We start from the raw sequence: 57,671 nt of genomic DNA, 5'->3' as shown, positions 1-57,671 counted from the left end.
TGGAAGTGACGCTCACTTCCGACGATTTGGCCCGCCTCGACGCGCTCACCAAGCCGACCTTCGGCTTCCCGCAGAGCATGCAGCCGTTCTTCCCCGCCATCCACAACGGCGGCACGCGCGTCAACGGCGTGCAGGCCCCGCCGAGCCCGTTCATCCTGCAGAAGGGCGACAAGCCCTACTGACCGCCATGCGCGGCGCCGCATGCTCCTCGCATGCGGCGCGCCGCGATCAGTTGACCTGCCGCGTGCGCCCCTCCCAGTAGGGCGCGCGTAGCTTGAATTTCTGCAGCTTGCCGGTCGACGTGCGCGCCAGCTCGGTGCGCAGCTCGACCGAGGTCGGGCACTTGTAGTGAGCCAGGCGCTGGCGGCAGTGGGCGATCAGCTCCGCCTCGGTGGCCGAATTGCCGGGCGCGAGCACCACCAGCGCCTTGACCGTCTCGCCCCACTTCTCGTCGGGCACCCCGATCACTGCAGCCTCCGCGACCGCGGGGTGCGAGCACAGCGCGTCCTCGACCTCGATCGACGACACGTTCTCGCCGCCGCTGATGATCACGTCCTTCTTGCGGTCGGAGATCACCAGATGCCCCTCGGCGTCGACCGTGCCGCCGTCGCCGGTGTGAAACCACCCGTCCTCCAGCGCCGCCTCCGTCGCCTTCGGCTCCTGCCAGTAACCCTCGAGCACCGTGTTGCCGCGCGCCAGCACCTCGCCGTGCGCGTCGACCTCGATCTCCGTCCCCAGCGCCGGCGCCCCCGCGCGCCCGAGCCTCTCCGCGCGCTCGTGACCCGTGAGCCCGTCCCACTCCTCGCGCGTGCGGTTGATCGTCAGCAGCGGCGACGTCTCGGTCAGCCCGTAGATCTGCAAAAATTCCCAGCCGAGCTCCGCCTCGATGCGCTCGATCGTCCGCGTCGGCGGCGGCGCCCCGGCACACACCACGCGGACCTTGCCGCGCCCCGGGACCTCCCCTTGCCACTGCTGCGCCGCCGCCAGGATCGCGTTGAACACGGCCGGCGCGCCGCACATCAACGAGATCCCGTGGGCCGCCACGCGGCGCAAGATCTCCGCTCCGTCGACCTTGCGCAGCACGTGCTGCCGCGCCCCCAGCCCTGCCAGCGCGAACGGCATGCCCCAGCCGTTGCAGTGGAACATCGGCAGCGTGTGCAGATACACGTCGCGGTCCGACACCCCCGTGTGCAGCGCGAACGTCGTCGCGTTGATCCACAGGTTACGGTGCGTCAGCTGCACCCCTTTCGGCCGCGCGGTCGTCCCGCTGGTGTAGTTGATCGTCGCGGTCGCCTGCTCGTCGGCCTGCCAGCGCGCCGGCGCCACCTCGTGGCGCAGCAGCAGCGCGTCGCTCTCGGCCCCGAGCACGAACCGCCGCGCGCACTTCACCTCCGCCAGAGACGCGTCGAGCTCCGGGTCGACCAGCAGCATCGACGCCCCCGAGTGCTCGACGATGTACGCGATCTCGGCCGGGCTGAGGCGGAAGTTGATCGGCACCAGCACGCGCCCGTGGCCGGCCACGCCGAAGAACGACACCAGCATGCGCGCCGCGTTGTGCGACACGATCGCCACTCGCTCGCCGAACCCGACCCCGAGCGCGTCGAGCCCGGCCGCCTGCGCGCGGGCCAGCGCGGCCAGGCGCCCGTAGGTCAGCGGGCCGAGCGGCGCGGCCGGCTGCAATGGTTCGTCGAACACTGCGACGCGCTCGCCGTAGACCTGCTCGGCGCGGCGCATGAAGTCGAGGATCGTGAGCGGGACCAGCAAGACGGGCTCCTGCGGCGAGAGAGAGGCCGACAGGATCGCACGAAATCAACGGCGCGGCGATCGCCTGCGCTCGGTCACGCCGGCTCCCACGCTTCGGCGTCGAGGTCGGGGAAGAAGACCTGGCAGGTGCCGCCGGGGATCCGGCTCAGCCGCGCGACGCCGAGGGAGTCGGTGAAGCCGCGCCACTCGACGCCGTCCGGCGCGACGATGCGATAGCGCTGCCCCGGGATCCCCTCGCCGTCCTCGCCGACCAGCTGGATCTCCACCCAGTGCGTCGGCGGCCCCGCCTCCATCGCCGCGAACCCGTCCTCGCTCGCCCGCTCGCCCTCCGCCTGCTCACCCGCCGGCCCCACCAGCGCAGCCTCCGGCGCCCCCGCGCGCGTGAACACCAGCCGGCCCGCCACCAGCGCGCCCGCCAACCGGCTCACCACGTCCTCGCCGCCGAAGTACTCGAGCTCGCCGGCGAGCCGGCGCAGCACCAGGCCGTCGCGCGGGTCGCCGAGCAGCTGCGACACGAACGCCGCCGCTGCCCGCACGTCGACGAATTCGACCCGCTCTCCCGACCCCGGCGCTTCACCGAACAGACGAACCTCGAGGTCGGCGACGCGGAGCGAGCGGAAGTCCACGGGGGCGCCAAGCTATCGCAGCGGACCGAGCCCAGCAAGGCGCGCCCGCGCGCGGCGCCCTGCGTCTCACCTGTCTCTCGGGACATTCCGGGATCGCGCACCACAGCCGCCCCGCTCCGCGTCGGACTCGTCCGCGTACGCCCGCTCCCCTGCGCAGGACCTCGAGCGAGTCCTCGCGCTCCACCTGAGGCCGGAGAGCCGATCGCCCCGCGCTCTGGCGTACGATGACTGCGTGCGCCGCCGCAGCTTCCTCGCCGCGACCGCCGCGCTCGCGTGCGGCCGGCGGGTCGAATCCGGGCCCGGCTTCGGCGAGACGCGCGACACCGTCGCCGCCCTCATCGACACCTGGCGCGAGAAGATGCCGGTCGTCGGCCTCAGCATCGCCCTCGTCGACCGCGGCGAGCTCGCCTGGGCCGGCGGCTTCGGCATGGCCGACCGCGAGGCGCGGATCGCCGCCACCGCCGACACCGTCTACGCGCTCGGCTCGCTCACCAAGATCTACACCGCCCTCGTGGCCGTGCGCGCCTGGCAGGCCGGCGACCTCGACCTCGACGCGCCGCTGCAGCGGCACCTCCCGCAGCTGCGCGCCCCCGGCAGCGAGGCGATCCGCCTGCGTCACCTGCTGTGCCACCGCTCCGGCCTGATCTCCGACTGGCACCGCGGCAGCCTCGGCGCCCGCCCGCCCGACTGGCGCCGCCTCGCCGACGAGGTCGCCGACGAACCACTCATCGCCGCGCCCGACCGCTGGTACGCCTACAGCAACGTCGGCTATACTCTTTTAGGACATGTCCTTGATAACATGTCCACGAAGCCATACGAAGATCACGCCCTCGACGTCTCCCGCCTGGCCCTCGGCGGCTCTCGCCTGCGCTTCGACCCGCCGGCGGAGATGGCCGCCAGCTACTGCGCCGGCCGGCGCGAGGACGAGCCGCGCCTGCGCCTCCGGCCCGCTGCCGGCATGTACGGCAGCGTCGTCGATGTGGTCCCGCTGCTGCGCTGGCTCATGGCCGGCGAGGGCGCCGCCGCCGCCATGCTGACCCCGCAGGCGGCAGGCCCGCTCGACTTCGACGAGCGCTGGGGCCTCGGCCTCGCCCTGCAGCACGTCGGCCTGGTCCACGCCGGTCGCGTCGCCTGGCACACCGGCCGCACCTTCGGCCACCGCGCCGTCCTGTTCGTCCTGCCCGACCGCGGCCTCGGCGTCGCCGTCCTCGCCAACTTTCGCGAGGCCGGCGGCGTCGAAGACCTCGCCGCCTTCGCCCTGCAGACCGCCTTGCTCGAGCGCGACGGCCTCGACCTCCCCGCCAGCGTCGGCGACGCCGAGACCCGCCCGCGCGCCGCGTTCGCTCATGCCGCGCTGCAGGCCCACGTCGGCCGCTACGCCAACGAGTTCGACGTCGTCCGCCTCGACATCGAGCGCGGCGGCCTCGTCTCGCGCGCCGAGCTCGGCAAGACCGCCCTGATCCCCGCGCCCGGCGGCGGCTTCCACAGCGCCGACAACCCCGACGCCCACGTCACCATCGCCGACCGCGACGGCCACCACGTCGTCACCAGCACCGTCCGCGGCGTCCAGACCCGCGTCGGCGTCCGCTGTCCCGAAGGACCTGTCCCCGAGGACTGGCTGCGCCGCGCCGGCCGCTACCGCCCCGAAGCCGGCCCCGGCGAGATCGCCGCCTTCAAGGCCGCCCACCTCGAGCACGTCCCCGGCGGCCTCGAGCTCCGCCTCGAGCTGCCGCAGGCGTTCGCCACCAGCTCGACCCTGGCCCGCTACGCGCTCACGATTCAGGGCCCGCACGAAGCGCGGATCTTCGGCATCGGCCGCGGCAAGGGCCAGCGCGTCGCCGCCGACGAAGGCCCCGACGGCCCCGTGCTGTCGTGGGCCGGTTACCGCCTGGTCCGCAGCGACGCCTGAGCCCGCTCGCCGCGGACTCCGGCCCATCCTCTCGCGAGCCAGCTCACCCGAGAGCGACGCATGACCCGAGGGGTCGGCGACGCACGTCTCACTCGGCGCCGCTCATCCTGCAATCACATGTCCCGAAAGACACCTCTAAGCACGCGTCCTCCGCCGCCGCACCAGCAGCATCAGGGCCGCCAACCACGCCCCGCCTGCCGCTTCCCCGCTCGCACACGCGCACCCGTGCTCGACCAATCCGTCCGCCGGATTCGTCGTCGCCCCGTCGTCCGCCGTCGACCCCGCAGTCCCGCTGCCCGACTCGCCGGGCCCGCTCGTCGAACCGCCCGACGTCGGGCTCCCCGTCGTCGGCTCCTCCGGCCCGTCGGTGTCCTCCTCGCTCGCCGGCCACTGCGTGCAGCGATCGGGGTCCCACGAATCACCGAGCTCGTCGATCTCGCACACGTATGGCGCACCGACGCAGACCGCCAGCTCGGGCGACTCCGGCGTCAGCGTCTGCGCCCCCAGCCGATCGACCAGCCCATCGCCATGGCACAGCTCCGGCGCCGCAGCCGTCGCGCCGGTCACCAGGTTGCGCAGCACCACCCGGTCGCAGAACGGTCCCGCCTCGCGCGTGCGGAACTTGAACGAATTCGTCACCAGCATCTCGTCGACCACCACGTCGCCGATCATCCGCGCCGCGCTCACCATCGAGGCCCCGTCGCCCGCGCCCGGCACCAGCCCCGCGAGCTCGACGCTCAGCCGCCCCGTGTACTGCATCGGCACGCAATGGCCCTCCGTGAAGTCCACCGTGTTGCCGCCGCTGCCGCACCCGGGAAACGTCAGCGGGAACGCCCCGTCGCAGCACACCAGGTTGTCGAGCGCGAGCTTCTCGGCGAACTCCACCGTCTCCTCGCGGCTCACCTCGGGCGCCACCAGCGGCGGCATCGTCTCGCTACCGGTGCTCACCTCGAACTCGAACGGCTCGAACTCCAGCCCGCAGCCCGGGTTGCCCGGCATCGCGTCGAGGTTGTGGATCGTGCCTGCCACCACGTACGTGCGGTCGGCCTGCAGCAGCCCCGCCGGCCGCCACCCGAGCAGCCCGCCGATCCCCGTCTGCTCGAGCGCACCGTCCACCACCACCCCGTCGAGCGTCACCTCCACGGTCATCACGTCGAGCGGCACCGGCGCGAGCGCCGGCCCGGACACCCGCATCAAAAAAATCCCGTCGAGCGGCACCTTCTGCGACTCCGCCGTCGACTGCACCATCGTCCACGTCGCCACATCGGCGCACGGATCGCCGATGTCGAGGCAAGCCGCCGCCTCGCGCGCGCCGAAGCAGGTCGCAAGCAACAGCACCAGCACCGCGGGCCTCGATCCGAAGAGAGCCATCGCCCTCTTCTATCACGAACTTCGAGCTTGGCCCATGGCCAGCGCCGCGGCGCCTGCTCCCGAAAGCACGTCACGAACAGCGGGAAGCGGTGAGATGGCCAGACCGCGGCGATTCTGTCATCGATCCCGCCGAACTCGCTCAACCAGCCTCGGCCTCGGCAGGCTCTGTCTGCCGTGCGGCCTCCTCGTACGCGAGAAGCAGCAGCGGCCGCAGCCGGTACAGGTCCTTCACGGAATTGATGTACACGAACCCCTTGTCGACCTCGAACCCGGGGGACAGCGCCTTGGCCTGCTCCGGCGAAACTTTGGTGAAGATCGACTTCTTGCGCTGATTGAAGTAGAGGCGCACGAACCACCGACGAATGGAGATCGTCGAGATCGTGAACCAGCTGCTCGTATCCTTGTGCAGGATCGGCGAACTGGGGCTCACCGGCGAGTCGGCGCAGATCGCCCGAATGATGTCCAGCGCCTCGAGCTCATCCGCCGTCGTGACGATATTCGGGGCCGCCGGCGCCGTCGGTGTCGCCGGTGCTGCCGGGACCGCCGGCGCTTGCGCCTTATCCTCGACCTTGATCACGGGCGGCGGCGGCAGCGTGGCCACCACATCGAGCTTCGGCGGGGGAGCGACGACCGGCGGTTCCGTCTTCTGCTCGCCCTGGTCCTTGATCGATCGCGTCGCCATATCGAGCAGCGTGGCCTGGATCGCTCGCTTGATCGTGGGCGTGAACTTCTCGATGACTCGGGGCGTGAGTCGCTTGCCGGCGAAGACGCTGAGCTCGCCGAGGACGAACCGCGTAAAGTTCTCGGGCGGGCTCCGCAGGATGGAACCGATGTAGCCGCTGATCTTGCTCGTGTAGATGATCTCCTCGGCCTGTTCACGGACACCGCTCGGGTTGAATCGTTCGCGCGAGAACGACTCCAATACCTCGACGTCGGCCTCCGTGAAGTTCAAAATGTCGAACTCGAAGAACGCCTTCTCGCTGAGGATGTTACGCTCCTCGAGATCGGTGAAGAACAGGTATTTCACGCCGTTCGTCAGCACCGCGACCGGACAGGCGGGAGTGGCGTTGAAGTAGCGAGCGAGCTGCCCGCTGAAGTTGTGGAGGGACACGTCGGCCGACTTGCACTCGACGAAGATGACCGGCGTCCCGGCCAGGTGAATGGCATAATCGACCTTCTCCGCCGGGCCTCCAGGGCGCTTCTTGGCGAAGTCGGCCACGTATTCGGGCCGGATCTCCGTCGGATCGTAGATATCGTAGCCGAGGGCCGCGATGAAGGGCAGAATCAGCGCCTGCTTCGTCGATTCTTCTCCGTGCACATGAGGCAAACGCTTGCGAATCTGCTCTGCGAGCCTCTGCAATTGGTCATGATATGCGCCCATGATCTCTCCGATCTTTCCAGTGTAGGTCGACGGTGACCCTGGGGTCAATAAACCATACCGCGCGCGAGCGTTCTCGCCCTTATCACGCTCGTCGCATTCAGACCATTGTTCAGCGGCAGCAATAGCCCGCTCCATCGCATCCGTCCAGGACGGCGTAACGGTCGAAGGCAGACCGATCGGCGAGAAGCACGAGATCGCCCCCGCCGACGTCACCAGCCCGGGCGCCGCACGATTTCCGCTACGATGGCTCGCATGCAAACTCGCCCATCGGAGAGACGCGCGCGGATCGAGGCCCTCGTTCGCTACCTCTGTTCGCCGGAGTGCGCCGGTCGGGCGCCTGGCACGCCCCAGGGCGTCGCTGCGCGCACGCGGATCGTCGACGAGTTTCGCGCCATCGGAGCCCGGCCGGGCGGCACGGACGGCTACTTGCAGCACGTGCCCGACTGCGGCGCCAACGTCCTCGCCGAGGTCCCCGGGGTCGGGCCGCTCGGCGAGCGCACGATCGTCGTCGCGGCGCACTACGATCATTTGGGCGCATCGTCGGACGACACCGTCTTCTGGGGCGCCGACGACAACGCCGCGGCAGTCGCCATCCTCGTCGAGCTCGGGCGCGACCTGCTCGCGCGCGGGCGGTCGGGGCGGCGCGTCGTCCTGGCCGCATACGACGGAGAGGAGCCGCCGCACTTCCTCCACGGCACCATGGGTTCGATGCATCACGTCGCCCATCCGACAGTGCCGCTCGCCAGCATCGACATGATGCTGTGCATGGATCTGTGCGGCCACGCGCTCGGGCCCGTGGGTTGCCCGAGCGAGGTCCGCGACTCCCTGTTCGTCCTCGGCGCCGAGCTCAGTCACGGTACCGGCGAGCTCGTCGAGGACGCAGCGATCGCCGGCGGCGTCTACCCGCGCCGCGCCGACCTCGACGTCCTCCCGCCGCTCAGCGACTACCACGCCTTCCGCAAGGCCGGCGTCCCGGTGCTCTTCCTCAGTTGCGGCCGCTGGGAGCACTACCACCAGCCCACCGACACCCCCGACAGGCTCGACTACGACAAGATCGTCGCCACCGTCGACTACCTCGCGCGTCTGGTCCAGCTGCTGCGCGAGCGGCCCGACGCGCCCGCACCGTTCGACACCGCGGCGCGCGACGACGTCGCCACCCTCACCTCCTTGCGGACCCTCGCGCGCCACCTCGCGCCCCGCCTCCCCGCCGCCTCGCTGGCCGTCGCCGAACTCGACGCCCTCGCCGCCGTCGCCGCCCGCGGCCCGCTGAGCCATCAGCAGCGCCAGCAGCTGTCATGGATGGTCGCCGGCTTCGAAGACGCCCTGTCCTGATCGATCTTTTATTTCTCTTTTATTAATGGGTCTGTCCGATGGGACAGGCCCGGAGCCGCGCGGACGTCCGCCGACAGGGGCCTGCATCGGCGGTCGACGTCATCGCCGCGCGCTGCGCGAGGTCCGACCGCCGTCGGACCGGCAGCTCGTCCAAGCTTACAAAAACACTCCACTTTTCGCCACCTCCGTCAGACCGCCCGTCAGGAATGTCGTCGGCCCCCCGATCGAAGTGACCACCGCGATCACTACGCGATCGAGATGCTCAACGCGAGCCCGACAACGAACGACCGCGAAGTCGCCTCCGTCCGCAACCTCCTCGATCGCGCTGTCGCCTCGGCCTTCGGCCACGCGCGGCCCGGGGCCGTCCCGCCGCTCACTGCCACGCGCTGGGCCTGGCGCCTGGCCGGCCTCTATCACCTCACCCATTCCACCCCCACGCTGCTCGGCCTCGCCGCCGAGCGCTTCGCGGCCGCAGAGCGCGGCATCCTGGCCGATTGGGCCCGCGAGCGCGCCCGCGAGGAGAGCAACCACGATCGGCTCGCCCTGAGAGACCTCCGCGACCTCGGCTACGACGCGGAGCGGGTCGTCGAGCGCGTGCGTCCGGCCACTGCGATTCGCATGGTCGACTACTTCCAGCGCAGCGTCCACGCCGACGACCCGATCGGCTGCGTCGGTTACGCCTACGCGATCGAGCGCCTCGCCATGACCGTGCGCGAGCCCGACATCCGCGCGGTCGAGGCGGTCCTCCCCGCCGGCACGCGCGCCACTCGTTGTTTGCGGGTCCACAGCGCCGCCGGCAGCGACGGCGACCACGTCGCCGACACCCTCCTCGCGGTCGCCCGCCTCGCTGCCGGCGAGCGCGCCCGAATCGCCGAGGCCGCGCGCGACACTGCCATCCTTTGCTTCACCCCCGACCCCGCCGGTCCGCCGAGCGACGCCGACATCGAGGCGCAGCTCGCCCCTTGCCGGCTCCACTAGAGCTCCTCGACCCTATCGTATCAACCATTGTAGTCACCACGGAGAAACGACCATGAACAAGCAAGAGACCACCCAGACCGCCGAGACCACCACCCAGGACGCCCGCTTCGAGGTCCGCGAGGGCCAAGCCGACGAGCTGCAGGTCGTCGAATTCGACACCGTGCCCCTGACCGACATCAACTTCGGCTTCTGAGCCGCCCAGCCGCCGCGGAGCCGCTCCCCCGGCTCCGCGGCGCTTTTTTTGCCCGTCCTTCGCAGCATCGAGACACCGAGGATTCGCCATGACCGTCGAGCATGCAGATTGTGTCGTCCTGGGCGGCGGCCCCGCCGGCAGCACCTTCGCCGCGATCGCCAGGAAGTACGCCCCCGACGCCAAGATCGTCCTGTTGGAGAAATCCCGGTTCCCGCGCTGGCACATCGGCGAATCGACGATCCCGGCCGCCAACGGCGTGCTCGAGGACCTCGGCGTCTATCAGACGATGCTCGCCTCCGACTTCGTGAAGAAGATGGGCGTCACCTTCATCTGGGGGAAAGACCGCACGCCCTGGACCGCCGACTACCTGACGCTCAAGACGATCTCCCGCGCCGGCGGCGATGCCTCGGTCATCGAGGTCACCGGCCAGGACTTCGAAAAGTTGCTCGGCCCCGGCCAGACCCAGCGCACCCCCTATTCCGCGTTCAACGTCGAGCGCTCGCGCTTCGACAAACTCCTTCTCGACAACGCCCGCCAGCTCGGCGCCGACGTCCGCGAGGGCACCAGGGCCCTCGGCGCGCAGCGGGTCGGCGAATCGTCGCAGCACGTGATCACCTGGGAGGACGACGCCGGCAACAGCGGCTCGATCACCGCCGACTTCGTGCTCGACGCCACCGGCCTGTCGCACCTGCTCACCAGGGGCGAGCGCGTCTACGACGAGAACCTCAACAACTTCGCGGTCTACGGCTATTTGCAGGGCGCCGAATGGAAGGTCACCTTCAGCGGCTCGCCCGATCGTTCGACCGTCTTCATCGCCGCCATCGAGCACGGGTGGATCTGGTACTTCCCGCTCGGCCGCGATCGGATGACCGTCGGCGTCGTCACCAACCGCCACCACTTCGCGGACAAGCTGGCCGGCGTCGACCTCGAGACCTTCTTCTGGAAGTCGCTGCGCGCGTGCCCCGAGGTTGCGGGGTTGATCGAGAACGCCACCCTGCGCGACGACATTCTTCCAAAAGGCGCCCGCGTCGGCGCGTGCCAGGACTGGTCGTCGTGGGCCAAGGAGACCGTCGGCGACGGCTGGGCGGCCGCCGGCGACGCGGCGATGTTCGTCGACCCGATCCTCTCGACGGGGGTCACCCTGGCTCTTCAGACAGGTCACCGCGCCGCCTACACCTGGCTGACCCAGCGCGCCCGGCCCGACCTGCCGGCCGCGAGCCTGTGGCGCGCCTACTCGGATTACCTGCGCGGCGAGTACGGCGCCTTCCTGACCCTCGCCCGCTACTTTTATGGCAACAACAAGGCCGCCCCCTCGTGGTGGTGGACCGCGCAGCAGCTCGTCAACGCCTCGGGTCGCCTGCGCCTCGAGGACCGGCAAGCCTTCACGATGGCCACCGCCGGCTTCTTCCCGGTCCCGCGGGCGCTCGGCGCCGGCGCCGAGGTGGTGGTGCCGCTGATCCAGGGCATCACCGGCGCGGCCGACGGCCTCGAGGCGATCTACCGCGACACCGGCGTGCCTGCCCCGGAGGACCTGTCCCACGAGACATACTCGCTCGTGGCCCCGTTCCGCCTCGACCTGCGCACCGAGCCCGGCCTCGAGCGCGGCCTCAGCGGGCGCCTCGAGGTCTACCACGACCTCGTGACCGAGACCCCGCAGATGAGCCACCGGCTCGCGGCCACCCCGGCGCGCATCGACCCGGCGCTGGCCCCCGTGGTCGCGGCCATGCGCGAGTGCAGCGACGTCGCCGGCCTGCTCGCGCGCGCCCGGGCGCTGCTGCCCGCCCGCGATCCCGCAGCCCTGCGCGGCGCCGTGCTGGGCATCGTCCGCATCGCCGCGATGAAGGGTTTTATTAGACTCGAGGGTCCGCGCGAGTCGGAGTCGCCGCCGCTCGAGGCCGTCGCGTGCGCCTGAGCCTGGAGCTGGCCGCGGCGGCCGATCTGAGCGACCTCGCCGACGCGGTCTCCTCGCCCGGCGGTCCGCTGTCCGGCCGCCACCTCGGTCATACCGAACTCGTCGCAAGGATCGCTCAGCCGCCCGCGGTCCACGCCGCGGCGACGTCTTGGTTCGCCGGCGCCGACCTCCGCGCCGCCGCGTCCGGCCTCGCCGACCTCACCTGGCACGCGGAGCTCGACCGCGCGCAGCTCACCTGTCTCCTGGGACAGGCGGGCGCGCAACAGCTGCTCGCCCGCCGCCACCTCGTCGACGACGCCGCCCGGGCGCTCGTCCCTCCCTCACTCGCAGCGAGCGTCGCAGCGCTCGAGCTCGGCCCCTGGCGCGCTCCGGAGCCGCCGCGCACGCTCACCGATCCCGGCGCCCCGCCGCCCCCAGTCCCCGCGACCGGCCTGCGACCTGCCGAGCTCCTGCGCGGCTATCACTTCGATCGAACGAGCGACGGCGAAGACGAGACGATCGCAGTCATGGCCCTCGGCGGTGTGCCCGACGCCGGCGATGTCCACGGCTTCGCCCGCGCCTTCGGCCTCCCTTCGCCACAGATCGAGCTGGTCCAGCTCACCCCCCTTGCCGCCTGCGCCGCCGATCCGCGGTTCCGCTTCGAGGCCACCATGGGCCTGCAGTGGCTCGCCGCAGTCGCCCCGCGCGCCCGCCTCGTCGTCTACTTCATCGACCCGACCGTCGCCGCCGATCCATGGAGCTGTTTTTTAAAACATGTCCTATCCGACATGTCTCGAAAGCCTACCGTGGCAGTCACCAGTTGGAGCGCCCCCGCCCGTCAGTACTACGCGGTCCACGGCCGGCGCAGGTTCGCGACCTTGCTCGATCTGGCCGCCGTCCTCGGCATCACGGTGATCGCCGCCAGCGGCGACTGGGGCGCCTACGACGGCTTCCCCAGCAGCGGCCCCGCGCGCGACGCCTGCGACGCCCTCGTCCCGCGCGACACCTTCCCCGGCTGCGAGGCCCGCGTCCTCAGCGTCGGCGGCACGCGGGTGGCCCGGCGCTCGCCGTGGCGCGAGCTCGCGTGGAGCGCCCCGGTCTCGCCGGCCCTGCGCGCGGCGACCGGCCTGCCCGCGCTCGCCGGCAGCGGCGGGGTCAGCGTCCACGTGCCGGTGCCCGAGTACCAGCGCGACGTCTTGCCCGGCGAGTTCTCGTGCGGCCCGGATGCCGCCCCCGTGTTCGCCACGGGCCGCGTCCAGCCCGACGTCGCCCTGATGGCCTGGGGTTCCGACACGACCGCCTACGCCTGCCTGTTCGACGGCGAGTTCCGCGACGACGCCGGCGGCACCAGCCTGGCTGCGCCGATCTGGGCCGGCATCGTCGCCCGCCTCAACCAGCGCCGCCGCGCTCACGGGCTCACGCGCCTCGGCCAGCTCCAGCCGCGCCTCTACGCCGCCTGCGCCCGCGACCCTGCCCTGCTGCGCGACATCGTCGACGGTGACACCGACCTCGAGCTGCCGCTGCTCGCCGCCGACGGCACCCGCCGCTGGCAAGTCCTCCCCGGCTTCCGCGCCGCCCCCGGCTTCGACCCCGCCACCGGCCTCGGCGTGCCCGACGTCGCCCGCCTCACCGCGAGCCTCGGCAGCGCCGACGAGCGGTGATTCTCGACATGTCTCTCACGACATGTCTTTTTTTACTAAAATGACTTGCGGGTGACGCGAGCTCCCGCTGCCGCGCGGCGGATCGTCTCGCCCTCCGCGCGCCCAATTTCATAGGCAGCGAACGTCGCGCGATCGATCGCAGCCGCGTCGTCCGGCGCCGCCGCGATCAGCGACGCGCGCACCGAGGCGGGCACCTCGGCCCAGCGGGGCACGCGGATCCGCCGCAGATACTGGGCCTGGAACCGCAAGAAGCCGCCGGCCATCTTGATCCCGTAGTTGGCGACGAACAGCACCGCCAGCGACGAGCGCAGGATCGTCGCCAGCGCCCGCAGGTCCCACGTCGACGACGTCACGTGATAAAGATTGTGGTGCGGATAATACCGCCCCTCGTCGTACGCCACGGTCGCCTCGCCCTTGATGTCGGGGATCAGCAGCTTGGGCGTGCGCGTCAGCGCCGGTTCGATGCGATCGATCGTCCGGTACCACGCCTCCGGGTTGCGCCGGGCCACGTAGCGCCGCTGCAGCGCCTCGCGGTGCCCCCCCACGTACGCCGCGAATTTCGGATAAAGCCCCGCCTCGGCCAGCGTCCCGTCGGCCTCGAACGGATTGACGATCCCGCGGCCTCGCCACGCGATCGCCCCCTCGCGCAGGTCCGCCGCCATCACCAGCGGCAGCTTGCGCGCCGGCTCCACCGGCAGCGCCGCGAAGTCGGCGATGAAGACCCGGTCGGCCCCGGTCGCCACTCCGATCCCCACCCGGCAGCCGGCGTCCTCGAGCGTCACGAACTCGCGCTCGAGCCGGCGGAGCACCGCCAGCTGATCGGCGCCGTCGAGCAGCCACGGGTCTTCGCCGCGGACCGCCTGCGCCACCTCCTCCACGCGCGGATCGCCGACCGGACCGGCGCGCGTCATCGCCTGCACCACCGCGGGCAGCTCGCCTTCGATCTGCGGCCTGCGGGCGATCCGCGTCGTCTCGCCTGCCCCGCGCCGGATCACCGTGATCGCCGGATACGCGGACACCTCCGACTGGAACGCGTCCGTGCCCTCCATGTCGATGTAGTGCGACAGGTGATAGTCGCGGGCCACCAGCCCCCGCAGCGGCCCGCCGTAGCGGTTCTTCAGCCAGCGGTTGGCGCAGATGAACGCCAGCCGCCCGCCGTCGCCGAGCAGCTGCAGGCCGCGCTCGAAGAACGGCACGTACAGGTCGGCGCGGTCGTAGATGGTAGAATAGCGCCGGCGATATTCCGCGAGCAGTGCCTCGGGGATCCGCTCCTGCCGCACGTACGGCGGGTTGCCGACCACCACGTCGAACGGGCCCGTCAGCGGCGCGAGCAGGAAGTCGCCGCGGGTCAGCCACGCCTCGCACAGCCAGCTCGCGTCGCGCCCGCTCGCGCCCCACCGGCGCAGCCGCGCCTGCAAGCGCTCGCGCGTGCGTGCGAACGACTCCGCGTGGACCTCGACCCCGCGGACCGCCGGACCGAGCCTTCGCGCGTCCGCGGGTCCCAGTCCCGCGGACTCACTCGCGATCAGCAGTCGCTCGACGATCGCCAGCAGAAAATCACCCGCGCCGAACGACGGCTCGAGCACCGACCAATCGTGAAGCGGCCGATCGGCCGTGTAACCCGCCAGGTCGAGCAGCGCCTCGACCACCTCGGGGCGCGTGAACACTGCGCCGCGCTCGCTCGCGTCGGCCCCCGCGAGGCGGGATCGGGACGCGCGGGTCTCGAGCGACGACTGCACGGGCTTGCGGCAGCTTAGCGCGTCCCGTCCGCGGATACCGCGCTCGCGCGCGGCAATTTCGCATGGAGAACCCGCCGGGCGATCGACCTCCCTCCGCGGCCGCGAGCGCAGCCGCGGCCCGATCGCCGGCCGGCCCCGCCACTGCATCCTCGTCCCCGGCCTCGCCTGCCCGTGCGCGGTCGCTGCCCGCGCCGACATTCGCGGTCCTACACTCCTGCGCGAGATGCCGCGGCTGCTCGACTATCCCAGCCAGTGCGCCGAGCTCGAGAAGATGGCCCGCCTCGAGCCGCGCCCGCCCGCGACCTCCGGGCCTGCGCCGCTCGCCGCCCCCTCGTCCGCGCACGCCTGCCTCGTGTGCGGCGCCAGCCCGGCCCGGCCCTGCCTCGGCTGCGACGGCGTCGCCTATTGCGGCGACGAGCACCGCGAGCTCGACCACCGCTGGCACGGCCCGGTCTGCCCCGATCTGCGGCACATCGCCGACGACCTCGCCTTCCTCGCCGAGCACCCGCGCGAGCGGCTCGAGGCCATCTTGCTCGCCCGTGCGCGGCGCAGCGACCTCGTCCCCGGCGGCTGGGACGACTGGCTCGGCCCCGACCTCGCACCTGCCCTGCGGCGCTGCCTGAGCGACCTGGCCACGCGTCCGCTGACACTCGCCCACGTCCTCACCTTGCTCTCCGAACATGTCCCATCGAACACATCGGGAACGCTCTCTGTCCACGTGATCGCCGCCGCCCAGCGCGAGCGTGACGTCTCACCGGCGCTGTGGCGAGGGCTGGAGCCGCTGTTCCCCGGGCGCCGCTTCGCCATCACCCTCGTCGGCCCCGAGTTGGTCGCCGGCGACCTCGGGCCGGGGGTGCGGGCGGTGTCGGGCCTGTACCGGCGCGCCCTGTGGACCGAGCTCGGGCGGCCCGACCTCGTCATCGGCTACGACTGCGGCCTCCTCCTCTATCCCTCGTGGAAGCCGACCATGCACGAGCTGCGCGGCTCGGGCGTCCCGTTTGCGATCACCAGCTATCGCAAGTGGGAGGCCGCCGGCGAGGCTCGCGTGCTCAGGGCGATCGGCGCCGAGCCGCTGCTGGCCCCGGCGTCGAACCCGTTCGCCTCGCTCTCGGCCCGGCGCTCGACCACGATCGCCAACGACCTCGCCTGCGACAACGCCTTTTTGAGTGCCTGGCGCTGATCGCCCTGCCCCGATTCGCGCCCAACTGCGAATCCGGCGCCGCCATTGCCTCGATTCACCTTCGCCCGCGAAACCGGCGCCGCCCTGCCGCTATTTGTGGACGATGTCGAACTCGTCGATCACGTCGCCCTTGATGTTTTTAAAATAGCCCTGGGCCGCGTTGGGGTCGCCGTCGACGAAGAAGCGGAGGAACAGGGCCCCGTGTTCGGCCTCGAAGTTCTCCTCCTCGACCCCGTTCTTCAGCCAGTAGTTCTTGGTGTAGACGGAGCCCCACCAATTCTCGTTGCCGTGGAGGCCCGAGTCCCAGTCGCGGATGCTCTTGCCGCCGAGGCCCGACACCACCGAGAACGTGCGCCCCGGGCCCACCTCCAACAACTCGGCCATCCCGGTGGCACCATGGGCTGCACCCTTGTTACCCACGTCGGTGAGCGTGCGCGTGCGCGCGTACGAATGCTCGTGGCCCATGGCGATGATCGACCCGTCGTTCTGACAGGCCTGCAGCGCCTTCCACGTCAGGTCGTCGGGTTTGTCGCCGGCCTGCAGGTCGCGCTGGTTCTTGTGGAACGTGCAGATGCTCCACAGGTGGTCGTCGGCCGTCAGCACCTGGGCGATGTGCTTCTCGTGGTCGCCGTCGGAGCCCTTGGTGCCGAGGCCGGACAGCACGAAGTGGAGCCCGCGGTACGTGCAGTTCGACTTGACGCCGAGGTCGCCCTCGCAGCTGGCGCCGGCGATCTTCGCCAGGCGGGCCTTCAGCTTGTCCTGGTAGCCCGACCACGCGTCGGTGTCGTGGTTGCCGATCACCCCGAACACCGGGAAGCTGTCGCCGAGCACGCTGTCCATCTCGTCGGCCCAGGCGTCGGGATCGTCGCCGTAATCGAAGTCGCCGAGGATGATGACGAAGTCGGCCTTCTCGCTGAGCAGCAGCTCGTACACCGCCTTGGTGTCGCTGCCGGTGCCCTGGTCGCCGATCAGCGCCACCAGCAGGTTCTCGTCGGTCGCGTTGTCGGGGACCGGCTTGCCCTGCCCGCCGGTCGTGCCGTCGCCGCTCGTGCCGGTCGTCCCGCTCGTCCCGGTCGTGCCGCTCGTGCCAGTGGTCGTCGCGTCGGGCCCGAGGTCTGTCGTCGCTGGCCCGTCCTGCGTGGTCGTCGGCACACCGCCGCTCGTGGTCAGGTCCGATGTTTCAAACGCCCCGCTCAGGTTGCCGGTGGTGGTCGACGCGCCGTCCGTGGTCGGCGCCGGCTCTGCGGCGGTCCCGCCGTCGGTGCCTACATGGGTCCCCCCGCTGGTCGACCCGCTGCTGCTCGTGTCGGCCTCGGTGAGCCCCGTCGACGCCGGCGACGTATAGCCGCTCGCGCTGAGGGTCGCGCTGCTGAATCCGGAATGTTCGGTCCCCGCGCCGCTCGAACAGGCGATGCCCAGACACGCAGGGAGGCCCAGGAGGAAATGACGGGAGTGCATAAGAAAGCAAGCTACTCCAGTTCATCGACGCGGTGTACACATTGATTTCGGCGCCGATACCGCCATTCGCGCCCCTGGAGCCAGCGGTCTCGGCCACAGAACGCTGTCCTGCCCCAGATCTGACCGCTTCCTGCACCGGTGCGCAGGCCCAAACATCGCAGCAATCTCGGCACATATTGTGGCACACCGCGCCCAGAACGGCTCGCTGGCGCGCCGCTGTCACATCCAATGCGGCACTCCATCCCACTCACACAGACAGCTCGGATGAGTCACCATTCATCGGCGGTGACAACGCGAATGCGTGAAGTCCGCGACTCACGATGACAGTATCGTGACGCTCGCGCGATGGACGGCGATCGCATGATGTGAACACACGCATCAATCCACACACACTTTATTAAAGGGGGCGGCTCGTTTCTCGAATTCGTCGACCCCTCACGGCGGACCGTCATCAACCATCCGCGGGTCGAGCCGAGTCGCCCGTGCCCCGAATCGAGAAGCTTGGGCCCCGCGCTCGCGGCGGTGATCGTCGCCGGTGAGGAGCATCCGTCTTGACGCGCCGGTCGCGGTCGCGGACGCAGGCCGAGAGCGCGGCCACCTGTCCTCGAGGACATCCTCCCTCTGGCCCGCGCACCCGTCGAGGTCGTCGCGGTCGAAGTCGCAGAGCGCGGTCGCCAGCCACCCGGCGACAGGCGAGGATGCGAGCGCGATGCATGGGGGCGAGCCTTATGGATCTCCGGTGCCACACCGATCCGCGCACCCGTCGCGAGTTCGCTCATGCGCGTGGGCTGAAGCGTCGCCGGCGAGCCCCACGCACTCCGCCGGGGCGCGCGAAGCCCTGCGACAAGCCGCCGCACCGCGGCCCTGCCGCCACCTCGGCTACAGTGCTCCGCCGGTCCGCTCGCCCGGGCCGAACGTACCGCGAACCCACCCGCCATGAAGACGATCCTCGCGCCCCTGCTCCTCGCCCTGGCCGCCTGCGGGACCACCCACTCCGGCACCGACCACGACTCGCACGACACCAGCGGCGACCACGCGCACAGCTCGACCACCGACGGCACCGGCACCACCGACGGCACCGCCGGCACCACTGCGCACGAGCACACCACCGAGCACGAGCACGCCACCGAGCCGACGTCGACTGGCCACGAGCACACGTCGACCGAGGCGACGACGGACGGCAGCTCGCCCGCCGCTGATTATTGCGAGTGCATGCTGGTCAATTGTCACGACCAGTATCACGGCACCTGGGGCGAGGAGCACCCGCAATCGGAGCTCAACTGCAACGCCGACGCAGCGATGCTGCCGACCGTGGGCATGCCTGCGATGTCCGGGGATTCGCTGGAGTGCCGGCTGTATCACTGCGAGCAAGCGGCCGGCGACGCGTCGCTGTGCGAGGCCGCCATCGGCGGCGCGCCGTGTGCGTGAGGCCGTCGAGTTCTCCGGCAGAACGGTGAAAACCATCGGTCCGCCGACGGACGTCCGGGCCGGCCTGCGGCCCGTCTCCGGCCATATCGGCTAAACTGGACGGATGCGCGCGCTCCTCGTGTCCCTCGCCCTCCTCGCCGCCTGCACTGAACGCGACACCGACGACGGCACCATCGAGCTGTTCTTCCGTCCCACCGTCGCCGGCTCCTACTTCAGCTGCAGCGAGGTGTACCCCGAGGCCGCCGCCAACGTGAAGCCGCAGGACTTCCGCGTGTTCGTTCACGCCATCCGCCTCGTCACCGCCGACGGCACCGAGCACCCGCTGGAGCTGCTCGACGACGGCCAGTTCCAGGCCCGCGGCGTCGCCCTCCTCGACTTCGAGGACGCCAGCGGCGAGTGCAGCCGCGGCACCCCGGCCCTCAACAAGACGATCCGCGGCGTCCTCTCCGAGGCCCACCGCAGCGAGCGCGCCGACTACGTCGGTCTCCGCTTCCGCGTCGGCGTCCCGCCCGAGCTCGACCTCGCCGACCCGGCCGACCTGCCCGCGCCGCTGGGCGAGCCGACCCTGCGCTCCGCAGTCACCGGCGCCCACGTCTTCTTCGCCGCGTGGGGCAAGTTCGAGCCCCACTCCGCCAGCGACCCAATCTTCTCCGGCGTCGGCATCGACCTCGGGGCCGACGGGTGCCTCGGCACGTGCCAGCGCCCGAATCAATTCGACGTCGCCCTCGACGGCTTCGACCCCGAGTCGAGCACCATCATCGCCGACTGGCGCAGCGTCTTCGACGGCCTCGACCTGCGCTTCTGCAGCCAGGGCGCCGGCGGCCCGTGCGGCTGCTGGTCGCGCCTCGTCGACCCGCTGTGCCCCCAATTGCTCCCTCGCCTCGGCGTCGACCTGGCCAGCGGCGCCAGCACCGGCGCGCAGCTGGTCTTCCGCGTCGACTGACCGCGCTCGACAGCACGGCCAGCCGTCTCTGTACGACGAACCGGGCCAATCACCGAGAATTCGTCGTACAGGCCGCTGGCTGCGGTTTGCGTATTCGTCACGCTTCAAACAATTCGAAATCACCTGAGCGCGAACCCGGCTGGCAACGCCATGATCGTCCTGCAGACCCCACGGCTGTTGTTGCGGCGCCTGCTGCCCGGCGACCTGGACGCTCTGGCCGCGCTGTACGCCGACGAAGCAACGCGACGGCATCTCCCCTGCGGCACGCTGACGCGGGCGCAGACGCAGGAAGAGCTCGAATGGCACCGGCACGGCCACCCCGACGATCCGCGCCTGGGCCTGTGGGCTACGGTCGAGCGCAGCAGCGGCGCGTTCCTCGGTCGCTGTGGCTTGCTGCCGTGGACCCTGGACGGTGTGGATGAGATCGAAGTGGCCTACCTGATCGACCGCTCGCGCTGGGGGCAGGGTCTGGCCACCGAAGCCGCGCTGGGCATCGTCGACCATGCGCACCACACGTTGGGCATCGATCGCCTGATCGCCCTGATCAAGCACGGCAACGCCGCTTCCGCTCGCGTCGCCGAGAAGATCGGCATGCATCACGAGCGAGATTACCGGCACGCCGCCGGCCCGTGCTGGATCTACGCCCGCACCCGCTGAGCCGTCACGTCCTCGCGGCTCACCCGGGTGCAGCGCAGCGCCCTGTCGCCGACGATCAGATCGGCGCGCCCGTCGTGATCGCATTCACAGTGCGAATCCTATTCGTTCGCGGGAGCGAGCGCGAGCAACTGGGCGGTCGCGGCGGCGATGAGGTTGCCGCCGGGCGCCTGGGCGTCGCGGAGCAGGCCCGCGCGCTCTTGTGGATCTTCGCAGCGAGTGGCGAGCTCGACGCGCAATCGGCTATACACGTCCGGCTCACCGTCACCGGCGAGGCCGGCGCGGAACGCCGCGACCGCCTCGGCCTCGCGCCCGAGCTGCACGAGCTGCTTGCCGCGCTGCAGATGCAGCAGCGCCAGCCGCGGCGCTGCTGTCAATGCCCCTTCGGACAGGTCGAGCTTCTCCTCGGGCGCCATCGGCCCGTCCTGCAGCGCATGCGCGACGAGGAAGATCTCGTGCGCAACGGCCCCGGCCGCGAGCTGACCCGCGAGCCAGCGATCGGAGCGGCAGTGGAACCACCCGGGCGCCAGACTCTCGACTTCCGCGTACGCGGCCTCCGCTTCGGCGTAGCGCCGCAGGTGGAGCAGGGTGAAGGCGGCCTGGTAACGACAGTGCGGAGCGTGGCGATCGGCGGCCGCAGCCCGCTCGAAGTGAGCGAGGGCCTCGGCGAGTTCGCCCTCGCCGCCGCAGGCCTCGCCCGCCTCGGTGGCCGCGGTCGCGCGGCGCAGGGTGATCCGGTCGCGCTCGAACACGAAGCGGACATGCCCCTCCGCCAGGGACTGCAGCTCGTCGAGCTCGTGCGGCGCGCCGTCGATCACCGCCAGCACGCGATTCCGCGGCTCCCCTGCGGCGACCCGCGCGGCCCGGCGCAAGCGCCGACGCTGCACCGCAGGATCGGCGGCCAGCTCGGCCAGCCGGCGCGCGCACGCGGCCGCGGGCTCGCGCTGCTCGAGCCAGCGGTGGGCCTCGAACAGGTTGCCGAGGTAGATCTGCACGCCCTCCGCGTCGCCGGCCTGCTCGCACAGCGCCAGCGCCTGCTGCATGTACGGCAGCGCCTGCTCGGCCTCGCCGAGCTCGAAGTGACACTCGCCGATCCGCCCGAGAGTGATCGGCAGCAGCGCCTCGACCCCGCTGCCTTGGAGGCCCTCGACCTCGGGCAGCACGCGCGTCAGCAGGTCGCGCGCGGCCGCGAAGTCGAGCGCGCCGATCAGCTCCTCGGCCTGGCGCAGCGCCTCTTGCCAGCGCAGCAACGGGTTGTCGCGCGGCGTGCCCATCAGCCGCTGGAACAGCGAGGCGTCGCCCAGCTCTTGCGCGAACACCTGAGCGATCGCCACCAGCGCCTGGACGTGCGACTGCATCGCCGCCGGGTCGGACCGCAGATGCTCCGGAACCTTCTGCCAGGTCGGAAACTGGCTCACGACCGCCTGTCGATGCGCGCGGCAGAGCTTCGCCAGCCGCGACAGGTCGCCGTGCGCCGCGGCGTCGAACAGCTGGAGACGGAGCTGCTCGGGGTCGTCGATGCCCGCGCTGCGCTTGCCGAAGAGGCGGTCGAAAAATCCCATGGAGCGGCTCCTCGCCGCGATTGTAGCCGAACTGGCCCGCGCTCGTGGCGGCACGCGGAGGACCCCGAAACCTCGTTCCTCCCCGCGCCGCGCTCGAATCACCCCTGCGGTTCCACGAGCGGAGGCACCGTCGTGGGATTGCCGTGCGCATCGAGGGCCACCAGCACGAAGCGCCCGCGCGTCCCGAGCTGGCGATCGCCAGTGAGAAGATCCTCGGCGAACACCTCGACCTCCACAGTGATCGACGTCCGGCCCGTCCCGACCACGCGAGCGATCAGCTCCACCAGTTGCCCCTGGCGGATGGGCACGTGGAAGTCGACGCGCTCGCTGCTGGCCGTCACCACCGTGCGGCGCGCGTAGCGGGACGCCGCCACGAACGCCGCCTTGTCCATCAGCGCCAGCGCCTGCCCGCCGAACAGCGTCCCGTAGTGGTTCGTCTGCTCCGGGAACACCATCTCGACGAGCCGGGCCTCGCGCACCCGACCCGCCTCGATCCGCTCGTCATTGTCGTCAGAACGCTGCATCGAGCACCACCTGTCCGGTCACTCCGACCTGGTACGCCGAGACCCGGCGCTCGAAGAAGTTTGCCACCTCTTGCACGTCCTGCAATTCCATGAACGCCAGCGGGTTCTTCGCGCCGTAGCGGCGTGTCATCCCCAGCGTCGCGAGCCGCTGGTCGGCGCAGAACTCGAGGTACTGGCGGATGTCGCCGACCGACAGCCCCGCCACCCCGCCGCCGACCAGGTCCTCGGCGAATTGCGTCTCGCAGTCGATCGCCTCGGCGATCATCGCCTGCACCTCGGCCTCGAGCGACGCGTCGAACAGCTCCGGCTCCTCGCGGCGGATCGTGCTCACCACCTCGAACGCGAAGCGCATGTGCGCGCTCTCGTCGCGGAACACCCAGTTGGTCCCGGCCGCCAGCCCGTGCAAGAGCCCGCGCGAGCGCAGGAAGTACACGTAGGCGAACGCGCCGAAGAAGAACAGCCCCTCGACGCAGGCGGCGAAGCAGATCAGGTTGAGCACGAACTTGCGCCGGTGCGCGCGGTCCTCGAGCCGCTCGGTGCCTTGCAGCGAGTCGAGCCAGCGCATGCAGAACTCGGCCTTGCGGCGGATCGACGGGATCGTCTCGATCGCCGCGAACGCCCGGTGGCGCTCGTCGGGGTCGGGCACGTATGTGTCGAGCAGCGTCAGGTAGAACTGCACGTGCAGCGCCTCTTCATACAGCTGGCGCGACAGGTACATCCGCGCCTCGGGGGCGTTGATGTGGCGGTACAGGCTCAGCACCACGTTGTTGGCGACGATCGCGTCACCGGTGGCGAAGAACGCGACCAGGCGCTGCACGAGGTGGCGCTCGGCCGGCGACATGCGCCCGCGCAGGTCGGCGACGTCGGTCGAGAAGTCGACCTCCTCGACCGTCCAGGTGTTCTTGATCGCCGCCCGGTACATCTCGAAAAATACCGGGTAGTGCATCGGCCTCAGCGAGAGGCACAGGCCGGGGTCGAGCAGGCGGGCGGGGCGGTGGACGTGACTCATTGGCAGGCCTCACAGGATTCGGGGTTCTCGAGCGAGCACGCGACCGCGGCCCGCGGCTCCGCGGCGGTCGCCACGGTGGCCTTGGCGATCCGCGTCGCCGGGCGCGAGCGCAGGTAGTAGGTCGTCTTGAGCCCGCGCTTCCACGCGTAGAAGTACATGCTCGACAGCTGGCCGATGCTCGGGCTCTCGATGAACAGGTTGAGCGACTGACTCTGATCGATGAACGCCCCGCGCTCGGCCGCCATGTCGATGAGCGAGCGCATCGGCAGCTCCCACGCGGTGCGGTACACCAGCTTGAGCGCCTCCGGCAGCCCCTCGAGCTGCTGCACCGAGCCCTCGGCCAGCTTGAGCCGGTCGCGGTTCGCCTCGGTCCACAGGCCGAGCTGCTTGAGCGTCGCCACCAGGTAGCGGTTGACCTGCAGGAAGTCGCCCGACAGCGTCTCGCGCTTGAACAGGTTCGACACCTGCGGCTCGATGCACTCGTAGCAGCCGGCGATCGCCGCGATCGTGGCCGTCGGCGCGATCGCCACCAGCAGCGAGTTGCGCAGCCCGTGCGCGCGGATGTCCGCCCGCAGCCTGTCCCATCGTTCAGGTTCGCTCGCCGTCGCGCCCCAGGCGTCGAACTGCAGCTCCCCGCGCGCCACCCGGGTCTCGCCGAAGCTCGGGTGCGCCCCGCGCTCCTGCGCCAGGGCGCACGAAGCCGCGAGCGCATGAAAATACACCTCCTCGGAGATCTGCCGCGACAGCGCCCGCGCGGCCGCGCAGTCGAAGGACAGGCCGAGCTGGAAGAACACGTCCTGCAGACCCATGAGCCCGAGCCCGACCGGCCGCCACTGATGGTTCGAGTCGCGCGCCCCCGGCAGCGAGTAGTAGTTGAGGTCGATCACCCGATCGAGCTGCCGCACCGCCAGCCGCACCGTCCGCGCCAACTTTGAAAAGTCGACCTCGACCTGTCCATCTGGACCGGTCCTCGTGTGCCGCGCGAGGTTGATCGAGCCGAGGTTGCACACCGCGACCTCGTCGCCCGCAGTGACCTCGACGATCTCGGTACAAAGATTCGACAGGTGCACCACCCGCCCCGCCGCCCCGGTCTGGTTGCAGGTGGTGTTGCAGCGATCCTTGAAGGTCATCCAGCCGTTGCCAGTCTGCGCCAGCGTCCGCATCATCCGCGCGTACAGGTCGCGCGCCGGGACTGTCCTTACGGCCAGTCCGGCCTGCTCGTACTCGACGTAGCGGGCCTCGAACGCCTCGCCGTACAGGTCGGGCAGGTCCTTCACGGTCTTGGGGTCGAACAGGCTCCACGCCGCGTCGGCCTCGACCCGGCGCATGAAAAGGTCGGGCACCCAGTTGGCGAGGTTGAGGTTGTGCGTGCGGCTGGCCTCGTCGCCGGTGTTGTCGCGCAGCTCGAGGAACGCCTCGATGTCGGCGTGCCACGACTCGAGGTACACGCAGCAGGCGCCCTTGCGCTTGCCGCCCTGGTTGACCGCCGCCACCGACGCGTCGAGCGTCTTGAGCCAGGGCACGATGCCGCAGGAGATCCCGTTGGTCACGGTGATCAGCGAGCCGCGCGAGCGCACGCGGTGGTAGGCCAGGCCGATCCCGCCGGAGAACTTCGACAGCATCGCCACGTCGTGGTAGCGCTGATAGATGTGCGACAGCTGGTCGCGCGGCGAGTCGAGCAGGAAGCAGCTGGCCAATTGTTCATGTCGCGTGCCGGCGTTGAACAGCGTCGGCGAGCTCGGCAGGTACTCGAGCGCCGACAGCAGCGCGTACAGCTCACGCGCCTCGACCGCCGACTCGGCCAGGGCGCAGGCGATCCGCATGAAGAACTGCTGCGGCGTCTCGATCACCTGCCGCGTCTGCGGGTGGCGCAGCAGGTAGCGGTCGTAGACCGTGCGCAGGCCGAAGTACTCGAACTCGAGGTCGCGCGACGGATCGATCACCGCGTCGAGCTCGTCCGCGGCCGCGCTGACGAACGCCTGCAGCCGCTCGTGGATGAGGTTCAGCCGCCGGCCGAGCGCGACCGACTCGGAGAACGTACGCACCCCGGAGAGCCCGACCTCGGCCTCGACGTAGGTCGACAGCAGCCGCGCCGCCAGCCGTGAGTACTGCGGCTCCTCTGCGATCAGCGCCGCCGCGGTCTGGATCGACAGCGAGTCGAGCTCCTGCGTGGTCGCGCCGTCGTACAGCCCGCTGATCGTCCGCGTCGCCACGCGCACCGCGTCGACCGCGTCGAGGCCGGCGCAGCAGCGGTCGACCGCCTGCACGATCTTGTGGATGTCGACCGGCTCGAGCGCGCCACTGCGCTTCTTCACCCGCATGCTGGTCTGAAAACCAGAGCGCGTCGGCTCGCCCAGCGTCGCCTCGCTCGTCGTGCTGTCCCTGTCCATCTCGCCCTCCTCGTGTTCGCGCGTGGACCGCGAGGAGGGAGCCGGGGCAGAGAGTCAGCGCGAGCGAACGCCTGCACCGACCTCTCGCCCCCGCGGGCGACCGAAAGTCGGCGCGGGACAGGGGCAGAGGCGAGTCGCGGGGTCTCCGCTTCGCTTGCACCGCGCCTCCCGCGAGGCTTCCAGGTCGTTCCGGCGGCGGATGTCTCCCGTCGCCGGGCGCAGGCAGGTCTTCGGGCTCACGAGCTTCTCGACGTCGCCGCCGAGTCCCTACTACCCACACTTCCCGGCCGCGCGGCCAGTGCTCCGTGGGGTTCGTTCTCGCTTACCGCTGCGGGGCAGCCCCGGATTCTCACCGGGTTCCCTATTAAACCCGCTGCGTCTTCGCAAACGCAGAGGGTACCAGCGCCGACCGCAATATATGGGGGTGCTCCCAGGGCGTCAACACAAAATGTGGCCGACCTGCGCACTTGCGCAGCTCTTCTTCACGTCCTCGACGGACGTCCTGAACGGACGTCTTCGCCTCGTGCACTAGCTGTCCCGAAGGACAGGTCTCACGGCGCGCACTCGACCTCGCGGGAGATCCACGCGAGGAAGTCGACGTAGGCCTCGTCGGTCTTGTCGGCGAACTTGTCGTGCCCGCCGTGCATCACCCCGCCGGCGCTCTCGGCCAGCGGCTTCAGCAGCAGCAGGCTCTGCTCCGGCTCGGCGTAGTTCACGAGCCCGCGCTCCAGCACGTTGCGCATCGTCATCAGCGACCCGAGCTCGCACGAGCCGGTGGCGATCCACTTCGGCGCCTCGATGTCGGAGCTGTCGAAGTGGCACGGGAAGCAGCGGTCGCGCCACGCGTACACCTTGTGGCGGAACAACGACTCGCGCGTCAGCGGCGAGCAATCGCCGGGGTCGACCCACGCCGGCGCCCCCTCGTCCTCCTCGCACTTCTCGCCGCTCGGCTCGCCACACGGCGAATCACCCGACCAACACAGCCCACATTGCGCGGTCGCCTCGATCCACGCCAGGAACGCCTGGTACTCCTCGTCGATCACCGATTGGTCAATCAACGGGCTCGCCGGGTCGGCGCGGGAGATCCACCCCAGCACCACGCTCGCCTCCGGCGCGCTCAGGTCGACCAGCCCCTTCGACTCGAGGCACGCCATCGTCTGACACGGCGTGTCCTTCACGAACATCTCCATGTCGACGCCCGACAGGTGACAGGTGTTGCACGTCTTCGGCCGGTCCGTCGCCAGCAACGGCGCGATTCTTTTGATAAAGAGGTCGTCGGGCGCGCCGGCGCAGTCGATCGGCGCGCCGGTGCTCGTCGAGCTCGCGGTGCCTGTGCTGCTCGCGTCGGTGCTCGCGGGCGCGACCCCGCCGCAGGCGGTCAGGAGCAGGGCAGCGGCGAGGGCGACGCGCACGCCTCACCGTACCGGAGTTCCCGGCCTCGCGCGACCGCCGGTCGCAGCCGCAGCGAGGTCGTGGCGCGCGGCCGCCCGCGTCACTCGCTGCGCGCCGCCTGCTCGAGCTCGGCGACGGCGATCTCGCGCATCCGATACTTCTGGATCTTCCCGGTCACGGTCATCGGGAAGCTCTCCACGAATTTCCAGAACACGGGCGCCTTGAAGCGCGCCAGCCTGGCCAGGCAGAACTGCCGCAGCTCGTCGGCGGTGACGCTGGCCCCGGCGCGCAGCTTGATCCACGCCATCACCTCCTCGCCGTAGCGCTGGCTCGGCACCCCGATCACCTGCGCCTCGCTGACGTGCGGGTGCGTGTGCAGCAGCTCCTCGACCTCGCGCGGGTAGATGTTCTCGCCGCCGCGGATGATGAGGTCCTTGATCCGCCCGACGATACTGACGAAGCCCGCGTCGTCGATCACCGCCAGGTCGCCGGTGTGCATCCAGCGGGCCTCGTCGATGGCCGCGCGCGTGGCCGCGGCGTCGTTCCAGTAGCCGAGCATCACGCTGTAGCCGCGGGTGCACAGCTCGCCGCGGACGCCCCGCGGCACGATCGCACCGGTCTCCGGGTCGACGATCTTCACCTCGAGGTGCGGGTGAACCCGCCCGACAGTGGTCACGCGCTGCTCGAACGGATCGTCGCAGGCGCTCTGGGTCGACACCGGCGACGTCTCGGTCATGCCGTAGCAGATCGTCACCTCGTGCATGTGCATGCGCGACTGCACCTGCTTCATCGTCTCGATCGGGCACGGCGAGCCGGCCATCACCCCGGTGCGCAGCGTGCTCAGGTCGAACTCGGCGAACCGCGGGTGCTCGAGCTCGGCGATGAACATCGTCGGCACGCCGTACAGCGAAGTGCACCCCTCCTCCTGCACCGCCTCGAGCGTGGCCGCCGGGTCGAACACCTCGCCGGGGATCACCATGCACGCACCGTGGCTCGTGCACGCGAGGTTGCCGATCACCATCCCGAAGCAGTGGTAGAACGGCACCGGGATGCACACGCGGTCGCGCTCGCCGTAGCGCAGCGTCTCGCCGATGTAAAACCCGTTGTTGAGAATGTTGTGGTGCGACAGCGTCGCCCCCTTGGGCGCGCCGGTGGTGCCGCTGGTGTATTGAATGTTGACCGGGTCGTCGAATTGCAGCGTCGCCTCGCGCGCCGCCAGCTCGTCCTCGGACACCGACGACCCGCCGGCCAGCAGCGCGTCCCAGCCGTCCTCGAACACGATCGTCAGGCGCAGCGCCGGGCAGCCCGGCATCACCTCTGCGACCATCGCCGCGTAGTCCGAGCCGCGGTGCCGCCGCGCCAGCAGCAGCACCGACACGCCCGACTGGCGCAGCGCGTACTGCAGCTCGTCGGCTCGATACGCCGGGTTGATGTTGACGAGGATCGCCCCGACCCGCGCCGCCGCGTACTGCGAGATCACCCACTCGGCCCGGTTGGGCGACCAGATCCCGACCCTGTCGCCGCGCTGCACCCCGAGCGCCATCAGCCCGCGCGCGGCCTGCCCGGTCCACGCCCACAGCTGCGAGTACGTCGCGCGGAAGCCCTGCGAGCGGACCACCAGCGCGTCGGCATCGGGCACCCGCAGCACCGTGCGCCGCAGGTTCTCGCCGATCGTCTCGCCCAGCAGCGGCGTCGCGCTGGTGCCGTGCACGTACGACAGCTTCGGCGTCGTCATCGCCGCGTCACGCCGCCGGGGTGAACTGGATCGCCCCCTGCGGCAGCAGGTAGAGCACGAACGCCCGCCCGCCCGCGACCGTCGGCGTGTGCGCGCTGCCCGGCGGATACACGCACCAGCCCGCGCCGTGGCCGTCGAACTTCGCCTCGCTCGCCAGCGGCATCACCATGTCGATCTCGCCGTTCGGATGCACGTGATGCCCGCCGGCGATCTCGTCCATGTCGACCACGTCGACCGAGAACCCGTGCGTCGCCGGCCCGGCCTTGATCACGCGCCCGTACTTGATGCCCGCGTGCTCGCGGCTGCACATCCACCCGGCCGCCACCGCCTCGCGGCAGGCCTGCGCGATCGCGGCGAATTCGGGCCCGTCGGCCGGGACCTCGCGGTTGAGCCACTCGGCCAGATCGGCGTCGAGCGGGCGTCCTGCGACCTTCGTGGTGAGGTCGACCATCAGGGCTTCGAAGCGCGGCAGATCCATGATCGTCGGCCGACGCTAGGCCGTTTCGCGCGCGCCCGCAACCCCCTCACTTCGCGGTCCACGGCGGCAGCGCCGCGAGCGGGATCCGCCGCAACACGCCGGGCTCTCCGCCCATCTCGCCGGACCCGATCCGCACCGCCACCTCGTCGCTCGTGATCCACAACACCCGCTCGACGATCTGATCGGCCGGTGCACGCAGGGCCCGCTGCTCGAGCGGATCGAGCCGCACGATCATCAGCCCGTCCGCGCGCTCTCCCATGGGAATCACCACCACCCCGCCGCCGAACTGCGGCGTCGGCATCGTCTTCAGCGACAGCGGCAGCACCTGCCGCGCGTTCGCCAGCGCCGGCCCGTCGACCACGTCCGCCGTCCACAGCGCGATCGCCTTATAAATATTGTTGTTGTCGCGCCCGCGACCTTCGAGCCACACCGCGCGCGCACCGTCGATCATCACCGGGCTCATGCCCGCGACCGGCCCGGGGCGCAGCGAGTGCGCCCGCTCGCCGAGCCGCGCCGCCATCGGCCGCTCGGGGATCGCCGCGTACGAGAACACCACCGCGTCGCCGTGCCCGCTGGCGCAACACTCCCAGCCGTCGTGCGAGCCCCGCACCTCCTGCCACCGCCTGGCCTCCGCGTCGTACCAGCGCAGCGGCCCTCCGTTCTGCTCGACCACCACGCGCCCGCCGACCGACAGCACCGACTCGCCGATGAAGCCGCGGAACTGCTTGCGCGGCAGCACCGCGGCCACCTCGCGCCAGGCCGCGTCCTCGGCCAACGGCCCGCGCAGGTACGCGCGCGAGGCGTAACCGTCGTCGTTGTCGAACGCCACCTCGATCACCGCGCCGTCGTCCGAAAGACCGATCTGTCCCAAAGAACATTGAGTGTCTCGCGGCCCCTCGACCGCGAAGAACGGCAGGCCGTCGCGCGGCGCCAGCAGGTAGCGCGAGCGCGGCCCCGACAGCGAGCGGAGCGCCGCGATCGTCACCTGCCCGCCGCGCGACAGCCCCATCAGATCGAGGTCGGGTGCCAGCGCCTCTGCCGTCTGAGTCGGCGCCTCGAGGCAACCCTCCGGCCCGCCCTTGCACGGCGCCCACGTCAAAGGCGGGCCCAGGTCCGCCGGCGCGTCGGCGATCTGCAGCTCGCAGCCGGGCGCGACCGTCAGCGTCGTCCACGTCGTGCTCGCCGGCGGTGATTTCGGCGGCAGCGGCTCGCGCGGCTCCTGCTTGGGCGGCGACGCCTCGCGCGGCGCCGCGGGCTCCGGCGGCCCCTCCGCGGGAGAATCAGCGACCACGACTCTCGGCGACGGCGGCGGCGCGTGCGGGCTGCAGGCCAGCGTCGTCATCACCAGAGTGAGCGTGGAGCGTCGCATCCTCGCGACCATAACACGCATGTTCTGCCGCTCGGTCCGGCTCGAACTCGCACGATTTTCGATCGGTCCGCGCTCGTCGCGCGCATCCGTTTCAGTGCGCCGCGTGCTAACCGAAGATCATGCCGACCCTTCATTCGTGCGGCGTCTTCATGGCTTTGTTCGGCGGCCTCGTCCTCGGCGGCTGTCGACCCGGCAGCGGCGACAGCGAGACCGCCACCGGCGGCGAGACCGGGACCGGCACCACCGCCGGCGAGACCGAGACCCCCAGCCCCTTGCCGCCCGAGGAGATAGGTCCCCGCGAGGGCGCGTGGGAGGTCGTCGTCGACGCCTTGCCGTTCCCGCTCGCCGACATCCGCACGCTCACCGTCGGCCGCAAGGAGCTCGACCGCAACTTCGCCAACCGCGGCCTCGTCGAGGTCCTCTTCGATCACGACGAGGAGACCATCACCATCGAGACCCGCAAGTACGTGTTCGGCGACGCGGTCGAGGCCGAAGCCCTGGAGCGGCTGTCGCTGTGGGCATTCGTGTTCTCCGCCAAGCCAGTGCCGCGCCCGCCGAAGGCCGAGGATTGCACCGACGGCGCGTGGAAGGACAATTGTGCGATCTACGCCTATTACGACGGCCAGTCGCAGCCCCTCCGCACCGGCATGGACTTCCGCGTCCACCTGCCGAGGGGTTACCGCGGCGAGCTGTTCGTCACCACCGAGGACAACACCTCCGAGGACTCGTGGCCGCGGCGCAGCGACGTCACCGTCCTCGATCTGTGCAGCGGCGGCGAGCTCGATCTCCAGGCCGGGCGGGCCAAGGTGCGCATGTGTCGCGACCTCTCGCCCGCCCCCGCCTGTCCGCCGGAGAGCGTCGCCGCCTGCGCGGGCTTCCCCGACGGCAGCGGCCGCGAGGCCTGGGCCCCCGAATGCCCGTGCGGCATCGACAACTTCGGCCAGCTCGTGATCCGCGCCGCGGAGCCGTGGGCCGCCGACATCACCCTCGACGTGCCGCTCGACGTGTGGCTGAACGCCACCCTGCAGAACGTCGCGCCCATGAAGCAGCCGCAGTGCCTGCCGCAGCTCGGCGGCTGCGAGGCCCCGCGCTGCATCCTCGACGACACCGACCCGTTCTCGCCGACCGCCGAGTTCAACTACCCGAGCGACGCCGCACCCCACGGCGCCGGCTTCAACTTCTTCGCGGTGAGCGGCGGCTGTACCCTCATTCCATTCGCCGATCCCGGCGCGCCGTGGAGCCCCGGCCAGACGCCGCAGGAGGAGCTGCGCGGCAAGGTCCAGCTGTGCAGCGGCTGCCTGTGACGATCGCTTTGCGCTGGTCGTCGCCGGCGAATCGTGGTATTCGTCGGCGATGATCTCTATTAAGAATCTCGCCAGCGTTTGCGTCGGCAGCGGCCTGTTACTCGCCTGTCCTGGTCGTCCCAGCGGGGGTGACACCGACAGCGCGACCTCCGGCGATCCCACCACCGCACCGACCTCCGACACGTCCACCTCGACGGATCCCCCGACCTCCACCTCCACGGACGGAGCGACCACCGACACCACCGACACAGTCGAGCCGACGACCACTGGCGACGAGACCGGCCCGCACGAGGGTCCGTGGGAGGTCGTCGTCGACGCCTTGCCGTTCCCGCTCGCCGACGTTCACAAGCTCACCGTGGGCCGCCGGGAGTTCAACGAGAATTTCGCCAACCGCGGCGTCGTCGAGGTCCTGTTCGACCACGAGGAAGAGACGATCACCGTCGAGATCCGCAAGTACGCGGTGGGCGACGGGCTCGACGTCCAGCAACTCGATCGCCTGTCCTTGTGGGCATTCGCCGCCCCCGGCGATCCCGTCCCGCCCCCCGACCCGGCGACCGATTGTACGCAGGGCGCCTGGAAGGACGATTGCTCGATCTACGCCTTTTACGACGGCAAGGCGCAGCCGGTCCGCATCGGCATGGACTTCCGCGTCCACCTGCCGACCGGGTACCGCGGCCTCCTGCGGATCACCACCGAGGACAACCTCGCCGAGGACGCGTCACCGCGCCGCGGCGACGTCACAGTGCACGACCTGTGCAGCAGCGGTGAGATCGCCCTCGAGGCCGGAAGGGCGAACGTCCGCATGTGCCGCGACCTCTCGCCGGCCCCCGAGTGTCCGCCGGACGACGTGAAGGCCTGCGCGGTGTTCCCCGACGGAGCGTGGTCCCCCGAATGTCCGTGCGACCCCGCGCTGTACGGGCAGCTGCTCGTCGGCGCCTCGCAGCCGTTCGCCGCCAACATCGTCCTCGACGTCCCGGACGACGTGTGGTTGAACGCGACGCTGATGAACACCGAGGTCATGAGGCCGCACGACTGCAAGCCGGAGATCGCCGACTGCGGGCAGAACTGCCAGCTCGACGACGCCGACGAGTACGCGCCCAAGGCCGAGTTCAACTTCCCGAGCGAGGCCGCCATCTCGGGCGGCGGCTTCGGAGTCTTCCTCACCAGCGGCGCCTGCAGCGAGGTCTCGTTCGTCGAACCCGGAGCGCCGTGGCCGCCCGAGCAGGCCCCCGACGAGGAGCTGCGCGGCTTCGTGAAGCTGTGCAGCGGCTGCCTGTGAGGCTCACGGCGCCACTGTCTCGAGCAGCGCCGGGTCGTCGGTCATGATCCCGTCGACCCCGCGGCCGATGAGGTCGACCATGCGCGCCTCCTCGTTGACAGTCCACGGGTGCACCTTCATCCCCAGCTCGTGGGCGAACGCCACCAGCTCGGCGCTGGCCAGGTCCCACGGCGAGTGGACGAACTGCGCCGGCGCCACGTACTCCGGACTGCCGACATTTAAATAGAGGTCGAGCATCTCCGGCGTGCTCAGCGACGTGAACGCCGCGGGGGCTGCCGCTCGCACCGCCATGATCGTGTCGAGGTCCCCCGACGCGATCACCACCCGCTCGAGCGCCGCGTGATCCTCGATCGCCGCCAGCAACCCCTCCACAATGGGCGGGTCGGTCTGCTTGATCTCGATCAGGTAGTACGAATCCGGAAACTCATTAAAAATTTCTTCCAGCGTGGGGATCGAGATCCCCATCCCGCGATACGGGAACGTCTGGCCGCCGTCGGGCGTGAAGCGGTAGCCCGCGTCGAGCGCCCGCAGCTCGTCCAGAGTCTTCGCCTTGATCGCCCCCGTCCCGTCGGTCGTGCGATCGACAGTGCCGTCGTGCATCGCCACGAGCACCCCGTCGCTGCTCGCGTGAACGTCGAGCTCGAGCACGTCGGCCCCGACCGCGAGCGCGTGCTCGAACGCCGGCAGCGTCTCCTCCGGCCGCAACAGCGCCCCGCCGCGGTGCGCAATATTCAAGAATTTGTCCGACAGCAGCAGGTTGCCTGGCGGCTCGCCTGTCTCGCTGTCCGCCGTCGTCGTGCTGCTCGAGGTCGTCGTCGGGACCTCGCCCGTCGTCGTGCTCGTCGTGCTCGACGTGCTCGACGTGCTCGGTTCACCTGTCTCTTCGGACATCACAGGCGAAGCGCAGCCCGTCATCACCCCGGCGAATGCAGCAACGATCGTCCGCAGCATGCTTCACAGTATCACGGCAACGACGCGGCGCGCGCAAACGCGCCGATTGTGAATCGTCACAACTCGCTCACCCGCCGCGCAGCGCTGCCGAGCGCTCGGCGAACGTGCGCACGTGCTGCAGGATCGACCGCAGCTTGGGCAGCCCCGCCTGCGACGCCGGGAACGCCACCATCAGGCTGCGCTGGCGGCCGATCAGCTCCGGCAGCACAGGTACCAGCAGCCCGTCGGGCACGCCAGGGTCGGGCAGCAGCGCGTCGGGCAAGAAGCCGATCCCGAGGCCAGCGATCACCATCTGACGCAGGCAGTGCACGTCGGCAGTCACCAGCGTCGGCTCGACCTCGAACGACTCGCCGGTCAGCGTCGGCAGCACGCGCGCGTCCTCGCCGGGGGGCGCCCACGCCAGCACCTCGTGGCTCGCCAGCTCCTCGAGCGTCCGCGGCGTCCCGCGGCGCTCGAGGTAGTCGTTCGACGCCAGCAGCCACTCGCGCAGGCGCCACACCTCGTGCGACAGCCACGGCCCTTCCGGCCCCTCCGGCCCGAAGTGGCACAGCATGTCGACGTCCTCCAGCGGCCCGGACACCGGGTCCTCGCTGAAGCGCAGCTGCAGCGACAGCCGCGGGAACGTCTGGCGCAGCGCCGCGAACAGCGGCGTGACCGCGTGCGGCGGCAGCCCCATCGACATCAGCACCCGCAGCACCCCGACCGGCTCACGACCGATCTCCCGCACCGAGGCCACCAGCGCGCTCGCCTCTTGCAGCACGTGGCGACCGCGGGCCGCCAGGACGGCCCCGGCCTCCGTCACCACCACCCCGCGGGCGCTCCGCTCGAGCAGCGGCACCCCGGCGCGGGCCTCGAGCGCCTCGACGCGGCGCCGCAGCGTCGCCCGGGCCATGTTGAGCTGGGTCGCCGCGGCCAGGAACGAACCGGTCTCGACCACTCCGAGGAAGGCCCTGAACTCTTCGAGATCCATCCAGCGCGGAGCCTAGCTCAGCCGGTGTGGCCGGCGATAGCGGGCCGCTCCGGCCGCCGCGGGGCGACTGCGCGGATCCGCCCGAGCGAACGACGTACGCCCGCGAACTGCACGAAGCATGTCCCGAAAGACATGTGACGCCCCGCGCGCTCGTCCGCGCTCGCCGGGCGATCGCACGCAGTGGCACCGGCCTTGACGGCGGCATACCCTCAGCGTCCGCATGGACCTCGAGCACCTCGAAGCACTCGCGCTCTCCGACGACCGCGCCGCCGCCCTCGCCGGCCTGTTGCCCGGCACGCCGGAGCACGACCACTGGCGCGGCGTCCACTCGCAGCACCGGGGCCGGCTCGACGAGGTCGACGCGATCCTCGCCGGCTGGAAGAAGCGGCACGGCCGCACCGACGAGCTCCACGCCCGCCTGGCGCGCCGCCAGCTGCTCCTTCGGGCAGGTCAGGACCTCGGCAAGTACGCCGACACGCTCCGCTTCGAGGCCCACGTGCGGCTCGACGACGAGGCCGAGGCGGTCACCGCCGCCTACCGCTACCCCACGCGCCTCGACCCCGCGATCATCGACCGGGCCGCGCTCGTCCAGGACGCGATCAGCCGCAGCCACGAGCTCAACTTCGTCACCGACTGGGGCCTGCCCGACCTCGTCGGCGAGAGCCTCGACTCCACCGCGCGGCGCAACCTGCTGCAGCGGCTGCAGCGCACCGACTTCCCCGGCCTCGTCGCCCTCGTCGCCGCCGACCTCGGCGAGAAGTCCTCGCGCGGGTTCGGCTCGCTGGCGGTCCACGCTCGCCTCACCCGCGCCCAGCTCGACGAGCTGGCCGCCCTGCGGCCCGAGCTGCGCAAGCACCCGAACTTCGTCGCCGCGGTGCTCGTGCGCATGCGACCGCCGACCCATGTCGACTGGCGCACCGACCCGGCCGCGCGCGCCGCCTACCTCGCCGAGCTGTGGGCCTACGTCGCCACGCTGCCGCCCGCCTTCAACGCCCTCAAGGCCCAGGTCCTCTACCACCAGCTCGACCTCGACCGCCGCCGCGGCGTCCTCGACCGCGAGCGCTTCTTGCAATACCTCGAGCTCCCGCGCCGGGTGCATTACGCCGCCGCCGAGCGCCTGCGCCACGTCCCGACCGACCAGCAGGTCGTGCTCGGGGCCGACGCCGCCCAGTCCGCCGGCCTCGAGCCGATCGCCGACGACGAGCCGCTGGTGCGCGAGTACCTCGAGCAGTTGCTGCTGCAAGAAGAGGGCGACGCCTTCGCCGAGCACCTGCGCGCCGACTGGCTCGAGGAGCAGCTCGCCACCGCGCGCCTGCTCGCCGGCGCCCCCGAGCCCGAGCGCTGGGCCGCGTTGCTCGGCCCGGTCCGCCTGGCCGCGCTGCGCGAGCGCGTCGACCTCGAGCTCACCGTCCGCAACCCCGCGCGGATCGCCGCCGATGCCCCCGTCGCGCTCGAGGCCTCAGTCAAGAACGTCCCACGCCTGGTCGTCAAGACCTACCGCATCGACGCGGTCGCCCACTTCCTCGCTCGCCACGCCGAGGTCGACACCACCATCGACCTCGACGGCCTGGTCGCCAGCGACGAGCAGGTGATCCTCGGCGACGCTCCGGCGATCCAGCGCGTGCGCCGGCAGATCGCCCTGCCCGGCTGCGACCGCCCCGGCACCTACGTGATCGAGCTGATCGGCGGCGGCAAGTCGAGCCGCGCGCTGATCCGCAAGGGCGGCCTGCGTCACACCGTCCGCGTCGGCCTCGCCGGGCCCACGATCCGCGTCCTCACCGAGGACGGCCACCCGCTGGCGGACGCGCGGATCTGGCTCGCCGGCCGCGAGTTCGCGCCGCGCGACGACGGGGCCATCACCATCCCGTTCTCGACCGCCCCGTCGCGCGCCACCATCCTGCTCGTCCACGGCGACATCGCCCAGGCCGAGACCCTGCAGCACCCCGCCGAGCACTACCAGTTCCACGCCGGCATCCACCTCGAGCGCGAGTCGCTGGTCCCCGGCAAGACCGCGCGGGTCCTGCTGCGGCCGATGCTGACCGTCGCCGGCTGGCCCGCCCCGGTCGCGTTGATCGAAGATCCGGTGGTCGAGCTCACGGTCACCGACGGCGCCGGCACGACCTCGACCAAGACCCAGCCGGTGCTCCTCCGCGACGACGCCGAGACAGTCGTCGAGCTCGTCGTCCCGGAGGACGCCGCCCAGGTCTCCGTCACCGCGCGCGGCCAGGTCCGCGTCGCCTCGACCCAGAAGACCGTCGACCTGGCCGACAGCGTCAGCGCCGAGATCGGGCGGATCCACCGCAGCGAGTACACCGAGGCGCTGCACCTGTCGTCCGGCGCCGAGGGCCACGTGCTCCACCTGCTCGGAAAGACAGGTGAGCCGCGGGCCGGTCGGGCCGTCGCGCTCAGCTTCAAGCACGTCGCGGTCACCTTCGAAATGTCGACCACGCTCGAGACCGACGCCCGCGGCCGCATCGAGCTCGGCGCCCTCGTCGGCATCGAGCGCCTCACCGCCTCGCTGCCGACCAGCGAGCCGCATCAATTCCACCTGTGGCCCGAGCTCGACGCGGCCCGCACGATCCACGTCGTCGCCGGCGAGCAGGTCCTGCTGCCGCGGCCGCCGGCGATCGTCGCTGCCGACGTCTCTCTCGTCGAGCTGCGCGGCGGCGCCCCGGCGCGCGACGTGTCCCCCCGCGTGTCGCTGGGCGAGCGCGTCCTGGCCGTCGCCGGCGACCTCGCGGCCGGCGAGTACCTGCTGCAGAGCCGCGGCGTCGCAGACGTGCGGATCGTCGTCGTCCCCGCCGACACCCCGGTCAGCGACGGCTGGGCCGCCGCCGGGCCGACCTCGATCGAGCTGTCGCCGCCGCTGCCGCTGCTCACCACCTTGCGCGTCGACTTCGATCATCTGCTGCTCAAGCTCGACGCCGCCGGCCCGCTCACCCGCGTCCACGTGCTGGCGACCCGTTATCGGCCCGACCGAGCGCTGCCTCGCAACCTGCGCCGCGCCCCCCGGCCGCCGCTGGCCGGCGCGGTCGCCCCGGTGCTGTCGCACTACGTCTCGGGCCGCGACATCGGCGACGAGTACCGCTACGTCCTCGAGCGCCGCAATCATCCGCGCCGCCCGGGCATGCTGCTCGAAAAGCCAGGTCTGCTGCTGAACCCGTGGGCCGTGCGCACCACCACCACCGGGGTCCAGCACGCCAAGGGCGGCGGAGGTTACGCCCCCAGCCCGCCGCGCCCCGCGTCCGCCCCGGCGACCGCCGCTCCGCGCACGCAGGCGGCCATGCTCGGCGAGCAGGGCGGCTTCGTCGCGCTCGACTTCCTGCCCGCGTCCGCGGTCGTGCTCGCCAACCTGCGCCCCGATCCGAGCGGCGAGCTGCGCGTCCCCCTGGCCGAACTCGGCGCGGCCCAGAGCGTGCGGATCATCGTCGTCGACCCCGCCCTCACCAGCGTCGCCGACCTCGGCTTGCCGGCCACCGAGCTGCGCCCGCGCGACCTCCGGCTGCGCTTCGCCCTCGCCCACGACAAGCACTTCACCGAGCTGCGCGGCGTCGACGGGGCGCCCGCCGGTGCCACCCTGGTCGTCGAGGACCTGCGCTCCGGCAAGCTCGAGCTGGTCGACACCGTCGCCCGCGCCCATCAAGTCCTGCTCTCGCTCGGCGCCCCCGACACCTTGCGCGAGTTCGCCTTCGTCACCCAGTGGCACGCCCTCGACGACGCCACCCGCCGCGCCCGCTACAGCAAGTACGCCTGCCACGAGCTGCACCTGTTCCTCTGGTTCCGCGACCCCGAGTTCTTCGCCCGCGTCGTGCGGCCGTACCTCGCGCACAAGCGGCGCAAGACCTTCGTCGATCACTGGCTGCTCGGCGCCGACCTCTCGGGTTATTGCGAACCGTGGGCGTTCGGCCGCCTCAACGCGCTCGAGCGGGCGCTGCTGGCCCGCCGCCTGCCCGAGGTGCGCGAGTCGATCCTGCGCCTGCTCGGCGACGCGGTCGACCTGATTCCGCCCGACCCGGAGCGCGACGATCGCCTGGTCGACACCCTGCTCGGCGCCGCCGCGCTCGAGGGCGGGGCCGCCTACAGCTCCGTCGCGCTCGATTACATGGAGCGCGAGGTCTCCGAGGAGCTGGCCCCCGAGCCCATGGCCAAGGAGAAGGCCAAGAAGCGGGTCAGTCGTCGCAGCCGCAGCGAGGCGGGCGACGAGCTGGAGAGCGACGACGAGGACGGCTTCGCGCCGGCCGTCCCCCAGATCGGCGGCCCGCCCCCCGCCGCGCCGGCCGCGGCGATGCCGATGCGCGGCGCCAGCCGCGGTGGCGGCGGCGGCGACCTCGGCGACGCCACGGTGACCGCCGACCTGCGTGAGCGCCGCCGCTCCGCCCCGCTCTACCGCGGCGCCGACAAGACCCAGGAATGGGCAGAGTCGGATTGGTGGCACATCCGCGCCGCCGCTGCCGACAACGCCTTGATCGCAGTCAATCGCTATTGGCGGGACTTCGCCCGTCACGATGCCGCGGCCGGGCCGTTCCTCTCCCCCCATCTGGGCGAGTGCGCCGGCGACTTCGCCTCGGCCCTGTGCGCACTGGCGGTGCTCGACCTGCCGTTCGTCGCCGGCGCGCACGCGGTGGTCGTCGAGGACACGCGCCTCAGCCTCACCTGCGCCACCCCGGCCCTGGCCGCGCGCACCCGCATCGCCGCGGTCGAGGCCTCGGACGACACCCGCGCCGCGCTCCTCGTCGGCCAGAGCTACGTCCGCAGCGACGACCGCTTCGAGTGGGACGGCGCCGAGCAGCGCGAGAAGGTGATCGAGGGCGAGCTGCTGGTCGGCGTCGTCTATCGCTGCCTGGTCGTCGTCACCAACCCGACCAGCCGCGATCGCCGGGTCGCCGTGCTGCTGCAGATCCCCCGCGGCGCCTTGCCGGTCGCCAGCGGCTTCTACACCCGCACCTTCAACCTCCACCTCGGCACCTACGAAACCGAGCAGCTCGAGTACGCCTTCTATTTCCCGACGCCCGGGCAGTTCCCGCACTTCCCGGCCCACGTCAGCCAGCACCGCGGCGAGCAGGTCGAGCTCGTCGGTTCGGCCCCGCCGACGCTGCTCGACGTCGTCGTCACCCCGACCCGCGTCGACGCCAAGTCATGGGCCCACGTGTCGCAGCACGGGACCACCGACGAGGTCCTCGCATTCCTCGCCGGCGCCAACCTCGGCCGCGTCGAGCTCGAGAAGATCGCCTGGCGCATGAAGGACAGGGACGCCTTCACCCGCGTCCTCGCCCTTCTCACCGCCCGCCGCACCTACCACGATCGCCTGTGGGCCTATTCGCTGGCCCACGCCGACCGCCAGCGCGTCGCCGAGTGGCTGCGCCACCAAAACGGCTTCCTGGACAAGGCCGGCCCCGCGCTCACCGGCGGCATCGTCGAGGTCGACGCGATCGAGCGCAATCGTTACGAGCACCTCGAGTACGCCCCGCTGATCGGCGCCCGCGCCCACCGCCTCGGCAGCAAGCGCCAGGTCCTCAACGACGCCCTCGCCGCGCAATACAACCAGTTCCTAGAGCGGGTCGCCCACCGCCCGGCGCCCGGCCCCGACGACCTGTTGGCAGCAGCGCACTACCTGTTCAGCCTCGACCGCATCGACGACGCCCTCGCCGCGCTGGCCCGCGTCGACCCCGGCCAGCTGGCGACGCGCCTGCAATACGACTACCTCGCCGCCTACGCTGCGTGCTGCAGCGGCGACCTCGCGGCCGCCCGCGCCCTCGCCGAGCCGTGGCGCAATCACCCGGTCGACCGCTGGCGCAATCGCATCACCGCGCTGCTGGCGATGCTCGACGAGGCCGAGGGCCGCGGCCCGGCCGTCGCCATCGACAGCGACAGCCGCGAGCAACGCATGGACGAGCTGGCCGCGCGCCAGCCCGCCCTCGGCATCACCGCCGAGCAGGGCCGGGTGATCATCCAGCACCACAACGTGACGAGCTGCCAGCTCCGCTTCTACCGCATGGACATCGAGCTGCTGTTCTCGCGCCAGCCGTTCGTGCAGGGCGAGGTCGAGCGCTTCTCGTGGATCGAGCCGGGCGCGACGCTCGAGGTGACTCTGACGAGCAGCGAGGGCCGCACTGTCGTGGAGATTCCCCAAGGCATGCGCGGCGCGAACCTGGTGATCGACGCGGTCGCAGCCGGCCTGCGCCGCTCGATCACGCATTACTCGCACGACCTGGCGACGCAGCTGGCCCATCAATACGGCCAGGTCCGGGTCCTCCGCGCGTCGACGCAGACGGCCCTGCCCGCGACGTACGTCAAGGTCTACGCCCGCCAGCACGGCGGCGCCGTGATTTTTTATAAGGATGGCTACACCGACATGCGCGGCCGCTTCGACTACGCGACGCTGTCGACCGACGACCTCGACCGCGTCGAACGGTTTGCGATCTTGCTCGTGTCCGACGAGGCCGGCGCGACGGTGCTCGAGGCCCCGCCGCCGCCGCGCTGAACGACGCGCATCGGCCACCGGCTCGTCGCCGTGCTCCGACTCGTCGACGTCCGGTCCTCCGGGACAGTCACGGCGAGCGGTCCGGATACGACGACTGGGACGCGTCGCAGTGATGCGCCGTGAGAGTCAGGCCCGCCGTCGTGGCTCCGACGCCGCATGACTTTAAGGGCAGGTCAAGCGGGTCTGCCGCGCCGAAAATTTTCAATGCACCAGCGTGTATCGCTCGCGGTTGCAGCGGGCCCCGACCGATCACCGCGATCAAGGCCGATCGGTCGAGCTCGTCGCTGCCGCCGCGGCGTTGCGCCGGCGCTCACGCACTCGCATCCCCGCGGCGGCGACGATCACCAGCGCGAGGGCGATCGGCGGCTCCGGCACGGTCGTGCCCGCCGAGTACCAGCCGGTCCCGCGGTGAACGGCCGCGTCGGCCGGCGGCACGTCCGCGACCACGAGGAGGTTGACGAGCGCGAGGCTGAGCATGTCGTCGAGCGTACTACGCCACGCGCCGGCGAGCGAGGCCGCCGGCCGGGTCGCGCCGCGGGGCGAGCCCATCCCGGCGACTTGGAGCGAAGAGCCCTGCTGCGGCGCGCGCCGCGACCGGTGGCCGAACGAGCGCTCAGGGCGTCGGCCGCGTGGTGCGGAGGAACATCGCGCCGTTGAACAGCCCGACGACATCGGGGCGACGGTCGCCGTCGATGTCGGGGGAATCGACCGCCTCCAGCGGCACCTCGGCGAGCTGAGTCCGCGTGAGCCCGTCGTCGCCGCGCAGCCACACGAACGTCGCCTCCGCCTCGCCGACCACGAGGTCGTAGCGGCCGTCGCCGTCGGCGTCGGCTGCCCGCAGCAGCGATGCGTCCCCAACGGTGACGAGCGGCGTGCGCCGGTCGGGAGCGCCGCCGGTGTGACGATAGATCGTCGTCCCGTCCTGCGTCACCAGTTCGACGCGGCCTGCGGCGTCGGCGTCGCTGAACATCGCCACCAGGCCGGGCAGCACCTCGGGCTCGGCCCACGCGCGCGCCCCGACGCCGCGTACGAGCACACCCGGCTTCGTCACTGGGTCGACGAGGACGTCGAGGTCGCCGTCGCCGTCGACGTCGCCGAGCTCGAGCGAGGCCGGCTCGGGCGGGGTCAGCGTGGCGATCGTCGTCCACGTCTCGTAGTGGAACGGCTCGGCGACGGCGTAAGCGACCTTCAGCTCGAGCATCTCGCCCACGCCCATCAGCGCGAAGACGTCGGCCCGGCCGTCGCCGTCGACGTCGGCGATCGCCAGGCGAACGACCACACCCGCGAGCGACTCGTCTTCGATCCAGAGGCCCAGGAGCTCGCGCCGCGGCTGCACGCGATAGACCCAAAACCCATACGGGCCGGGAGTGATCACCTCGGCGAAGCCGTCGCCGTCGAGGTCGCCGACCGCGAGCGTGTTGGCTCCCCCCAGCAGGCTGTCTCCGTCGACGCGGCCCAGCGGCCCGGCCTCGCTGCCCCACATCCAGGCCACACCGCCCCCGTCGCTCACCGTCGCGACGTCGTCGACGCCGTCGAGGTCGAGGTCCGCGCTGACGAACTGGTCGGCACGACCGTGAAAGTCGAACGGCTCGCCCGCCTCGACCGGGCGCATCACCTCCCGCACGATGTGGGTGGCGACCGCGTCGTACGCCAGCTGGGCGACGTCGAACTGTGCGTCCGGCTCGCTCGCCAGCGCCAGCGCGTGCGACCGCGGGAACCCGTACGAGACTCGCTCCTCGGCGAACGTCCCATCGCCGCCGCCGCGCCAGTAATCGAACCCGGAAACGTCCACGTGCAACGCGTCGAGCCGTTCGTCGCCGTCGACGTCGCGGAAGTGCGTCGGGACTCCGACCGTGCTCTCGAACACCTCCGGCACGTCGTCGACGAGCCCGGTGATGCGCACCGCCTGGGCTCCGAACCGCGCGAACACCTCGGGCTGCCCGTCGCCGTCGACGTCTGCGGCGCTGAGCTGCCGGTAATAGCCCTCCTCGGGCGTCAATCCCGACAGCGCCGCGAGGTCGTGCTCCACCCCGGGGCTGAAGCCGGCGCCGTCGGGCGTCATGCGCGTGAGCACCGTGACGCCGTCGCGCCGGCCGAGGATCAGCGGCTCGTCGACGTCGTCCTCGTCGACGTCGACTGCGACCAGCGCGTCGACGAAGAGCGCGTCGGTGAGGACGTCGACCGTGGCGGCCCCGTCGGCCGCGAATCGCATCACCGCCGCGCCCGGCACCTCGACCTCCCCGACCGACGGGATCGGCATCGCCGCGATCGCCACCGGCTGATTCGCACCGGCGCGCAGCGGCACCAGCGCGAGCGCCGGCACGCCGAGCGCGAAGCTCGGACCCAGGACGTCCGGACCGTCGCCGCCGCCGCCGAACATCGCCCGGACGTGCGGGCCCTCGTTGAGCACGACGTCCGCGCGCCCGTCTCCGGTGACGTCGGCGATCACCATCGCGGTGACCCGATCGTCGAGCTCGAACTGCGCCGACAGAAAGAACCCGAGATCGGCGCGCCCATGAAACAGGTGCAGCGCGCCGCGGGCGGCGACGGCGAAGTCGAGCAGGTGGTCGCCGTCGAGGTGACCTGTCACAAGGACCATGTCGCTGAAGTCTGACGACACGACCTCGCTGCGCCACACCTCGACCGGCGTCGCGCTCGCCTGCCAGGCGAAGGCCGCCACGAACGAGTGACCACCGACCAGCACGCGCTCGTCCGGACCGGCGCCGACCCACGCCGTCGACCCGAGCACGTATTCCTCGACGTGCCCGAGCCAGGTCGCGCCCTTGCCGACCCACGTGCTCAGCACCCTCCCCTGCGGCACTGCGAGGCTCATCAGGCCGCTGCCGGCCACCGGCCCCACGGCCATCCCGCCACCGTCGGGGAAGACGTCGAAGAACGGCAGCGCGGTCGGGCTCGAGAAGCCGCCGTCGCCGTCGTTGCGGTGGACCAGCGCGGCGGTCGCGGGCGTACGGGCGATCGCGTCGAGGTCGCCGTCACCGTCGTGATCGGCGAGCTCGAGCCAGGCCACGCTCCGGCCCGACGGGCTCGCGGAGGCCCGCTTCAGGGTGCCGTCGCCCGCGCCGCGGAGCACATGCAATTCGCGCTCGACGGCCACGCCCGGGCTCTCGTCGGGGCCCCCATCGGCCACGACCACGTCGCGGCGCGCGTCCCCGTCGACATCGCCGATCGCCAGCGCCCACGGGCGATGGCCCGCGGGGTACGCTCGCACCGCACTGCTGCGCGGATCGACGACCGCGACCGCGCTCGCCGCGGGCAGCGACGCGATCAGCTCCGGCGCGCCGTCGCCGTCGAGGTCGGCCCCGCGGAGCGCCGCCGGCCCGGCGCTGAGGGCGATGTCCCGCCGCCGCTCGAGACGGCCGTCGACGTCGACCCCGAAGATCGCCACGAGCGACGGATCGGCCAGCGCCACCGCGACCTCGCCCGGGAGCGCCACGAGACCGACTGGCTCGCCCTCGAGGTACAGCGCCGAGCGCATGCCGCCGCGTGCGTCGCTGTCATACCCGAGCGTGAGCTTCCGGCCCTCGCGCGACAGCACCGCGCTCTCCTCCACGCCGTCGCCGTCGATGTCGAGCAACACCGCGTCATCGACAGGCGTCGCCAGGATCCGCCACCGCCCCTCGCCGACACACAGGCCCCCGAGCGAGCCGCACGGGTCCTCGCCCCCGCAGGCGAGAACGGACACCACGGCGATGAACCCGAGGTTGGGCGAAGTCGAGCGCGGGTGACGTGCCATGCAGCCGGGAGAGGGTGAACGACCGCGCGGCCGCAAGCAAGCGAGAGACATGCGTGACTCGTCGCGCGCACCCCGTGATGACGAGGAGCCGCGCGGAGGATGTTCTTGTCGACTCATCGAACTGCGTCGTGACATCGCCGCGAGCAACGCATGACGAGCCGACGGCCCACGAGCGCCTCGACCGCGTCGAGTGGTTCGCGAACTCGATCGCGTCCGACGAGGCGAGCGCGGTGCTCGAGTCCCGTACCGCGCTGATGCGGTAGTTCCGCGAATCGCCGACCGAGCGCCTGCGGCAATCCTCGCGGTCGGCGACGGTGTCCATCGCGTTGGGCGGCGCGCACGCTGCCCGGGCGGGCCGTCAGCAAGCGTTTAATAGACTGCATCAACCCCGCCGGAGTGAAAATTCCCGCGGCCAGCGCTACGCTCACGGTGATGCGACGTCTCGCGCTCACCGCCCTCATGCTCGCCGCCTGCAACCGCGACGGCGACAAGATGGCCTTCAGCACGAGCATCACGACCGCACCCCCACCGGGGTCCACCTCGAGCGGCGGCGACACCTCGATCTCGACGTCGACCTCCACCAGCTCGTCCGAAGACTCGGCCGCCGCGAGCTCGAGCGGCTCCACCAGCTCGACGAGCTCGGGCGGTATCCCCGACCTCGGCACCATCCCCGACGGCGGCGACGGCCCACCGCCGGGTTGCAAGGGAAAGGTCGACTTCCTGTTCACGATCAGCGGTGCACCGACGATGCAGCCCAAGCAAGCGCGGCTCAAGGCGAGCTTTCCAGGCTTCATCGCCACGCTCGAGAGCCAGTTCGCAGACTTCGATTATCACATCCTGTCCGCGAACACGGCCGGCTTCTGGGGTTATCCGAGCTGCAAGGGCTGCCAGGACGTGTGCGCCGACCTCCCCGAGTTCCCGTGCGGAGTCCCGCCGGAGCCCTGCGACCTCGTCCGCGGCGCGGGCATGACCTACCCGATCGGCGAGGGCGCGAGCAACCAGCGCTGCGAACTCGCCAGCGGCCTCCGCTACATCACGGCAGGTCAGCCGAAACTCGAGGACGCCTTCACCTGCATCGCGTCGGTGGGCATCAACGGCGGGAGCGGAGTCGCGGAGGTCACGGCCATGGCTCTCGCCGACGACATTCACGCGCTCGGCGGGTGCAACGAGGGGTTTCTCCGCGATGACGCGCTCCTCGTCGTCGTGGCGATTCAGGACACCTACGACCAGGGCAGCGAGGGCACCGCGGAGGACTGGAGGGACGCTCTAGTGGAGGCGAAGGGGGGCGACGCCGAAGCGGTGGTCTTGCTCGTGATCTCCACCGATATCGACGACCCTGCGGGCCTGTGCGGCTACGATCCCAACAATGCGGAGCACGAGCTGCGCACCTGGGCCGAGCTCATGCAGCCGAACGCCCTGTTCGGCTCGATCTGTGCGGATGGGTACGGCGACTACTTCGCCACCGTGGCGAAGATGATCAAGGCCCAGTGCGACGTGTTCGTGCCCCAGTGAGGGCTACGGATACAGGCGCAGGGCGAAGGCCCGCGGCTGTAAGGCGTCGAACTCGCTGCCCGCGACGTACGTGTAACCCCACGCGTCGATCGCCAGGCCCGCGGCCTCGTCAGGCCCCTGGCCGGGACCGTTGCGGACGACCTCCCACACCGGCGGGCCGGACAGGCCGGGGATGGCGAAGATCCACGCGTTCGCGTCGGTCTTCGGCTGCTGCAGGGTCCCAGCGATGATCAGCTTGCCCTCGCGGTCCTCGCCGACCGCCAGGCCGATCGCATCGCTCGATGGCGTCGGTTCGATCCGCTCCGCGATCGGTTCTCCTGTCGCCGAGAACCAGCGCGTCATCACCTGACGGATCGAGCCCTTGTCACGCCCCCACCCGATCACGACGAATCCTCCGCCCTGCAGCGTCGCAATGCCCATCCCGGCATCCTCGTCCAGCAACCCTCCGGGCGAGGTCCACTCCGCGACAGGTTCGCCATCCAAGGCGTGGCGCAAGACGATTGTCCGCCGAACGAGGATGTTGTCGACAGTCATGGTCTCGCGCTCACCGACCACGACGACTTCCTCGTCGACGATCGCCACGCCGCGCGCGACCTCGTCGAACCAGTTCTGCGGATCCTCGGAGAACGGCGCTGCGAACTCTCTTGCATCCAGAAGATCTCCCGTCTCGGCCGAGACCCACCAGACCCCGAGGTCATGCGTGTTCGGTCCGATCTCGATCGCCCCGGCGACGATCAATGTGTCGCCGACCACTGCGATCGCGTTCGCGGACGTCTTGCTCGGCCCCATCCACACCGGCCCTTTCGCCTCGCCGAATTTCACCCGCGACACAGCCCACCGCGTCGACCCGTTGGCCGGCTGCGTCCACGCCACGAACGCCGCGTCATCACCAGCCGCGGCGATCGCCGGCCCGCGCCCTCCGCCCGTCACTGCGACCGGCCCGAGCAACACCGGCCCGCCCTCTGGCTGTCCCGTCGTCCCATCGACGCGCACCGCCACCGCCTCGAGCCCATCGTTCGTCTCGAAGTAACCCGCCACATCGATCCCGTTGCCCCGCAGCGCCGCGCTCGTGAAGCCGTTGATCGGCCCGGCCTTCACGTAGGGCGGCCAGACGTCGCTGCCGCCGGGTTGGACGTCGATCAGCAGCGCCTCGCTGCTCTCGCCGCTGACGCCGTCTGCCGCGTGAGCGACGGCGCGGATCGTGTGCATGCCGTCACCGGGCACATCCTCCGAAGTCACCTCGAACACATGGACGGGGTTCCCGGGCGCGGCGCCGAGGACCAGCGGCACATCGCCCTTGTTCTCATCTTTTAAAAAGATGTCGATCGACGCGACTGGCCGCGACGTCGAGACCGACACCTGCACCGGGCCGACCTCGGTGACCGGCGACGGCTCCAGGAACACCTCGACCGCGACCGGCACCGCCTTGCCGTCGTCACCCGTGCTCGCCCCGGTGCTCGCGCTGTCTGCGGCGGTCGCATCGCCATCGGTCTGCGTCGTCCCGGCGGCGCCCGTCTCGGCTGTGCTGCTCGTCTCGGAGGAGGTCAGCGGTGAGTCGCTGCTCGTCTCGGCGCGCGTGTCGTTGCTCGCAGAAGTCTCCGAGCCGGCGTCGTCCGCGTGCTGCTGCTGATAGATCGCGTACTGCGGCGAGGTGCACGCGGCCACGCTCGTCAGAAGCATGGGGACGACGAGGGACTGACGGGGCATGACGGGCACTATACGGGACAACGCGAAATCGCGCATGCTGCTCTTTTTTAAAACCTCCCCGTCAGGACGAGGCCGCCGAGCCCTCGCGCGCCCCAGGGTGCGACCGCCACGCGACGAGGCCGTGCGTCCATCGTCAGGAGCACGGCTCCGGTCACGGCGAGCGCGCCACCCGTGAGCCCGAGGACGATCACCGCGGCGGTCAGGTTCGTGTAGCGCTGGCCGAGTGCGGCTGCGGTCGCGTCCTCCGCTGCGCTCGTGGGTCGGCCGGCCGTGTCGAGGTTGAGGACCTCCAGCTCGCGCTCACCGGCGGCGCGGCGGCCCAGGAGTCCGGCCATGGGGATGAACAGCAACGCACCCGGAACGAGCGTGCCCACGCCGACTCGCAGCAGGAGACGCGCACGCTGCTCTTCCCGCGACGGCTGCGGCCGAACTGTCGCGTCGGCCCTGGCACTGGTGCCCTTCGCGAGAGCGTCGACAGTCGCCTCGCTCGCGTTCGACTTGGTGTTCGTCGCACCGGCTGCGTTCGTCGCGGGCGCCGGCGGAGCCGATGCCGGTGGAGGAGCTTTCGCGGTCGCAGCGCCCGCGCTCGGTGCCGTCGCCTCGGACGTCTCGGTCCCCGAGGGTGGCGCGCTCTGCCTGGCCGCGGCCTGCTTCGCCGCCACCGGCGTCGTCTCGCCTACCTCGTCGAACGAGGTGAGGTAGACCTGATGCGCCACGAACAGGCGCATCGCCCGATGGCCGTCTGACTTCGCCGTCTTCGCGCGCCCCAGGTATAGCTCGGCCTCGCATCGGTCATCGGCGAGCTCGCACTCCGGGGCACCGGCCGAAGCAGGGCTTGCGGCTTGAGACGCCAGCAGAAACGCGAGGAACAGGGACATCGGGCTCATGGCATGGACTCCTCGGAGAACGACTGCTCGCCGGCAGGCTCGAGGTGGATCGCTCTCGGAATGTTCGGAGGCCGCCGCGGCTCAGGGCCCTGCATCGCTACTCAGGTTGCCAGATGTGATCCGGGCCGGGGGACTTTTGCAGCCTACCCATCGTCGGTCATGCCGCTGAAACGGTGCAGCAGCAACGAAGTAGAGCTCGTCCGCCGGCGACGATCTCCAGCTCGCGCGCCCGTCACCGAGCAACGCAGTAGCGCCTGCGGGATCGGCGACTCATCCTCGCACGTGGAACGCGCCCGAGCGGGAGGTCGCAAGCTCTCGCACCCGGCGCTTGGTTCACCCGACTCGATCGCCTGTCGTGTGACACTGCGTGCTCCCTGTCCCGCCGAGCTGCCCGGGCTGCAAACGCGACGGGGACGAGACGGCGCTCGGCATGAGCATCACCGCCCCGCCTCACCCGGGCTGACCTCGAACGGCGGCGACGCGTCTCATCGAGCAGTCACGAAGGACAGTGTTGCATCGAAATTGAAAGGCGGAGGCTCGTGGGCGACGATGCGCGAGTAAGCTGAGCATCCGCGAGACCCCCTCACTCATGCGCCTTCCGCAGCGCGCCCTCGCCTACCTCGCCACCATGAGCGACACCGCGTCCTCACCTCGCCGCTTCGGCACTCTCGCGCTGCGCTGGTGCGGACTCGCCTATGTGTGCCTCGCCCTGCTCCTCGCCCTGGGCGTCTTGGCCCAGCCGGTGCTGCTCCTGTTCTCCGTCATGGCGGCGTTCGTCTTCGCCGCCCTGCTCCTCGCCAGCGCGTCGCTGGCCGTCGCAGCGCTGGCGCTGGGCCTGGCGGCGGTCTACCGCGGCATCTTCGCTCGTGCATCCGCCCGCGAGGCGCTGTTCGGGCTGCTCGCCGTCGCCCTGTGCCTCGGCGGTGCCGTGGGCGTCTGGTACGGCTCCCCCCTGGTGTGGCCGATCGCCGGGCTCGCGATTCTGCTCTGGGCTGTTCTCACGGACATGCGCGACGAGCCGGCGCCGGCACCGGCTCGCGGGGAACAAGCGCCTCCAGCGAGCGAACCTCGAAGCGGCCTCGACTAACCCTTCGACGGAGGATTGTTGCCTCTGCCACCGCCCGACGGATTGCCGGTCTTGCTCGGCCAGTTCCCGCCGTTGTCCTTGCTGCCGCTGTCACCGCCGCCCTTGCTCTCGTCACCGTCCTTGCTCTCGTCACCGCCCTTGTTTCCACCGCCTCCGGCGCCCGTGCTTCCGTCTTCCTTGCTCATGGGTGTTTCCTTTCGCTGAGGTTGGGCGGCAAGTGTGAGACGCGTGTCGGAGCCGGCAAACGGAAGGCTCGCCGAACGTCGTCTCCGTCCTGCGACTTCGGTCCCTTGCTCGGCACGGATGGGTCCGCCATGCACTCGCCTGCGCAAGGTTCGTCGGCGGGAAGCGAGCGCTGCAGTGGAATCGGCTGCCGGTCAGCGCCGGCGCCGCGCCCGGGTCCTCGCCGAATCAGCGGCTGACCCTGCGCGGGCGCTCGACACATATGTCCAAGAGGACATGTACCACCAATCCTGCGCCCCGCCGCTCACGCCGGCTCGAATGCAGCGACCCGGCTCTCGGGCCGCGCGTCGACCTCGATGCGGCGGCACCGCAGCGAGAGCGGGTCCCAGTCGGTGCGCTTCGGCTTGTAGCCGGTCTCGGCCTGCGCGGCGGCGGCGGCGGCCTGGAGCTTCTCGGCGTTCAGCGGCTGCGGGCCGTCGGCCTCGAGGATCGCCGTGGCCCGCTCGATCAGCGCGCGCTCCTCGGCGCTCGCAGGACCCGTCACGCTGACGCACGCCGTATAGATGCCCTCGGCCACGTCACGGAACACGACCGGGCGGGCCGCATCCTCGCCGCCGAGCAAGATCTCCTGCTCCACGCGATCGCTGAAGTCCTGCTTCAGCGCCGCGTAGGTCGCGGGCACCTCGTCGAGCTCGCCGGCGAGGAGCACGTGGCGCGATTGATTGGCGTCGGCCGGCACTGCCCCGTCGACCCGGAGCCAGCGCTCGGCAGCGAGCCGGTCGGCGACGCTGGCCGCGTCCGCGCGGGCGAGCTCCCGCACCTTGCCGAGCTCGCCCGCTCGCCGTTTCATTCGCTCGCTGATTCGCCCGCGGGCTGCCTCGTCCGGCGACTCGGCCGGTTCGTCGTCGCAAGCGGCGAGCAGCGCGGTGGATAGAAGGATGGCCATGAAAAAGGGTCGGGAGGCAGGCATCGAAAATTTCCTGGTCGCAACCTCCACGTTCCAGGCGCCGGCGGATCAATTACGGCGCGGGCAAAAAAATCGTCCACGGCCGCCGGAGGGCTCGCCGCGGCCGGGGAACGCAGATCTCGGGGTGCTGCGCGGCTCGCGGCCCCTGAAAAATTCTGCTCCAAAAGACAGGTCCAGGTCGCGCCCTGTCGCCAGGCCCGAAAACGCGCCCGGCCCATGGAGCGCCGGGCGCCGGCCACAGACCCAGGCGATGGCCACCGACGCCCCGTTCATTCATCAGCGCCTCGAGCCGCTCGAGCTCGAGGGGTCTCCCACATCTTCGGGGCGCCCGGCGGCCCGCTCGCCAGCTCGGCCCGGCTGCCGAGCGCGGTCGAGACGCTCGGCAACTGCACCGCGCGCGCGCTGCAGAGCCGCCGCCTCGTGCTGATGGGTCTCGGCTGCGCCCAGAACTTCTCCGCGCTGCTGCTGCGCCGCGCATGACCGGCCGGCCCGCGGATCCGCCTCGCGCCTGCCCGCTGCGGTCCTGCTCGCGGCTCGCTGCAAGCGTCAGCCGGCCGCGCGCGGCGTGTTACCGTGCTGCGGTCATGAGAGCCCCGCACGACACTCTGACCTCCGAGCGCCTGGTGCTGCGCCGTTACACTGCCGACGACCTCGACCTGCTGGTGCGCCTGCAGAGCGACCCCCGGGTCATGCGCTTCGCCGGCGGCGTCCACGACCGGGCCCGGACCGAGGCGATGCTGCGCGAGCGGATCCTCGCCTACTACGATCAGCACCCCGGCCTCGGCATCTGGCTCACCAGCGAGCGGGCCACGGGCGAGCCGGTCGGCATGCATCTATTAAATCACGTGCGCGACGACACGGTGATCCAGGTCGGCTACCTGCTCTACCCCGAGTACTGGGGCCGGGGCTACGCCACCGAGATGGCCGCACGGCTGATGCGTTACGGTTTTACGGAGCTCGGGCTGCCGCAGATCTCCGCGATCACCGACCTGCCGCACGTCGACTCTCAGCACGTGCTGCTCAAGGTCGGCCTCCGCCGCGACGGCGAGCGCCACTTCCCCGCCTACGGCAGCGACCCGCTGGCCTTCTTCACCCGCGACGCCGCCAGCTGGCTCGCCGAGCACCCGGCCTGAGCCACTCGCCTGGCCCTCGAGGCATGCCCCATCCGACATGCCCCAAAGAACTTTTCGAATCGAACCGGCCGCTCACAATAATTGCCGCGGCAGCGCGCCGATCGGCGCCCCAGCCCTGCGGCGATTCGCCGCTCAGGCCTTGGGCCCGAACACCTTGAGGTATTCGTCGCGGTGCTTGCCGTCGAGCAGGGCCAGCGAGCTGTCGGCGTCGTCCTGGTGGTGGACCGCATAGCCGGCGTCCTTGAGCGCGCGCAGGTGGCGGCGGACCGCCTCGGCGTCGATCTGGAACACCTTGCCGATCTCATCGGGGTCGAGGATCACCCGCGGCGCCTTGGCCGGGCCCTTGCGGTTGCGGTAGGTCGCGGCCAGGTTCGCGTCGACGAACGTCCACAAGTACGCGAGCACGACCTTGGCGCCCGGCGTCAGCGGGTCACCCTCGGCGGAGGTCGCGGAGAACAGCTCTCGGGGCATCTCGGCCATGCAGTGATTGCGGGCTAACGCGATCGGCGCTCAGCGTCAAGTTAGAAGTCGAAACGTTGTACGGTCAACTCTGGAGTGAATACCAGTTGCGCGGAATCGCGCTTCGCACCTGAGAGGCCTCCTAGGGGCGATCGCCGGGCCCGCGCCGACGTCCGCGGTCGCCCGGGTCGGGCGCCAATCATGGCACTCTGAGCCGGGTGTTGATCGCGCTCTCGGGCCTCCCTGGCGTCGGCAAGACCACCCTCGCGCGGGCTCTGGCCGCGCGCACCGGCGGCGTCCACCTGCGCATCGACACCATCGAGCAGGCGCTGGTGCGCGACGGTCTGCCGGCCGCGGACCTCGGCGGTCGCGGCTACGCCGTCGCCCGCGCGCTCGCCGGTGATCTGCTCGCCGGCGGCTTCACCGTCGTCGCCGACGCGGTCAACCCGATCGCCGCCACCCGCACCGCCTGGCACGACCTCGCCCGCGCCGCCGGCGTCGCCTGCTGCGACGTCGAGGTCGTCTGCGGCGATCGCCGCGAGCACCGGCGCCGCGTCGAGGCCCGCGTCGCCGACATCGCCGGCCACGTCCTGCCCGCCTGGCGCGACGTCGAGGCGCGGGAGTTCGCGCCGTGGCTGGCCGCGCCGCGGGTCGTCGTCGACACCGCGCGGCTCGGCGACGCCGCCGCGGTCGAGCAGGTCGTCGCCGCGCTCGGGCTCGACGCATATGGACTGTCGTGAGCGCCGCTCGCAATGTGCGTACTCGCGGCGCTCTCGACATTGCCAGGTCTCACCATTCGCGGCACCGCGGCGAGCGGCGCTCGGTTTCGCGCATCGCGGTTCCGCCGGCTCCTTTCGCGCCCCTGGGGACACCGGAACTTTGCGCGGGCAATCGCGGCGGGGCGACCTCGGGCCGGGCCCGAGAGCGGGGCCTTCGCCGGCGGGATTTGCCTTGACTGCGACCGTAGCCCAGGTAGCCTCACGAGCAATGCCACTTAACTTCTTCTTACTGACAGTTCGTATGGCGGTCTCGCGGGCGATCGAGCGATCGCGTGCCTGAGCGCGCAGCGGCCCCGCGACCGCGCCGTCGTGGGACCTCGAAGCTGCACTCGCCCGCGAATCGGCGCACCTGACTTGACTTGACTTTGCCTGCGGTTTTTTCGCCGCGGACTCGCTGACCGCCATGCTTTCTATCGCCGAGACGACCTCGAAGTACCGATTTTCGGCATCGCTCGCCACCGCAGTGGCGCTCGGATGCCTCGTCGCCCCCGACGGCCTGAGCTCGCCGCTGCTCGGGCTGTTCCTGTTCGGCGGCGCCGCCTTCCTCGTCGCCGGCTTCGTCGCCCTCGACCTGGTCGGCGCCGTGCTCCCGGCGGGCGGGCTGACCGTCCGCAGGCTGCGGCGGGTCGCGGCGCTGATCATGACCGCCCCGCTGCTGCTGCTGACCGCGCTGATCCTCGGCCTCCAGTCGCCGGCGGCGCTGACCGTCGCGCTGCCCGCCGGACTCGTGTTCGCGGTCGCAGTGGTGGTCGCGGTCGAGCGCCTGGCCCCGCGCCTCGGCGCCCCGGAGGACCCGCGCTTCTGGCTCGCCACCGCCGTCGCCGCCATCGAGCTGGTCGCCCTCTTTCTCTACGTACATGTCTCCGAGGACACCTTCGCGGTCGTCCGCCCCGGCACCGAGCGCCTGCACGCCGTGCTCTGGTTCGGCACCTGGGCCGTCTCGCTGGCGCTGCTGCTGCCATGGGGCGCGCGCGTGGCCAGCCGGGTCGGCGCCGCCCCGCGCTCGCGCTGGTGGGCGGCCTGGAGCGGCCTGGCGGCGCTGGTCGGCCTCGGCTTCATGTTCGCCGACCGCCGCTTCATGGTCGGCCTCTACCCCGCCGTCCATTTGTGGCTGCAGCTCGTCGCGGTCCTCAGCCTCGACGCCGCTTTGAGCCGCTGCCTCGCCCAGCTCCAGCTCGAGCGCTGGCGCGTCGCCCCGGCCACCCTTCGCAAGCTCGCGCGCGCCGGCGGCCTCGCCCTCGGCCTCGTCGCCGCCGCGGCCGCCGGCTTCGCCGTGGTCGCGTTCGGCGGCTACGCCAGCGACCGGGGCTTCCGCGCCCAGGTCGGCGACTCGACGGTCGGCACCTCGATGATGCGCTACCTCCGGCGCGGCGAGGGCCGCACCCGCGGCCACCTCAAGGAGCTCGACCACCCGCTCTACCACGACGTCAAGGCCCCGAAGAACGACTGGAACATCATCCTGATCAGCGTCGACGCCCTCCGCGCCGACGCCCTGCCCGACCCCGACAATACCGACAAGAGCGCCGCCCCCCGCCTCTCGGCGCTCGGGGCCCAGTGCGCCGATTTCCGCCACGCCTACGCCCCCGGCTCGCGCACCGCGATCGGCATGGGCGCATTGATGTTAGGCCGCTACAGCGCCCACATTCAATGGGACCTGTGGATGTGGGACGGCAAGTTGATCAATCCCAACACCGCCACCGCCAAGGACATCCGCGGCCTCACCAACGGCGTGCAATACACCACGATCCCGCAGATCCCGCCCGAGGGCAACCTGGCCCAGCGGATGAAGGGCGCCGGCCTGCGCACGCTCGCGACCCCGTGGGACGGCTACAGCCGGTTCTTCCGCAAGGACGCCGGCTTCGACCCCGGCTTCGACGAATACACCGACTTCAACACCATGAGCTTCCGCGAGCCGGCCAGCCCCAAGGTCCTGCCGCTCGCGCTGAAGCAGCTCGACAAGGCCAAGGGCAAGCGGTTCTTCCAGTGGATCCACCTGTTCGACCCGCACGAGTCGCACGGCGACCGCGAGGCCTACGCCGAGCTCGTGCAGACGATGGACGGGGCGATCGGCGAATTCATCGACGGCCTCGAGCAACGCGGCCTGCGCGACAAGACCGCGATCTTCCTGGTCGCCGACCACGGCGAGGCGCTCGGCGACCACCGCAACAACACCCACGGCACCTCGCTGTACGAGGAGCAGGTGCGCGTGCCGATGATGATGTGCCTGCCCGGCCGCGGCGGCCAGGTGTTCCGCCAGCCGGTGTCGACGCTCGACGCCACCGCCACCATGCTCGCCCTCGCCGGCGGCGACCTCACCGGCATCGACGGCGTCAACCTGCTGCCGCTGATCGAGGACGGCACCTATCCCGCGGAGCGGCCGGTGTTCACCGAGCTGCACCGCTACATGTCGAACCAGGCCCAGCGCACCACCGACCTGCAGGCCGTCATCCACGGCCGCTGGAAGCTGATCCGCGACCTCAAGAACGACACCGCCCAGCTGTTCGACCTCGAGAACGACCCCAAGGAGGAGCAGAGCGCGCTGTCGACCCGTCCCGACGTCGCCGACGACCTCGAGGACCTGCTCGACGCGCTCAACGCCGACCGCGCCAAGCCCAAGCCGCCGAGGCCGCTGTTCGCCGCCAAGCCCGCCGCCTTCGAGGTCGCCCAGGACTCGGTCATCCTGTGGGCCCGCTCGACCCTGCCGGCGCCGATCCACTTCGAACTGGCCAAGAACGCCAGGTTCAAGGACGCGCTCGAGACCTCCGCCAAGGACGTCACCCCCGAGGGCGATCACGTCCGCATCGTCGACGTCACCGGCCTCAGCCCGGGCACGCGCTACTGGTACCGCGCAGTCCTCACCCACGAGGGCGAGCGCCTGGTCAGCGACACCGCCAACTTCACGACCGCGCCCGACAAGCCGCGCAACATCAAGATCGCCTGGAGCGCCGACCTGCTGGCCGACAACGCCCCGTTCCAGATCTTCGGCCCGCTCAAGCGCGAGAAGCCCGACGTGTTCCTGATGCTCGGCGACACCATGTACGCCGACATCCCGAAGAAGAACAAGGGCAAGGACCTCAAGACCTACCGCGCCCGCCACAAGCTGGTCCGCCGCGACGAGGCCCTGCAGTCGTTCCTCGCCTCGACCGCGACCGTCGCGGTCTGGGACGACCACGAGATCAGCAACAACGCCCACCGCGAGACCGAGAACATCGCCGTCGCCCGCCAGGTGTTCCGCGAGCAGTGGCCGGTGC

At 71.0% G+C, this 57,671-nt stretch carries 42 protein-coding genes and 1 riboswitch (2 of these 43 running past the window's edge); of the genes, 19 read left to right on the top strand and 23 right to left on the bottom strand.

Features of this window, described 5'->3' with window-relative positions; translation table 11 throughout:
* Positions 1–182, top strand: partial view of an aldo/keto reductase gene (locus tag OV090_RS24980; RefSeq protein WP_267706957.1) — the final stretch only. It extends 898 nt beyond the left edge of the window; the window shows 182 of its 1,080 coding nt (coding positions 899–1,080); the start codon falls outside the window, past its left edge; it ends in the stop codon at positions 180–182.
* 46 nt (positions 183–228) lie between these two features.
* On the opposite strand, the gene OV090_RS24975 is transcribed toward OV090_RS24980, so the two are convergent.
* Complete coding sequence (locus OV090_RS24975) at positions 229–1,764, bottom strand: AMP-binding protein (protein WP_267706955.1); 1,536 nt, start codon at positions 1,762–1,764, stop codon at positions 229–231.
* Between the two features lie 74 nt (positions 1,765–1,838).
* A complete protein-coding gene (locus tag OV090_RS24970; protein ID WP_267706953.1) occupies positions 1,839–2,390 on the bottom strand; it encodes a hypothetical protein in 552 nt (183 codons plus the stop codon).
* A gap of 232 nt (positions 2,391–2,622) precedes the next feature.
* Here OV090_RS24970 and OV090_RS24965 point away from each other — a divergent pair, with 232 nt between their 5' ends.
* A complete protein-coding gene (locus OV090_RS24965; protein WP_267706952.1) occupies positions 2,623–4,299 on the top strand; it encodes a serine hydrolase domain-containing protein in 1,677 nt (558 codons plus the stop codon).
* Between the two features lie 135 nt (positions 4,300–4,434).
* On the opposite strand, the gene OV090_RS24960 is transcribed toward OV090_RS24965, so the two are convergent.
* Both OV090_RS24960 and OV090_RS24955 read right to left on the bottom strand, forming a co-directional pair.
* Positions 4,435–5,670, bottom strand: a complete 1,236-nt coding sequence (locus tag OV090_RS24960) for an MYXO-CTERM sorting domain-containing protein (protein WP_267706951.1) — start codon at positions 5,668–5,670, stop codon at positions 4,435–4,437.
* A 139-nt stretch (positions 5,671–5,809) separates the two neighbouring features.
* On the bottom strand, positions 5,810–7,030 hold the full coding sequence (locus OV090_RS24955) for a type I restriction enzyme HsdR N-terminal domain-containing protein (protein WP_267706950.1): 1,221 nt from the start codon (positions 7,028–7,030) through the stop codon (positions 5,810–5,812).
* A gap of 273 nt (positions 7,031–7,303) precedes the next feature.
* On the opposite strand from OV090_RS24955, the gene OV090_RS24950 reads away from it, so the two are divergent.
* From OV090_RS24950 to OV090_RS24930, 5 genes are all read left to right on the top strand, one after another.
* Positions 7,304–8,383, top strand: a complete 1,080-nt coding sequence (locus OV090_RS24950) for a M28 family peptidase (RefSeq protein WP_267706949.1) — start codon at positions 7,304–7,306, stop codon at positions 8,381–8,383.
* A 258-nt stretch (positions 8,384–8,641) separates the two neighbouring features.
* Positions 8,642–9,361 carry a hypothetical protein gene (locus tag OV090_RS24945; RefSeq protein ID WP_267706947.1) on the top strand — a complete coding sequence of 240 codons (720 nt, stop codon included), beginning with the start codon at positions 8,642–8,644 and terminating at the stop codon, positions 9,359–9,361.
* 52 nt (positions 9,362–9,413) lie between these two features.
* Positions 9,414–9,554 (top strand): hypothetical protein, encoded by a 141-nt coding sequence (locus OV090_RS24940; RefSeq protein WP_267706945.1) that lies wholly within the window; start codon positions 9,414–9,416, stop codon positions 9,552–9,554.
* 88 nt (positions 9,555–9,642) lie between these two features.
* Positions 9,643–11,466 (top strand): tryptophan 7-halogenase, encoded by a 1,824-nt coding sequence (locus tag OV090_RS24935; protein WP_267706944.1) that lies wholly within the window; start codon positions 9,643–9,645, stop codon positions 11,464–11,466.
* Positions 11,457–13,106 (top strand): S53 family peptidase, encoded by a 1,650-nt coding sequence (locus tag OV090_RS24930; RefSeq protein WP_267706943.1) that lies wholly within the window; start codon positions 11,457–11,459, stop codon positions 13,104–13,106. The genes OV090_RS24935 and OV090_RS24930 overlap by 10 nt, the downstream gene beginning before the upstream one ends.
* A gap of 35 nt (positions 13,107–13,141) precedes the next feature.
* Here the strand turns inward: OV090_RS24930 and OV090_RS24925 are convergent, their stop codons facing one another.
* Positions 13,142–14,845, bottom strand: a complete 1,704-nt coding sequence (locus OV090_RS24925; RefSeq protein ID WP_267706942.1) for an Eco57I restriction-modification methylase domain-containing protein — start codon at positions 14,843–14,845, stop codon at positions 13,142–13,144.
* 223 nt (positions 14,846–15,068) lie between these two features.
* Between OV090_RS24925 and OV090_RS24920 the strand changes: the two genes are divergently transcribed.
* Complete coding sequence (locus OV090_RS24920) at positions 15,069–16,025, top strand: MSS51 C-terminal domain-containing protein (RefSeq protein WP_267706941.1); 957 nt, start codon at positions 15,069–15,071, stop codon at positions 16,023–16,025.
* Between the two features lie 90 nt (positions 16,026–16,115).
* Here OV090_RS24920 and OV090_RS24915 read toward each other — a convergent pair whose 3' ends face one another.
* Positions 16,116–17,483, bottom strand: coding sequence for a metallophosphoesterase (locus tag OV090_RS24915; RefSeq protein ID WP_267706940.1), 1,368 nt, complete (start codon positions 17,481–17,483; stop codon positions 16,116–16,118).
* Between the two features lie 936 nt (positions 17,484–18,419).
* Between OV090_RS24915 and OV090_RS24910 the strand changes: the two genes are divergently transcribed.
* The 3 genes from OV090_RS24910 (at position 18,420) to OV090_RS24900 (ending at position 20,511) form a co-directional block, all read left to right on the top strand.
* Entirely contained in the window at positions 18,420–18,911 is a 492-nt protein-coding gene (locus OV090_RS24910; protein ID WP_267706939.1) for a hypothetical protein, read from the top strand.
* A gap of 103 nt (positions 18,912–19,014) precedes the next feature.
* The gene (locus OV090_RS24905) at positions 19,015–19,854 is read left to right on the top strand and encodes an MbnP family copper-binding protein (RefSeq protein ID WP_267706938.1); all 840 of its coding nucleotides are present in this window, start codon (positions 19,015–19,017) and stop codon (positions 19,852–19,854) included.
* A 150-nt stretch (positions 19,855–20,004) separates the two neighbouring features.
* Positions 20,005–20,511, top strand: coding sequence for a GNAT family N-acetyltransferase (locus OV090_RS24900; protein WP_267706937.1), 507 nt, complete (start codon positions 20,005–20,007; stop codon positions 20,509–20,511).
* Positions 20,512–20,609: 98 nt separating this feature from the next.
* Here the strand turns inward: OV090_RS24900 and OV090_RS24895 are convergent, their stop codons facing one another.
* The 8 genes from OV090_RS24895 to OV090_RS24860 form a co-directional block, all read right to left on the bottom strand.
* Positions 20,610–22,070, bottom strand: coding sequence for a tetratricopeptide repeat protein (locus OV090_RS24895; RefSeq protein WP_267706936.1), 1,461 nt, complete (start codon positions 22,068–22,070; stop codon positions 20,610–20,612).
* Positions 22,071–22,168: 98 nt separating this feature from the next.
* Entirely contained in the window at positions 22,169–22,594 is a 426-nt protein-coding gene (locus OV090_RS24890; protein ID WP_267706935.1) for an acyl-CoA thioesterase, read from the bottom strand.
* A complete protein-coding gene (locus OV090_RS24885) occupies positions 22,581–23,603 on the bottom strand; it encodes a ribonucleotide-diphosphate reductase subunit beta (RefSeq protein WP_267706934.1) in 1,023 nt (340 codons plus the stop codon). The genes OV090_RS24890 and OV090_RS24885 overlap by 14 nt, the downstream gene beginning before the upstream one ends.
* Positions 23,600–25,924 carry a ribonucleoside-diphosphate reductase subunit alpha gene (locus OV090_RS24880; RefSeq protein ID WP_267707151.1) on the bottom strand — a complete coding sequence of 775 codons (2,325 nt, stop codon included), beginning with the start codon at positions 25,922–25,924 and terminating at the stop codon, positions 23,600–23,602. The genes OV090_RS24885 and OV090_RS24880 overlap by 4 nt, the downstream gene beginning before the upstream one ends.
* 272 nt (positions 25,925–26,196) lie before the next feature.
* Positions 26,197–26,412, bottom strand: a riboswitch (cobalamin riboswitch).
* 132 nt (positions 26,413–26,544) lie between these two features.
* Positions 26,545–27,405, bottom strand: a complete 861-nt coding sequence (locus OV090_RS24875) for a hypothetical protein (RefSeq protein ID WP_267706933.1) — start codon at positions 27,403–27,405, stop codon at positions 26,545–26,547.
* 80 nt (positions 27,406–27,485) lie between these two features.
* Positions 27,486–29,120, bottom strand: a complete 1,635-nt coding sequence (locus tag OV090_RS24870) for an AMP-binding protein (protein ID WP_267706932.1) — start codon at positions 29,118–29,120, stop codon at positions 27,486–27,488.
* 7 nt (positions 29,121–29,127) lie between these two features.
* Positions 29,128–29,598, bottom strand: coding sequence for a DUF4863 family protein (locus OV090_RS24865; protein WP_267706931.1), 471 nt, complete (start codon positions 29,596–29,598; stop codon positions 29,128–29,130).
* 46 nt (positions 29,599–29,644) lie between these two features.
* A complete protein-coding gene (locus tag OV090_RS24860) occupies positions 29,645–30,967 on the bottom strand; it encodes a hypothetical protein (RefSeq protein ID WP_267706929.1) in 1,323 nt (440 codons plus the stop codon).
* Positions 30,968–31,086: 119 nt separating this feature from the next.
* Here OV090_RS24860 and OV090_RS24855 point away from each other — a divergent pair, with 119 nt between their 5' ends.
* Both OV090_RS24855 and OV090_RS24850 read left to right on the top strand, forming a co-directional pair.
* Complete coding sequence (locus OV090_RS24855) at positions 31,087–32,271, top strand: hypothetical protein (protein WP_267706927.1); 1,185 nt, start codon at positions 31,087–31,089, stop codon at positions 32,269–32,271.
* A 49-nt stretch (positions 32,272–32,320) separates the two neighbouring features.
* Entirely contained in the window at positions 32,321–33,550 is a 1,230-nt protein-coding gene (locus OV090_RS24850) for a hypothetical protein (RefSeq protein ID WP_267706925.1), read from the top strand.
* Between the two features lie 3 nt (positions 33,551–33,553).
* On the opposite strand, the gene OV090_RS24845 is transcribed toward OV090_RS24850, so the two are convergent.
* Together OV090_RS24845 and OV090_RS24840 are read right to left on the bottom strand one after the other, a co-directional pair.
* Positions 33,554–34,501 carry a glycerophosphodiester phosphodiesterase gene (locus OV090_RS24845; RefSeq protein WP_267706923.1) on the bottom strand — a complete coding sequence of 316 codons (948 nt, stop codon included), beginning with the start codon at positions 34,499–34,501 and terminating at the stop codon, positions 33,554–33,556.
* A 67-nt stretch (positions 34,502–34,568) separates the two neighbouring features.
* Entirely contained in the window at positions 34,569–35,471 is a 903-nt protein-coding gene (locus tag OV090_RS24840; protein WP_267706922.1) for a LysR family transcriptional regulator, read from the bottom strand.
* A 220-nt stretch (positions 35,472–35,691) separates the two neighbouring features.
* Between OV090_RS24840 and OV090_RS24835 the strand changes: the two genes are divergently transcribed.
* Positions 35,692–41,952 (top strand): hypothetical protein, encoded by a 6,261-nt coding sequence (locus OV090_RS24835; RefSeq protein WP_267706921.1) that lies wholly within the window; start codon positions 35,692–35,694, stop codon positions 41,950–41,952.
* A gap of 258 nt (positions 41,953–42,210) precedes the next feature.
* Here OV090_RS24835 and OV090_RS24830 read toward each other — a convergent pair whose 3' ends face one another.
* Both OV090_RS24830 and OV090_RS24825 read right to left on the bottom strand, forming a co-directional pair.
* Entirely contained in the window at positions 42,211–42,501 is a 291-nt protein-coding gene (locus OV090_RS24830; protein WP_267706920.1) for a hypothetical protein, read from the bottom strand.
* Between the two features lie 64 nt (positions 42,502–42,565).
* Positions 42,566–45,706 carry a VCBS repeat-containing protein gene (locus OV090_RS24825; RefSeq protein WP_267706918.1) on the bottom strand — a complete coding sequence of 1,047 codons (3,141 nt, stop codon included), beginning with the start codon at positions 45,704–45,706 and terminating at the stop codon, positions 42,566–42,568.
* Between the two features lie 432 nt (positions 45,707–46,138).
* On the opposite strand from OV090_RS24825, the gene OV090_RS24820 reads away from it, so the two are divergent.
* Positions 46,139–47,218 carry a hypothetical protein gene (locus OV090_RS24820; protein ID WP_267706916.1) on the top strand — a complete coding sequence of 360 codons (1,080 nt, stop codon included), beginning with the start codon at positions 46,139–46,141 and terminating at the stop codon, positions 47,216–47,218.
* A gap of 3 nt (positions 47,219–47,221) precedes the next feature.
* Here the strand turns inward: OV090_RS24820 and OV090_RS24815 are convergent, their stop codons facing one another.
* Positions 47,222–48,925 (bottom strand): hypothetical protein, encoded by a 1,704-nt coding sequence (locus OV090_RS24815; RefSeq protein ID WP_267706914.1) that lies wholly within the window; start codon positions 48,923–48,925, stop codon positions 47,222–47,224.
* Between the two features lie 47 nt (positions 48,926–48,972).
* Complete coding sequence (locus tag OV090_RS24810; protein WP_267706912.1) at positions 48,973–49,803, bottom strand: hypothetical protein; 831 nt, start codon at positions 49,801–49,803, stop codon at positions 48,973–48,975.
* 637 nt (positions 49,804–50,440) lie between these two features.
* Between OV090_RS24810 and OV090_RS24805 the strand changes: the two genes are divergently transcribed.
* Positions 50,441–50,899, top strand: coding sequence for a hypothetical protein (locus OV090_RS24805; RefSeq protein WP_267706910.1), 459 nt, complete (start codon positions 50,441–50,443; stop codon positions 50,897–50,899).
* Here OV090_RS24805 and OV090_RS24800 read toward each other — a convergent pair.
* Together OV090_RS24800 and OV090_RS24795 are read right to left on the bottom strand one after the other, a co-directional pair.
* Positions 50,896–51,084 (bottom strand): hypothetical protein, encoded by a 189-nt coding sequence (locus OV090_RS24800; protein WP_267706908.1) that lies wholly within the window; start codon positions 51,082–51,084, stop codon positions 50,896–50,898. The genes OV090_RS24805 and OV090_RS24800 overlap by 4 nt on opposite strands.
* Before the next feature lie 302 nt (positions 51,085–51,386).
* Positions 51,387–52,028 carry a hypothetical protein gene (locus OV090_RS24795; RefSeq protein WP_267706907.1) on the bottom strand — a complete coding sequence of 214 codons (642 nt, stop codon included), beginning with the start codon at positions 52,026–52,028 and terminating at the stop codon, positions 51,387–51,389.
* Positions 52,029–52,633: 605 nt separating this feature from the next.
* On the opposite strand from OV090_RS24795, the gene OV090_RS24790 reads away from it, so the two are divergent.
* Positions 52,634–53,182: a GNAT family N-acetyltransferase gene (locus tag OV090_RS24790; protein ID WP_267706905.1), complete on the top strand. Its 549-nt coding sequence runs from the start codon at positions 52,634–52,636 to the stop codon at positions 53,180–53,182.
* A gap of 132 nt (positions 53,183–53,314) precedes the next feature.
* Here OV090_RS24790 and OV090_RS24785 read toward each other — a convergent pair whose 3' ends face one another.
* Positions 53,315–53,662, bottom strand: coding sequence for a hypothetical protein (locus OV090_RS24785; protein ID WP_267706902.1), 348 nt, complete (start codon positions 53,660–53,662; stop codon positions 53,315–53,317).
* Between the two features lie 197 nt (positions 53,663–53,859).
* Between OV090_RS24785 and OV090_RS24780 the strand changes: the two genes are divergently transcribed.
* Both OV090_RS24780 and OV090_RS24775 read left to right on the top strand, forming a co-directional pair.
* Complete coding sequence (locus tag OV090_RS24780; protein ID WP_267706900.1) at positions 53,860–54,381, top strand: AAA family ATPase; 522 nt, start codon at positions 53,860–53,862, stop codon at positions 54,379–54,381.
* 442 nt (positions 54,382–54,823) lie between these two features.
* Positions 54,824–57,671, top strand: the 5' portion of a protein-coding gene (locus OV090_RS24775) for an alkaline phosphatase D family protein (RefSeq protein WP_267706898.1). It continues 671 nt past the right edge of the window; only the first 2,848 of its 3,519 coding nucleotides appear in the window; the start codon lies at positions 54,824–54,826; its stop codon lies off the right edge, out of view.

It is taken from the genome of Nannocystis sp. RBIL2, assembly GCF_026626745.1.
Classification (GTDB): domain Bacteria; phylum Myxococcota_A; class Polyangia; order Nannocystales; family Nannocystaceae; genus Nannocystis.
The sequence above is the reverse complement of the archived record's forward strand: the minus strand, read 5'-3'. Positions and strand labels throughout refer to the sequence as shown.

Bases quoted from the DNA above. Each gene is read 5' to 3' on its own strand.
- OV090_RS24960 (WP_267706951.1), bottom strand. From the start codon at position 5,670: ATGGCTCTCTTCGGATCGAGGCCCGCGGTGCTGGTGCTGTTGCTTGCG.
- OV090_RS24950 (WP_267706949.1), top strand. From the start codon at position 7,304: ATGCAAACTCGCCCATCGGAGAGACGCGCGCGGATCGAGGCCCTCGTT.
- OV090_RS24945 (WP_267706947.1), top strand. From the start codon at position 8,642: ATGCTCAACGCGAGCCCGACAACGAACGACCGCGAAGTCGCCTCCGTC.
- OV090_RS24940 (WP_267706945.1), top strand. From the start codon at position 9,414: ATGAACAAGCAAGAGACCACCCAGACCGCCGAGACCACCACCCAGGAC.
- OV090_RS24935 (WP_267706944.1), top strand. From the start codon at position 9,643: ATGACCGTCGAGCATGCAGATTGTGTCGTCCTGGGCGGCGGCCCCGCC.
- OV090_RS24920 (WP_267706941.1), top strand. From the start codon at position 15,069: ATGCCGCGGCTGCTCGACTATCCCAGCCAGTGCGCCGAGCTCGAGAAG.
- OV090_RS24915 (WP_267706940.1), bottom strand. From the start codon at position 17,483: ATGCACTCCCGTCATTTCCTCCTGGGCCTCCCTGCGTGTCTGGGCATC.
- OV090_RS24910 (WP_267706939.1), top strand. From the start codon at position 18,420: ATGAAGACGATCCTCGCGCCCCTGCTCCTCGCCCTGGCCGCCTGCGGG.
- OV090_RS24905 (WP_267706938.1), top strand. From the start codon at position 19,015: ATGCGCGCGCTCCTCGTGTCCCTCGCCCTCCTCGCCGCCTGCACTGAA.
- OV090_RS24900 (WP_267706937.1), top strand. From the start codon at position 20,005: ATGATCGTCCTGCAGACCCCACGGCTGTTGTTGCGGCGCCTGCTGCCC.
- OV090_RS24895 (WP_267706936.1), bottom strand. From the start codon at position 22,070: ATGGGATTTTTCGACCGCCTCTTCGGCAAGCGCAGCGCGGGCATCGAC.
- OV090_RS24890 (WP_267706935.1), bottom strand. From the start codon at position 22,594: ATGCAGCGTTCTGACGACAATGACGAGCGGATCGAGGCGGGTCGGGTG.
- OV090_RS24885 (WP_267706934.1), bottom strand. From the start codon at position 23,603: ATGAGTCACGTCCACCGCCCCGCCCGCCTGCTCGACCCCGGCCTGTGC.
- OV090_RS24880 (WP_267707151.1), bottom strand. From the start codon at position 25,924: ATGCGGGTGAAGAAGCGCAGTGGCGCGCTCGAGCCGGTCGACATCCAC.
- OV090_RS24870 (WP_267706932.1), bottom strand. From the start codon at position 29,120: ATGACGACGCCGAAGCTGTCGTACGTGCACGGCACCAGCGCGACGCCG.
- OV090_RS24865 (WP_267706931.1), bottom strand. From the start codon at position 29,598: ATGGATCTGCCGCGCTTCGAAGCCCTGATGGTCGACCTCACCACGAAG.
- OV090_RS24860 (WP_267706929.1), bottom strand. From the start codon at position 30,967: ATGCGACGCTCCACGCTCACTCTGGTGATGACGACGCTGGCCTGCAGC.
- OV090_RS24855 (WP_267706927.1), top strand. From the start codon at position 31,087: ATGCCGACCCTTCATTCGTGCGGCGTCTTCATGGCTTTGTTCGGCGGC.
- OV090_RS24850 (WP_267706925.1), top strand. From the start codon at position 32,321: ATGATCTCTATTAAGAATCTCGCCAGCGTTTGCGTCGGCAGCGGCCTG.
- OV090_RS24845 (WP_267706923.1), bottom strand. From the start codon at position 34,501: ATGCTGCGGACGATCGTTGCTGCATTCGCCGGGGTGATGACGGGCTGC.
- OV090_RS24840 (WP_267706922.1), bottom strand. From the start codon at position 35,471: ATGGATCTCGAAGAGTTCAGGGCCTTCCTCGGAGTGGTCGAGACCGGT.
- OV090_RS24835 (WP_267706921.1), top strand. From the start codon at position 35,692: ATGGACCTCGAGCACCTCGAAGCACTCGCGCTCTCCGACGACCGCGCC.
- OV090_RS24830 (WP_267706920.1), bottom strand. From the start codon at position 42,501: ATGGGCTCGCCCCGCGGCGCGACCCGGCCGGCGGCCTCGCTCGCCGGC.
- OV090_RS24825 (WP_267706918.1), bottom strand. From the start codon at position 45,706: ATGGCACGTCACCCGCGCTCGACTTCGCCCAACCTCGGGTTCATCGCC.
- OV090_RS24820 (WP_267706916.1), top strand. From the start codon at position 46,139: ATGCGACGTCTCGCGCTCACCGCCCTCATGCTCGCCGCCTGCAACCGC.
- OV090_RS24815 (WP_267706914.1), bottom strand. From the start codon at position 48,925: ATGCCCCGTCAGTCCCTCGTCGTCCCCATGCTTCTGACGAGCGTGGCC.
- OV090_RS24810 (WP_267706912.1), bottom strand. From the start codon at position 49,803: ATGTCCCTGTTCCTCGCGTTTCTGCTGGCGTCTCAAGCCGCAAGCCCT.
- OV090_RS24805 (WP_267706910.1), top strand. From the start codon at position 50,441: ATGAGCGACACCGCGTCCTCACCTCGCCGCTTCGGCACTCTCGCGCTG.
- OV090_RS24800 (WP_267706908.1), bottom strand. From the start codon at position 51,084: ATGAGCAAGGAAGACGGAAGCACGGGCGCCGGAGGCGGTGGAAACAAG.
- OV090_RS24795 (WP_267706907.1), bottom strand. From the start codon at position 52,028: ATGGCCATCCTTCTATCCACCGCGCTGCTCGCCGCTTGCGACGACGAA.
- OV090_RS24790 (WP_267706905.1), top strand. From the start codon at position 52,634: ATGAGAGCCCCGCACGACACTCTGACCTCCGAGCGCCTGGTGCTGCGC.
- OV090_RS24785 (WP_267706902.1), bottom strand. From the start codon at position 53,662: ATGGCCGAGATGCCCCGAGAGCTGTTCTCCGCGACCTCCGCCGAGGGT.